The 57438-nt window shown below is 71.4% G+C and carries 52 protein-coding genes, 1 tRNA gene, 1 pseudogene and 1 riboswitch (1 of these 55 only partly in view); of the genes and pseudogenes, 10 read left to right on the top strand and 44 right to left on the bottom strand.

Going from position 1 to position 57438, the window contains the following annotated elements; genetic code table 11:
- Positions 1 to 302 precede the first annotated feature (302 nt).
- The 7 genes from HEP85_RS33340 to HEP85_RS33310 all read right to left on the bottom strand — a co-directional run bounded on the left by HEP85_RS33340 (position 303) and on the right by HEP85_RS33310 (position 7601).
- Entirely contained in the window at positions 303 to 2864 is a 2562-nt protein-coding gene (locus tag HEP85_RS33340) for a tryptophanase (protein WP_248002168.1), read from the bottom strand.
- A 387-nt stretch (positions 2865 to 3251) separates the two neighbouring features.
- Positions 3252 to 4601 (bottom strand): cytochrome P450, encoded by a 1350-nt coding sequence (locus HEP85_RS33335; protein WP_168531247.1) that lies wholly within the window; start codon positions 4599 to 4601, stop codon positions 3252 to 3254.
- A gap of 8 nt (positions 4602 to 4609) precedes the next feature.
- Positions 4610 to 5203, bottom strand: coding sequence for an ATP/GTP-binding protein (locus HEP85_RS33330; protein WP_168531245.1), 594 nt, complete (start codon positions 5201 to 5203; stop codon positions 4610 to 4612).
- Positions 5178 to 5555 carry a DUF742 domain-containing protein gene (locus HEP85_RS33325; protein ID WP_168531243.1) on the bottom strand — a complete coding sequence of 126 codons (378 nt, stop codon included), beginning with the start codon at positions 5553 to 5555 and terminating at the stop codon, positions 5178 to 5180. Before HEP85_RS33325 ends, HEP85_RS33330 begins: the two co-directional genes overlap by 26 nt.
- Positions 5552 to 5953: a roadblock/LC7 domain-containing protein gene (locus HEP85_RS33320; protein WP_168531241.1), complete on the bottom strand. Its 402-nt coding sequence runs from the start codon at positions 5951 to 5953 to the stop codon at positions 5552 to 5554. The genes HEP85_RS33325 and HEP85_RS33320 overlap by 4 nt, the downstream gene beginning before the upstream one ends.
- Entirely contained in the window at positions 5950 to 7119 is a 1170-nt protein-coding gene (locus HEP85_RS33315; RefSeq protein ID WP_168531239.1) for a sensor histidine kinase KdpD, read from the bottom strand. Before HEP85_RS33315 ends, HEP85_RS33320 begins: the two co-directional genes overlap by 4 nt.
- A gap of 408 nt (positions 7120 to 7527) precedes the next feature.
- Positions 7528 to 7601 (bottom strand) — tRNA-Pro (locus tag HEP85_RS33310).
- Positions 7602 to 7755: 154 nt separating this feature from the next.
- Here HEP85_RS33310 and HEP85_RS33305 point away from each other — a divergent pair.
- Both HEP85_RS33305 and HEP85_RS33300 read left to right on the top strand, forming a co-directional pair.
- Positions 7756 to 8457: a transketolase gene (locus HEP85_RS33305; RefSeq protein WP_168531237.1), complete on the top strand. Its 702-nt coding sequence runs from the start codon at positions 7756 to 7758 to the stop codon at positions 8455 to 8457.
- 123 nt (positions 8458 to 8580) lie between these two features.
- Positions 8581 to 9492: a transketolase family protein gene (locus HEP85_RS33300; protein ID WP_168531235.1), complete on the top strand. Its 912-nt coding sequence runs from the start codon at positions 8581 to 8583 to the stop codon at positions 9490 to 9492.
- Between the two features lie 437 nt (positions 9493 to 9929).
- On the opposite strand, the gene HEP85_RS33295 is transcribed toward HEP85_RS33300, so the two are convergent.
- From HEP85_RS33295 to HEP85_RS33230, 14 genes are all read right to left on the bottom strand, one after another.
- The gene (locus HEP85_RS33295; RefSeq protein ID WP_369657947.1) at positions 9930 to 11198 is read right to left on the bottom strand and encodes an MFS transporter; all 1269 of its coding nucleotides are present in this window, start codon (positions 11196 to 11198) and stop codon (positions 9930 to 9932) included.
- A gap of 229 nt (positions 11199 to 11427) precedes the next feature.
- Entirely contained in the window at positions 11428 to 11790 is a 363-nt protein-coding gene (locus HEP85_RS33290) for an MmcQ/YjbR family DNA-binding protein (RefSeq protein ID WP_168531231.1), read from the bottom strand.
- 109 nt (positions 11791 to 11899) lie between these two features.
- The gene (locus HEP85_RS33285) at positions 11900 to 12439 is read right to left on the bottom strand and encodes a GNAT family N-acetyltransferase (protein WP_211118103.1); all 540 of its coding nucleotides are present in this window, start codon (positions 12437 to 12439) and stop codon (positions 11900 to 11902) included.
- Positions 12436 to 13008 (bottom strand): helix-turn-helix domain-containing protein, encoded by a 573-nt coding sequence (locus HEP85_RS33280; RefSeq protein WP_168531229.1) that lies wholly within the window; start codon positions 13006 to 13008, stop codon positions 12436 to 12438. Before HEP85_RS33280 ends, HEP85_RS33285 begins: the two co-directional genes overlap by 4 nt.
- Before the next feature lie 182 nt (positions 13009 to 13190).
- Positions 13191 to 14096, bottom strand: a complete 906-nt coding sequence (locus HEP85_RS33275) for a LysR family transcriptional regulator (protein WP_168531227.1) — start codon at positions 14094 to 14096, stop codon at positions 13191 to 13193.
- A 31-nt stretch (positions 14097 to 14127) separates the two neighbouring features.
- On the bottom strand, positions 14128 to 15321 hold the full coding sequence (locus tag HEP85_RS33270; protein WP_168534269.1) for a glycine C-acetyltransferase: 1194 nt from the start codon (positions 15319 to 15321) through the stop codon (positions 14128 to 14130).
- 10 nt (positions 15322 to 15331) lie between these two features.
- Positions 15332 to 16360 carry an L-threonine 3-dehydrogenase gene (tdh, locus tag HEP85_RS33265; protein ID WP_168531225.1) on the bottom strand — a complete coding sequence of 343 codons (1029 nt, stop codon included), beginning with the start codon at positions 16358 to 16360 and terminating at the stop codon, positions 15332 to 15334.
- Positions 16361 to 16482: 122 nt separating this feature from the next.
- Complete coding sequence (locus tag HEP85_RS33260) at positions 16483 to 17742, bottom strand: Gfo/Idh/MocA family protein (protein ID WP_369657946.1); 1260 nt, start codon at positions 17740 to 17742, stop codon at positions 16483 to 16485.
- Positions 17743 to 17962: 220 nt separating this feature from the next.
- On the bottom strand, positions 17963 to 18553 hold the full coding sequence (locus tag HEP85_RS33255; protein WP_168531222.1) for a GAF domain-containing protein: 591 nt from the start codon (positions 18551 to 18553) through the stop codon (positions 17963 to 17965).
- Between the two features lie 105 nt (positions 18554 to 18658).
- Positions 18659 to 19258, bottom strand: coding sequence for an ATP/GTP-binding protein (locus tag HEP85_RS33250; RefSeq protein ID WP_168531220.1), 600 nt, complete (start codon positions 19256 to 19258; stop codon positions 18659 to 18661).
- Positions 19236 to 19607 carry a DUF742 domain-containing protein gene (locus HEP85_RS33245; protein WP_153287578.1) on the bottom strand — a complete coding sequence of 124 codons (372 nt, stop codon included), beginning with the start codon at positions 19605 to 19607 and terminating at the stop codon, positions 19236 to 19238. Before HEP85_RS33245 ends, HEP85_RS33250 begins: the two co-directional genes overlap by 23 nt.
- 2 nt (positions 19608 to 19609) lie before the next feature.
- Positions 19610 to 20044: a roadblock/LC7 domain-containing protein gene (locus HEP85_RS33240; protein WP_168531218.1), complete on the bottom strand. Its 435-nt coding sequence runs from the start codon at positions 20042 to 20044 to the stop codon at positions 19610 to 19612.
- A gap of 71 nt (positions 20045 to 20115) precedes the next feature.
- Positions 20116 to 22122 carry an ATP-binding protein gene (locus HEP85_RS33235; RefSeq protein WP_369657945.1) on the bottom strand — a complete coding sequence of 669 codons (2007 nt, stop codon included), beginning with the start codon at positions 22120 to 22122 and terminating at the stop codon, positions 20116 to 20118.
- 355 nt (positions 22123 to 22477) lie between these two features.
- On the bottom strand, positions 22478 to 23755 hold the full coding sequence (locus tag HEP85_RS33230) for an MBL fold metallo-hydrolase (RefSeq protein WP_369657944.1): 1278 nt from the start codon (positions 23753 to 23755) through the stop codon (positions 22478 to 22480).
- Positions 23756 to 24506: 751 nt separating this feature from the next.
- Between HEP85_RS33230 and HEP85_RS33225 the strand changes: the two genes are divergently transcribed.
- Positions 24507 to 25697, top strand: a complete 1191-nt coding sequence (locus HEP85_RS33225; RefSeq protein WP_168531215.1) for a glutamate dehydrogenase — start codon at positions 24507 to 24509, stop codon at positions 25695 to 25697.
- A 233-nt stretch (positions 25698 to 25930) separates the two neighbouring features.
- On the top strand, positions 25931 to 26530 hold the full coding sequence (locus tag HEP85_RS33220) for a TetR/AcrR family transcriptional regulator (protein WP_356015377.1): 600 nt from the start codon (positions 25931 to 25933) through the stop codon (positions 26528 to 26530).
- A gap of 80 nt (positions 26531 to 26610) precedes the next feature.
- Here the strand turns inward: HEP85_RS33220 and HEP85_RS33215 are convergent, their stop codons facing one another.
- Both HEP85_RS33215 and HEP85_RS33210 read right to left on the bottom strand, forming a co-directional pair.
- Positions 26611 to 27396, bottom strand: a complete 786-nt coding sequence (locus tag HEP85_RS33215) for an SGNH/GDSL hydrolase family protein (RefSeq protein ID WP_168534267.1) — start codon at positions 27394 to 27396, stop codon at positions 26611 to 26613.
- A gap of 276 nt (positions 27397 to 27672) precedes the next feature.
- The gene (locus tag HEP85_RS33210) at positions 27673 to 28518 is read right to left on the bottom strand and encodes a M23 family metallopeptidase (protein WP_168531212.1); all 846 of its coding nucleotides are present in this window, start codon (positions 28516 to 28518) and stop codon (positions 27673 to 27675) included.
- Positions 28519 to 28521: 3 nt separating this feature from the next.
- Positions 28522 to 28680: riboswitch (cyclic di-AMP (ydaO/yuaA leader) on the bottom strand.
- 566 nt (positions 28681 to 29246) lie between these two features.
- Here HEP85_RS33210 and HEP85_RS33205 point away from each other — a divergent pair.
- Positions 29247 to 30044: a tyrosine-protein phosphatase gene (locus tag HEP85_RS33205; protein WP_168531210.1), complete on the top strand. Its 798-nt coding sequence runs from the start codon at positions 29247 to 29249 to the stop codon at positions 30042 to 30044.
- A gap of 46 nt (positions 30045 to 30090) precedes the next feature.
- Here the strand turns inward: HEP85_RS33205 and HEP85_RS33200 are convergent, their stop codons facing one another.
- From HEP85_RS33200 to HEP85_RS33105, 20 genes are all read right to left on the bottom strand, one after another.
- The gene (locus tag HEP85_RS33200) at positions 30091 to 30207 is read right to left on the bottom strand and encodes a DUF6126 family protein (protein WP_148012225.1); all 117 of its coding nucleotides are present in this window, start codon (positions 30205 to 30207) and stop codon (positions 30091 to 30093) included.
- Between the two features lie 41 nt (positions 30208 to 30248).
- Positions 30249 to 30902 carry a helix-turn-helix domain-containing protein gene (locus HEP85_RS33195; protein WP_168531208.1) on the bottom strand — a complete coding sequence of 218 codons (654 nt, stop codon included), beginning with the start codon at positions 30900 to 30902 and terminating at the stop codon, positions 30249 to 30251.
- A 181-nt stretch (positions 30903 to 31083) separates the two neighbouring features.
- Positions 31084 to 32484, bottom strand: a complete 1401-nt coding sequence (locus HEP85_RS33190) for an aspartate aminotransferase family protein (protein ID WP_168531206.1) — start codon at positions 32482 to 32484, stop codon at positions 31084 to 31086.
- A 2-nt stretch (positions 32485 to 32486) separates the two neighbouring features.
- Positions 32487 to 34379 carry a 1-deoxy-D-xylulose-5-phosphate synthase gene (gene dxs / locus HEP85_RS33185; RefSeq protein WP_168531204.1) on the bottom strand — a complete coding sequence of 631 codons (1893 nt, stop codon included), beginning with the start codon at positions 34377 to 34379 and terminating at the stop codon, positions 32487 to 32489.
- A 28-nt stretch (positions 34380 to 34407) separates the two neighbouring features.
- A complete protein-coding gene (ispG, locus tag HEP85_RS33180) occupies positions 34408 to 35565 on the bottom strand; it encodes a flavodoxin-dependent (E)-4-hydroxy-3-methylbut-2-enyl-diphosphate synthase (RefSeq protein WP_168531202.1) in 1158 nt (385 codons plus the stop codon).
- Between the two features lie 4 nt (positions 35566 to 35569).
- Positions 35570 to 36592 carry an adenosyl-hopene transferase HpnH gene (gene hpnH, locus HEP85_RS33175; protein WP_168531200.1) on the bottom strand — a complete coding sequence of 341 codons (1023 nt, stop codon included), beginning with the start codon at positions 36590 to 36592 and terminating at the stop codon, positions 35570 to 35572.
- Positions 36593 to 36597: 5 nt separating this feature from the next.
- Complete coding sequence (locus tag HEP85_RS33170; RefSeq protein WP_168531198.1) at positions 36598 to 37239, bottom strand: 1-hydroxy-2-methyl-2-butenyl 4-diphosphate reductase; 642 nt, start codon at positions 37237 to 37239, stop codon at positions 36598 to 36600.
- Entirely contained in the window at positions 37239 to 39242 is a 2004-nt protein-coding gene (gene shc, locus HEP85_RS33165; protein WP_168531196.1) for a squalene--hopene cyclase, read from the bottom strand. Before shc ends, HEP85_RS33170 begins: the two co-directional genes overlap by 1 nt.
- A gap of 153 nt (positions 39243 to 39395) precedes the next feature.
- Positions 39396 to 40526, bottom strand: a complete 1131-nt coding sequence (locus HEP85_RS33160) for a polyprenyl synthetase family protein (RefSeq protein ID WP_168531195.1) — start codon at positions 40524 to 40526, stop codon at positions 39396 to 39398.
- Positions 40523 to 42088, bottom strand: a complete 1566-nt coding sequence (hpnE, locus tag HEP85_RS33155; RefSeq protein WP_248002162.1) for a hydroxysqualene dehydroxylase HpnE — start codon at positions 42086 to 42088, stop codon at positions 40523 to 40525. The genes HEP85_RS33160 and hpnE overlap by 4 nt, the downstream gene beginning before the upstream one ends.
- Entirely contained in the window at positions 42085 to 42225 is a 141-nt protein-coding gene (locus tag HEP85_RS33150; RefSeq protein WP_248002161.1) for a DUF6380 family protein, read from the bottom strand. Before HEP85_RS33150 ends, hpnE begins: the two co-directional genes overlap by 4 nt.
- Positions 42225 to 43175, bottom strand: coding sequence for a presqualene diphosphate synthase HpnD (gene hpnD, locus HEP85_RS33145; protein ID WP_168531193.1), 951 nt, complete (start codon positions 43173 to 43175; stop codon positions 42225 to 42227). The genes HEP85_RS33150 and hpnD overlap by 1 nt, the downstream gene beginning before the upstream one ends.
- The gene (gene hpnC / locus HEP85_RS33140) at positions 43172 to 44074 is read right to left on the bottom strand and encodes a squalene synthase HpnC (RefSeq protein ID WP_168531191.1); all 903 of its coding nucleotides are present in this window, start codon (positions 44072 to 44074) and stop codon (positions 43172 to 43174) included. Before hpnC ends, hpnD begins: the two co-directional genes overlap by 4 nt.
- Positions 44075 to 44432: 358 nt before the next feature.
- Complete coding sequence (locus HEP85_RS33135; protein ID WP_168531189.1) at positions 44433 to 45206, bottom strand: ABC transporter ATP-binding protein; 774 nt, start codon at positions 45204 to 45206, stop codon at positions 44433 to 44435.
- Positions 45199 to 46128, bottom strand: a complete 930-nt coding sequence (locus HEP85_RS33130) for an ABC transporter permease (RefSeq protein WP_168531187.1) — start codon at positions 46126 to 46128, stop codon at positions 45199 to 45201. The genes HEP85_RS33135 and HEP85_RS33130 overlap by 8 nt, the downstream gene beginning before the upstream one ends.
- Before the next feature lie 104 nt (positions 46129 to 46232).
- A complete protein-coding gene (locus HEP85_RS33125) occupies positions 46233 to 47117 on the bottom strand; it encodes a glycosyltransferase family 2 protein (protein WP_168531185.1) in 885 nt (294 codons plus the stop codon).
- On the bottom strand, positions 47114 to 47893 hold the full coding sequence (locus tag HEP85_RS33120) for a CDP-alcohol phosphatidyltransferase family protein (protein ID WP_168531183.1): 780 nt from the start codon (positions 47891 to 47893) through the stop codon (positions 47114 to 47116). The genes HEP85_RS33125 and HEP85_RS33120 overlap by 4 nt, the downstream gene beginning before the upstream one ends.
- Positions 47871 to 48932, bottom strand: a complete 1062-nt coding sequence (locus HEP85_RS33115; protein ID WP_168531181.1) for an iron-containing alcohol dehydrogenase family protein — start codon at positions 48930 to 48932, stop codon at positions 47871 to 47873. Before HEP85_RS33115 ends, HEP85_RS33120 begins: the two co-directional genes overlap by 23 nt.
- A complete protein-coding gene (locus HEP85_RS33110; RefSeq protein ID WP_168531179.1) occupies positions 48920 to 49672 on the bottom strand; it encodes a sugar phosphate nucleotidyltransferase in 753 nt (250 codons plus the stop codon). The genes HEP85_RS33115 and HEP85_RS33110 overlap by 13 nt, the downstream gene beginning before the upstream one ends.
- Complete coding sequence (locus HEP85_RS33105; protein ID WP_168534263.1) at positions 49669 to 51462, bottom strand: DUF5941 domain-containing protein; 1794 nt, start codon at positions 51460 to 51462, stop codon at positions 49669 to 49671. The genes HEP85_RS33110 and HEP85_RS33105 overlap by 4 nt, the downstream gene beginning before the upstream one ends.
- A 382-nt stretch (positions 51463 to 51844) precedes the next feature.
- Here HEP85_RS33105 and galE point away from each other — a divergent pair, with 382 nt between their 5' ends.
- The 4 genes and pseudogenes from galE (at position 51845) to idi (ending at position 55923) form a co-directional block, all read left to right on the top strand.
- Positions 51845 to 52822: a UDP-glucose 4-epimerase GalE gene (gene galE / locus HEP85_RS33100; protein WP_168531177.1), complete on the top strand. Its 978-nt coding sequence runs from the start codon at positions 51845 to 51847 to the stop codon at positions 52820 to 52822.
- Between the two features lie 136 nt (positions 52823 to 52958).
- Positions 52959 to 53897, top strand: coding sequence for a cation diffusion facilitator family transporter (locus HEP85_RS33095; RefSeq protein ID WP_369657943.1), 939 nt, complete (start codon positions 52959 to 52961; stop codon positions 53895 to 53897).
- Between the two features lie 240 nt (positions 53898 to 54137).
- Positions 54138 to 54872 (top strand): annotated as a pseudogene (locus tag HEP85_RS33090) (class I SAM-dependent methyltransferase); the annotation flags it as partial.
- A gap of 457 nt (positions 54873 to 55329) precedes the next feature.
- Positions 55330 to 55923 (top strand): isopentenyl-diphosphate Delta-isomerase, encoded by a 594-nt coding sequence (gene idi, locus HEP85_RS33085; protein WP_329291836.1) that lies wholly within the window; start codon positions 55330 to 55332, stop codon positions 55921 to 55923.
- Between the two features lie 58 nt (positions 55924 to 55981).
- Here the strand turns inward: idi and HEP85_RS33080 are convergent, their stop codons facing one another.
- Positions 55982 to 56488: an ATP-binding protein gene (locus HEP85_RS33080; protein WP_168534261.1), complete on the bottom strand. Its 507-nt coding sequence runs from the start codon at positions 56486 to 56488 to the stop codon at positions 55982 to 55984.
- 299 nt (positions 56489 to 56787) lie between these two features.
- Between HEP85_RS33080 and HEP85_RS33075 the strand changes: the two genes are divergently transcribed.
- A protein-coding gene (locus HEP85_RS33075; RefSeq protein WP_168531173.1) for an enoyl-CoA hydratase/isomerase family protein crosses the window boundary here: on the top strand, positions 56788 to 57438 show its 5' portion. 117 nt of this gene lie beyond the right edge of the window; only the first 651 of its 768 coding nucleotides appear in the window; the start codon lies at positions 56788 to 56790; its stop codon lies beyond the right edge, outside the window.

Raw genomic sequence — 57438 nt, 5'->3', positions numbered from 1 at the left:
CGGCGCCCACCCGACAACGGCCCGCCGCCGGGGCCTCCGTACGGAGAACTCGTTGCCGTCCGGATCGGCGAGCACCACATGCCCCCCCATCCGGGAATCGGCCCACGTCGCCGTCCGGACCGACGGTCGGCTCCCAGCCCCGGAACCCGGCCGGAACCGCGCCGGAACCGCCGCAGCCCGGAGATGGCCCCCTGCGGCACCCGCATCCGCGTTTCCGCCGCGGACGAGGAAGCCCGGTTCCACCGGCGGGGGTGGCGCTCGACGGCCCGCGGGACTCGTCGCGCGCCACCCCCGCCGCCGTGCTAGCCGGTCACCGGCTGGAGCTTGGCGCGGAAGTGCCGCAGGATCGGGGACTGCTCCACGATCCGGTAACCGCGCACGGACTCCGCGGTCTTGGCGATCCGTTCCAGGGTCCTGCCGACGTGGTCGTAGTGGCTGCGGGTGTACACACGACGCGGCAGCGCCAGCCTGACCAGTTCGTACGGCGGGCTCTTGACCGGGTTCCCGTCCTCGTCCTCCTCGCCGAGGTAGAGCGAGCCGAGTTCGGCCGAGCGGATGCCGCCCTCCAGATAGAGCCGGCAGGCCAGGGCGTGGCCGGGGTACTGGTGAGGCGGTATGTGGGGCAGCAGCCGCCCCGCGTTGAGGTACAGGGCGTGCAGGCCGGGCGGTTCCAGGATGTCGACGCCCGCGGCACGGACGCGTTGGGCGAGATGGTCGGCGCTCTCCGCCCGCTCCGCGAGATAGGCGGGCTCGGTCACCTCCTGCAGGCCCTGGGCCATCATGTCGAGGTCACGCCCGGCGAGGCCGCCGTAGGTGGGGAACCCCTCGGTGGCGATCAGGAGGAGTTCGCACTTCTGGGCGAGCTCCGGGTCGTTCAGCCCGATGAAGCCACCGATGTGGACGATGCCGTCCTTCTTGGCGCTCATCACACAGCCGTCGGCCAGACGAAACGCTTCCTCCGCGACCTGCCGGGGGGTGTGGTTGCGATACGCCTCCTCGTGCCGGGTGACCAGCCAGGCGTTCTCGGCGAACCGGGCCGCGTCCAGGATCAGCGGGACGGAATGGCGGCGGCACAGTTCCGACGCCCGCCGCAGGTTCTCCATGGAGACGGGCTGACCGCCACCACCGTTGTTGGTGATCGTCATGACCACCGCGGCGACGCGCGAGCCGGTCGATTCGCCCAGCGCCTGCTCCAGCGCCCCCAGGTCGATGTTCCCCTTGAACGGCTCCCGGCTGTCCAGGTTGCGGGCCTCGGGGCACGGCAGGTCGCGGGCCACGCAGCCGTTGAGCTCCACGTTGGCGCGGGTGGTGTCGAAGTGCGTGTTGGACAGGACGGTGTCGCCGGGTTCGAGAAGGTTGGAGAAGAGGATGCGTTCCGCCGCACGCCCCTGGTGGGCCGGCAATATGTGGGTGTAGCCGGTCAGTTCCGACACCGTCTCCCGGAAACGGTAGAAGGAGCGCGAGCCCGCGTAGGACTCGTCACCGGCCATGCCCACGGCGAGCTGCGCCGACGACAGGGCGCCCGTGCCCGAGTCGCTCAGCAGGTCGATGGTCACCTCGTCGGCACGCAGGTCGAAGAGGTTGTAGTGCACCCGTTCGATGGCCGCCTTGCGCTGCTGGGGCGTCGTGAGCGGAATGGGTTCGACGACTTTGATCCGGTACGGCTCCATCCTGATTTCTGCTCCTGCCTTTCCGTGTCCTACTGAGTGGAGGGTTTCGCGCGGCTCGGTACGCGCCGCGCGGGGGGAAGAGAACGGCTGGTGACGCGGCCTGGCGGGCAGCGGCGGCCGCACCGCGTACGCCTCCGAGGAGATGTACGCGGTAACACGTGGCGGCCGGTTCCGTTCGTGGACCAGCGCCAGGTACGCGATGAGACCGACTCCGTCGTGCAGCGGTCGCGAGCTGACGGTGGCCAGCGACCGGTCGAGCACGGTGGGGTCCATTCCGTGGCGGCGCAGCACGGCCGTGGCACGGGCGTGCGCCTCCCCGTCGTGCCGGACGTAGTCCCGTACGGGCACGTGGAGGGTGAAGCCGCTCGGCAGACCGGTCGCCGTCTCCGTGAAGGAGTGGCAGGAGAGCACGGGCCGTCCCGCCAGCCGGACGGCCTCCCCCACGCCGGAGTACCGGTCCGCTCCCTCCAGGCCCGCCGCGACCCGGAAGAACTCCTCGACGGTCTCCCGTCCCGGGCCGGGCTCACTGCGGGACAGCGAGCCGGCGTCGGCGGCCGACGCGTCGCGATGGGTGACGTAGACCTTCACCCGAGGTGTCTCCCAGTCACCGAGGTCGAGGGCGAGGAAGGGATAGCCGTCCGCCGGGGGCAGTGCGTCGAACGCCTGCCGGTGGCCGAGTCTGTCCAGCGCCTCGCGCAGGGTCTCGGCGGCCCGGTCCGGCCCGGACGCCGCGGGGTTCAGATAGATCTTGACCTTGGGCACCCCGCCGGGAAGCAGTTCCAGAGCGATCCACAGCGCCAGGGGGCCCTGGGGGTCCGGAGGGAAGAACAGGTCCTCCACACCGTCGAGCCGCTCCGTGGAGAAGCCCCAACGCCTCGCCAGGGCGCGGACGACACGCAGTCCGGTACGGCCCTGTTGTGCCAGGGTCCCGGACGCGTACCCCGGTTCCAGCAGCACCCGCAGGGTCGGGGGCGCGTCGGGGACGAGGGCGAGGGAGTACTCGACCGGCGTGTGGTCGTCGGACAGGAAGCTCGGGTGGGGCGGCGGCTGGTCCAACGGCCGTTCCGCTCCGGTGCCCAGACAGTCCGTCAGGACACGCGCGTAGACCTCGGCGTCGGACCGGTGCAGCCCCACGGCCTGGCACAGCCGTAGTAACTGGTCCGACACGAAGGTGCCCAGTGGCTGGGTTGCCACGATTCCACCGCTGAGACGGGAGGAGATCACCGGCAACCCTCCTGGCGCGACGCGGGGTTCGCGTGCCACGAGTGGGGCGGGACGGGAGCCCGGCGGGAGCGGGGCTCCGGAGAGCGGGCAAAAAGATACCCGCCTGTGCGGGCGGGTATCTCGCCTTCCGGCCTGTGCGGTGTGATGCGTATGGCCCGGCGGGGGTGGGAACTCCTCCGCGGGGCCGGTCGTCGGGGACGGTGGACTGCTGCGCGGTGCTGAGCTGAAGTGGCGTCGGTGGACGAGGGCTCCACGACACCTCCTTTAACTTGTGTTACAACACGGATGCCGCGCTCTTCCCTACCCCCACGGTTGAAAGTTCATGCTGTGTGCGGATGTTGCCGGATGTTGCGTAGCTCACGCCTTCCACCAGGAGAGGAACGAACTCCACAGGCCGCCGCGGTCCTGCCGGCCCGGTGCGCCGCCCTGCTCGCTCCGCGCCGCGGCCCCCGGCTGTTGCTGCGCGTCCGGCTGCTGCCGTACGGCCCGCACCGGGTGGAAGCGGGCCGGGAGCGCGGCCAGGGCCCGGTTGAAGGGGCCGGGTCGCCAGGTCAGACTGTCCTCGGGGACCGCCAGCTCGACGTCGGGCAGCCGGTTGAAGAGGTTCTCGATGGCCGCCACGGTGATGAGCCGGGCGGGGTCCTTCGCCGGGCAGGCGTGCGGTCCGGCGCTCCACGCCAGGTGGGACCGGTTGCTGGAGGCGTGGCGGGACGCCGCGAGCGCCGGGTCGGTGTTGGCCGCCGCGAAACTGACCAGGACCAGATCGCCGGCCGCCAGCTTCTGTCCGGCGAACTCCATGTCGGCCGCCGGGTAGTGCGGCGCGTAGTTGGCCATGGGCGGGTTCTTCCACAGCGTGGTGTCGATCGCCTCCTCGATCAGCCCGCCCGCCGCGTAACGGTCGTCGGTGAGCAGCAGGTGCAGGGTGTTCGAGATGAGGTTGCGCAGTGGTTCGGCGCCCGCTCCCAGGAGGAGGACGAGCTGATGTGCCATCTCCTCGTTGGTCAGGGCCGCCTGATGCTGCATCAGCCAGGAGGTGACGTCGTCGCCGGGGCGCGATCGCTTGAGGGCCACCAGCTCGCCCACCGCCTGGGACAGCACCTCGTTCGCCTTCTCGGCGTTCACGCCGTCGAAGATGCCGGATATACCGAAGAGAACGCGGTCACCGATCTCGGCGGGGCAGCCGAAGAGTTCGTTGAAGACGAAGAGCGGCAGCAGCTTGGCGTAGTCGTTGAGCAGATCGGCCGAGCCACGCGTACCGAACTGTGCGATGAGGTAGTTCGAGACCCGCTCGGTGCTCTCGCTCAGCCAGTGCGAGTCGACACGCGCGAAACTGTCCGTGACGGCCTGCCGCAGCCGCATGTGTTCGGCGCCGTCACTGAACATGCAGTTGGGCCGGTACACGAGAAGCGGAAGCACCGGGCTGTCCGGACTGATCACGCCGTCGTTGAAGTCCCGCCAGCGGCGCGAGTCCTTTCGGAAGGAACTCGCGTTCTGGAGCAGTTGGAGCGCCGCCGAGTAATCCGTGACCAGGGTCGCCTCGACACCCGGGGCGAGTTCGACCGGTGCGGTCGGCCCGTAGTGACGCATGTACTCGTAATAGGCCTGCGGATCGGCCGCGAACTCCGAGCCGTACAGCGGCACCGGCTCACCCGTGGCGTGAGCCGGGCACCCGGGCGGGGGCACGGGAACGGTGGAATCAGTGTTCATTCTTGCTCCTAGCGGGCACGGTCCTGCAGATAGTGAACGAGGGTGATCAGAGCGCTGGCTGATGATTTCTCGTCACGCGCGTCACAGGTGACGACCGGGGTGTCGGGCAGCAGATCCAGTGCCTCGCGCAGGGCGCGCTCCTCGCGAATCGGCGTACCGTCGAAGCGGTTGACGGCGATGGCGTAGGCCAGTCCGTACTGCTCGATCAGGTCGATGACGGCGAAGGAGTCCGCCAGCCGCTCGGGGTCGACCAGCACCAGCGCGCCCAGCGCGCCGCGCGCCATGTCCTCCCACATCTGCACGAACCGCTGCTGTCCCGGCGTACCGAACAGGTACAGCACGACGTGATCGCTGATCGTCAGGCGCCCGAAGTCCATGGCGACCGTGGTGGTGGTCTTGCCGCGGACGCCCTTGAGGTCGTCGATCTCCTCGCCGGCCTGCGTCATCGTCTCCTCCGTGGACAGCGGAGGAATCTCGGACATCGTCCCGACGAAGGTGGTCTTGCCGACCGCGAAGTGCCCGACGATCAGGATCTTCACGGCGGTCTGCGCCGCTCCGCCGCGGACGTACGCCTTCTCATCCAAAACGGGCCCGGAGACCATCCAGCACCTCCTGAAGTATCTGCTCGTCGACCAGGCGGGCGCGCGCCACCGGCGCACGCGTGATGAGGTATCCGCCCTCGGCCAGGGCGTTGAGGAGGATCTTCACCACGCCCATGGGCAGGTGCATGTGTCCGGCGATCTCGGCGACCGAGAGGTAGCCGCCGGAGCACATCTCCAACAGGCTCTGTTCCTCGGGAGAGAGCCGGGTCCGCCGCTGGGGGTGGTCGGCGGCGGCCGTGACCAGTGTGATCAGCGAGAACTGGTCGCCCTCGGGGAGATCCCGGCCGTTGGTGATGACATACGGCCGGACTAACTCCGCGGCCTCGGGCTCCTGCTGGTCGGAGTCGGTCACGGGCGTGCGCCGATGTTCTCGCGCGGCGGGGTCGTCAGCGCCTTGCCCAGCTGTCCGACCAACTGCTGCATACGGAAGGTGATGTCCGCCATGTCGATGTCGGTGGAGGCCGAGACCGCGAGGTAGGCGCCGTCACCGGCGGAGATCAGGAAGACCCAGCCGCCGTCGAACTCGACCAGCGTCTGGCGCCACTTCAGGTCGGTCCCGTCGCAGAAGAACCCGATCGAGCGGCTCAACGACTGCACGCCGCTCATCGCGGCGGCGACGGTGTCCGCGGTGTCCCTGTCGACCCCCTTGGAGGAGGCCATCAGGAGCCCGTCGGCGGAGACCAGGACCGCGTGCAGAGCGCCAGGAATCTCCAGGACGCCGTCAAGCATCCATGACAGATCGTTGTTCACGAAACCTCATGCCCTTCGCTGCTTGCCTCATGTGCGTTGCTCGTCCGGTCCGCGGGGTCCGGGTGCGCGGCTCGACCGGTCTGGGTGCCGCGCTGGAAGGCGCCCATGATCGAGGCGGTCTCCTCCTCGGAGCGGGCCGGCGCGCTCGCGGTGTCGGAACTCTGCGGCACGATGGCCATGGCCCGCCTGCGGCGGCGCTTGGGCAGTCCGTCGGCGGTCGTGGTCGCGGCCACGACGGGGTCGGGATCGCTCGGGTTCAGCGAGGGAACAGTGCTCACGGTCTGCGCCCGCTCCTTTGGTTCCGGCATGCTGGTGAGCAGCTCGTCCGGCAGCAGGACCACGGCCCGCACACCCCCGTAGGGGGAGGTGGAGTCGACGGACACCGTGAAGCCGTAGCGCTCGCAGAGCACACCGATCACCGCGAAGCCGAACTGCGGAGGATTGCCGAGCCCGGAGACGCCCGAGGCCCGCTCACTCGACAGGAGTTTCGCCGCCCTGGTCTTCTCCTCCTCGTTCATGCCCACACCGGCGTCGTCGACGACGATGCAGATTCCCTTGGGTACGGCGCGGACGTTGATCTCGACCGTGGATTCCGGCGCGGAATAACTGGTGGCGTTGTCGAGCAGTTCGGCGAGAGCCAGTGCCACCGGCTCGACGGCCCGGCTCGTGACCGCGAAATCGACCTGCGACAGAATCTCGACCCGCTGGAAGTGCCGGATTCTGCCCTGCGCGCTGCGGACCACGTCATAGACGGAGGCGATCTCGCGCTGACGGCCAAGCCAGCCTTCGCAGAGAACCGCGATGGACTGAGCACGCCGGCCGAACTGCGAGTTCATGTGGTCGATTTCCAGGAGATCCTGGAGTATGAGCGACTCGCCGTACTTCGTCTGCAGTTTCGAAATAGCGAGCTGCTGTTCGGCGGCGAGCCCCTGAAGGGTTCGCATCGCCGACTTGAGCGCCGTTCTCGTTGCTTCTTCGGCGTGCTCCTGAGCCTTTTTCACCGAGGCGGAATATTGATTCTCGAGCTCAGCGTAATGATCCCTGAGCCCTTGATTCTCCTGCTTTAAACTACGCGCCGCCCGCTGTCCACGAATAATGGCGGCAGCTGCAAGCGGAGTCCCAGCGATAAGAGCCCAGAGAGCCGGGTCCTGTATATATTGCGTCATAAGACTCTCTTCAAGCGACTGGCAGCCAGCTACTGAATTCCCGTCAGCACGGCGGGCCCACAGCCCACTGCGCAAGGATTACCGCCCGGGCCGTACCGCTGGCCTGAAAAGTCGTTCTGTGCACGTAGCCCGCTCGGCAAGTGCGGCGATCGTATCATCGCCCCAAGTCATGACGGACCGTCAATATGGGGAGCAGTTGCGAACATTGACGGCCGGTCAGTTACCTCACGCACCCTCCGGCCGGACGGGATTCCTTCCGCAATCAGTCCCCTATCCCGCATCAAGGGGTGATATCCGAAAAGGAAGCTCTGTCGCTTTCGTCAACCGGTGCCCGGAGTGGACGCCAAAAAGCTCGGAGGCCGCCTTCTCATCGCTGAGAAGACGGCCTCCGAGCTACGACTTCAAAAGTCGGGACGACAGGATTTGAACCTGCGACCCCTTGACCCCCAGTCAAGTGCGCTACCAAGCTGCGCCACGTCCCGTTGCCCGCCTGACCTGGGGTTTCCCCCTGACCGAACGTGCACCGAAACAATACCGCACTCGCACCCGTGGTCGCGCACCCCTTTCTTCGGGGCCGAGGGAACCTCAAGCCCGCCGCTTGACCTCAAGTTTGGTCGAGGTTGCACGATCGTCACCATGACGATCACGACGGAACGCGACCACGGCTACCCGGACCTGCCCCGGCTGATGGGGCTGATGACCGGCGACGAGAAGCACGGACCGGCGGCTACCTCCACACTCGACGCGTTGTGGGTGCTCTACGACCGGGTGCTGCGGGTCACGCCCGAGCGGCCGGACGATCCGGAGCGGGACCGGTTCCTGCTCTCCAAGGGGCACGGGCCGATGGCGTACTACGCGGTGCTGGCGGCCAAGGGATTCCTGCCCGTCGGGTGGCTGCCGGGTTTCGGCTCGTACGACTCGCCGCTCGGGCACCACCCGGACCGGGTGCTGGTCCCGGGCGCCGAGATCGGCAGCGGCTCGCTCGGGCACGGGCTGCCGATCGCCGTCGGCACCGCGCTGGGCCTGCGCGCGCAGGGGCTGGACGAGCCGCGTGTCTGGGTACTGACCGGCGACGCGGAGCTGGACGAGGGCAGCAATCACGAGGCGATCGCGTACGCCGGTCCTGCCGGGCTCGACCGGCTGCACACCGTCGTGATCGACAACTCCTCGGCCAGTCATGCCCGGCCCGGTGGCATCGCCGCCCGGTTCGAGGCGGCGGGCTGGTCCGCCCTGACCGTCGACGGCCGCGACCACGAGGCGCTGTACGCCGCCTTCACCGCGCCCCATCCGGGTCGGCCGCACGTCGTCGTCGCCCGGGTCGAACCGAAGCTCGCCTGAGCGGCCACCTCACGCGCCCCGCCCCGTCACCGGTCCCCCGTCGCCGGTCCCTCCCCACCGGTCCCCTCGCCACCGGGACCGTCCCCACCGGTTCATCCCGCACGTCGTCGAAAGGACACCCCCATGGACACCATGCGTGACCGTTTCGCCCCCGTCGTCTCCCGGCTGCTCGACGAGGACCCCCGCGTCGCGGTCGTCCTGGCCGAGATCGGCACGGACGGCTTCGCCGCGGCCCGGATCAGGCATCCGGAGCGGGTGATCAACGTCGGGATCCGCGAACAGCTCCTCGTCGGAGCGGGCGCGGGCCTGGCGCTCACCGGGCTGCGGCCCGTCCTGCACACCTTCGCCAGTTTCCTCGTCGAGCGTCCCTTCGAGCAGGTGAAGCTCGACCTCGGTCATCAGGACGTGGGTGCGGTGCTGGTGAGCGCCGCCGCGTCCTTCGACTGGCCCGCAGGGGGCTTCACCCACATGGCACCCGGCGACGTGGCGCTGCTCGACACCCTGGACGGCTGGACCGTGCATGTCCCGGGGCACCCCGACGAGGCCGAGACCCTGCTGCGGCACGCGGTCGCCGCCGGCGACGACAAGGTGTACGTACGGCTGTCGACACAGTCCAACGCGCAGGGCCGCCCGGTCGACGGGGTACGGCTGCACACGGTCCGCGAGGGGCGCGGCGGCGTGGTCGTCGCCGTCGGGCCGATGCTCGACGCGGTGCTCGCGGCGACGGAAGGGCTCGATGTCACCGTGCTGTACGCCACCACCGTCCGGCCGTTCGACGGGGCGGCGCTGCGGCGCGCCACGGAGGCGGCGGGCACCGACGTCGTGCTAGTCGAGCCCTGTCTGGCGGGCACGTCCGCGGCCACCGCGGGCGACGCGCTCGCCGGCGTACCCCACCGCGTGCTCGGCCTCGGCGTCGGCCGCCGCGAGCTGCGCAAGTACGGAACCGTCGACGAGCACCTGGCCGCGCACGGGCTGGACGCGGGGTCCCTCCGGGAGCGGATCGGCGGTTTCCTGAGCGCCCCGGGCGACGCGTGACCGGAGGCCTCCGCGCACCGGGTCAGGTGTCGCGGCGGTGCGGGCCGAGTGCGACCGGAGGCCCAGGCGCCCCGGGACACTCGTGAACGTCGGTCCGGCCGACCCGAGTTGTGCGTCATCGGCGTCACCGGCGCCCCGGTGACGCCGGACCGACAGACCGGGTGCCCCGGGGCGTGCGCCGCCGCCGGCCGGCGGCCCCGGTTGAGGGGCGACCGACGACGGCTCCAGCACACCAAGTCGCTCAGACCGGGGCTGGGACACCCGGAACAGGGGTCGACGGCGGTCCGGACGGCACGCGTTGCGTGCGACCGGCGGCTCCAGCGGACCACGGTGCATACGAACGACGGCTCCAGCACTCCGAGCCGCCCGCGACCGGGGCTCGGGCACCCCGGAGCAGGCGTCAACGGCAGCCGTAGGCCGGGGCGACTCCGGCCGGCTCAGCGCGGCTCGCGCCGCGCCGGTCGGCGTACGGCCGGGGACGTACGCGCGAGCGGTGCCCGGGGGTCGACGCGCAGCAGGTTGCGGATGGCCGGCACCAGGAGCAGGGACGTGCAGACGACGAGGGTCATCGCGCCGGCCACGAGGAGGACGTTGTCGGCGCCGAGGACCGTCGCCGCCGGCCCCGCCAGCGCCTGCCCGAAGGGCATCATCGCCAGGGAACCCGCGACGTCGTAGGCGTGGATGCGGTTGAGGACGTCGGGAGCGACCTGGGTCTGCACGCTGGTCGCCCACATGACGCCCCAGAACGACATGCCCGCGCCCGCGGCCACCGCTCCGGCCGACATGGCCGGGACTCCGAGGCCCGCGCCGACGGCGGCGGGGAAGCAGGCGAAGGCGAACAGGGCGATCGAGCCGGCCCGCAGCATGTGGCGGGGGCGCAGCCGCAGGGCCAGCAGGCCACCGACGACGGTGCCGGCGCCGAGCGCCGAGTTGATCAGGCCGTAGGCGCCCGCGCCGTACCGCCGGACCACCTCCGTCGCCACCAGGGGGACGGTGGGACCCGAGATGAAGAGCATGTACACGCACCAGATGACGATGACCCCCCACAGCCAGGTCCTCGCTCTGAACTCCCGCCAGCCCACGACGAGATCGCCCCGGAAGCTGCCGCCGTGCGGCCGGCTTCCGGGCGCGGCCGGGGGCAGGCGGAGCAGGAGCAGGCACAGGGCACTCAGCGCGTACGTCGCCGCGTGCGCCGCGAAGACCCCGCCCGCCGAGGAGAACGCGACCAGCAGTCCCGCGAGGGCGGGGCCCGCGAGCTGCGCGGCGGACTCGGCGATCCGGATCGCGCCGTTCGCCCCCTGCACGTCGGCCGCCAGGCGCGGCACCGTACTGGCGACGCCCGGCTGGAAGACGGCTCCGGCGGCGCCGTTGACCGCGCCGATCACGCAGAGCTGCCAGAGGAGCACGTGGCCGGCGAAGAAGAGCCCTGCGGCGAGGGCCTGGGTGACCAGTCGTACGAGGTCGGCCCCGATCATCAGCTTGCGCGTGCTGAACCGGTCGGCGATGACCCCGCCGAAGATCACCAGTCCCGCGAACGGCGCGGCGGACGCGGCCATCGCGAGACCGATGGCTCCCGCCCCGTAGCCGTGCTGGAGCAGTCCGGCGGCGAGTGCCACCGGGAGCATCGTGTCGCCGAGCCGGGCGAGGGCCCGCGCGACGAAGAACAGCGCGAAGTCCCGCGACCAGACCGGCGCGAGACCGGTCACGCCGGCGGGTCTCCGGCGTGACCCCCACCGCCGCCCCGCGTCGGATCGCCCGCGTCCTCGTCGGTAAGCGATCCGGACCGCGTCGGCTCACCACTCGGTGACGTCCCGTGCATCCCGCCCGTGCCCCTCACCCGCGGTCGCCCCGCGCTCCCCCCGCGAACCGGACGTCCCTGCCTCCGCTCCGGCACCCGGATCATGTCACGGGGCACACCCGGCGGCGGAGTGATTTTCACCGGTCCGCGGGGAGCCCCAACACCGGGTGGGAGTCGAGCAGTCGGGGCGGGGCGGCCTGCCGCCAGGAGTCGGCGAGGATGTCACGGAGTTCGTCGTCGTCCTCCAGGGCCGCGAGCCTGACCCGGACCCAGGCGAAGCCCGCCTCGTGGTCGGCGATCCAGAACTTCCGTGGCTCCGCCAGGACGAGTTCGTCCCGCTCCTCCTTGGGGCAGCGCACGGCGATGGAGGTCTCCTCCTCGGGCAGGGTGGCGAACATCTTCCCGGCGACCCGGAAGGTGGGCATGTTCCAGGCGGTCTTCTCCGTCGTGTCCGGCAGGGACAGGGCGATCCGGCGTACGTCTTCGGCGTTCGGCGACATGGGACGCACGGTAGCCAATGGCACCGACACACCACCGCTGACCTGCGCGATCAGCGGGACGGCCGGGAGCCCGCGGCCCACCCGGATGAGGAGGAGGGGGCGCGTCACCTCACGTCGCCGCCGCGGTGGCGGCCCCCACCCGCTTGTAGAAGACCGTCGTCGGGCGGAGTACGCCCGAGGGAGTCGTCGCGTAGTCGGGTATCGCTCCGAGGCGGGTCCAGCCCGCGGACAGGTAGAGGGTCTCGGCCGGGCTGTCGGTCTCCGTGTCGAGGTGCAGGAGGGTCACCCCGGTCGCGGCGGCCGCCAGCTCGGCGGTGGTCAGCAGCGTGCGGCCGAGCCCCCGCCCCCGGCCGTCCGGGTGCACCATCAGCTTCACCAGTTCGGCGCGGTGGCGGCTGTTGGGCTTGTCGGGAAAGGCCAGGCCGACCGTGCCGAGCATCCGGTCCGCGCTGTGCGCCACCCACACCGCGAGGTGGCCGGCCGCAACCTCGGCCGCGCGCCCCTCCCACCAGGCCACCGCCGACGCGCGGTCGAGCGGCGCGAGGAAGCCGACCGAGGCCCCGCCGTCCACGGTGTCGGCCAGGAGACCGGCCAACTCGTCGGCCTGGGCGAGGACTTCGGCCGCGCTCAGCCGGGAGACGGCGGTCACGGCCTCACCACCACCAGCGCGTACCGCACGTCCTGCGGGCCGGGGCAGCGGAAGCGGGTCGGGCCCCACACCCGCAGTCGGAGGCAGTCACCGGTGCCGAGACGGTGCTCGACGTCCCGCGCCGTCACCTCCAGCGCCCCGTCGAGCACCCAGATGTGCTGCTCCAGACCGGGCACGGGAGGCCGGTCGTACGCGATGTCGGCGCCGGCCGCGAGCCGTCCCTCGACGAGTTCTCCGCGCAGCCCCGTGTGCGGCGGGGACACCGACCGTCGTACGAAGCCGGAGGCGCCGTCCCTCCAGACCGTCTGGTCGGCCGCCCGCACCAGCCCGGCGGGTTCCGCCTCGACCTCGCTGAGCAGCTGCGACATGGTGCACCCGTACACGGCGCACAGGCGGTTGAGGAGCGAGGCCGTGGGGCTGATCTCGGCGCGCTCGGCCCGCGACAGGGTGGACCGGCTGACCCCGCTGTGGTCCGCCAGCTCCGCCAGCGACCAGCCCCGTTCGGCCCGCAGCTCGGCGAGCCGGGCCCCCAGGCGGACGTCGACGGCTTCCTGCGGATCGGTTCCCATATTCGAGATGCTATCCCAGATACGAAACGGAAGGAGAGCGGGATCGGGGGCGACGGCAGCCGAGGTGGCGGGACCGGGATCGGCATCGGCCGCAGGTCATGGACGTCACGGGGTCATGGACGTCACCGGGTCATGGAGGTGACGGGGTCATGGAGGTGACGGGGTCATGGACGTCATGGACGTCACTCCACGGTCGCGGCCCGCGCCAACGCGTCCAGCACCGGACGGATCAGCGGATGCCCCTCCGCGCCACGCCGTACGGCGGCGAAGACCCGGCGGGTGGGCGCGATCCCGTCGACGGGGCGCACGACCACGCCCGTGAGGTCCATGCCGATCAGGGCCGAGCGCGGCACCAGCGCGACGCCCGCGTCGGCGGAGGCGAGGGCGACGACGGCGCGGAAGTCGTCCGAGGAGTGTTCGAGACGCGGCTCGAATCCCGCGTTCTCGCAGGCCAGGACCACCACGTCATGGCAGGGATTGCCGGGGTACTGGCCGATCCAGGGGTCCTTGGCGAGTTCGGCGAGCGGTACCTCGTCGGCGTCGGCCAGACGGTGGGTGACCGGGACCACCGCGTCGAACGGCTCGGCGTACAGGGGTACGTGGGTCAGTCGCGGGTCGTCCGCGGCCGGGGCACCCCGGTACTCGACGGCGACCGCGATGTCGACCTGCCGGTCGAGCACCATCGGCAGGCTGGCGTCGCCCTCTGCGTCCTGCACCCGGACGTGGATACCGGGGGCGGTGACGGCAAGGCGGGCGAGCGCGGGAGCCACCACGAGGCCGATGCCGGTCGCGAAGGCGGCGACGGTGACCGTGCCTGCGGAACCCGAGCTGTAGGCGGCCAGCTCGGCCTCGGCCCGCTCCAGCTGGGCCAGCACGGCGTGCGTGTGGCCGAGCAGGATCTCACCGGCGGGAGTCAGCCGTACGCCCTTGGCACCCCGCTCGACGAGCCGGTGCCCGGTCTCCTGCTCCAGGGCGGTCAGCTGCTGGGAGACCGCCGAAGGCGTGAGATAGAGCGCGGCGGCAGCCGCCGTCACCGTGCGGTGGTCGGCCACCGCACGGAGGATGTGGAGCCGCCGCGCTTCGATCATGCGACCGATTCTCTCAGGTCACACGGGTCTTTCAGCCTTCGAGCTCCGCCCGCGCCGCCACGAACGCGTCCACCGCGCGGTTCACGTCGTCCGTCGAGTGCGCCGCGGACAACTGCACCCGGATACGGGCCGCGCCCTGCGGGACGACCGGGTACGAGAAGCCGATCACGTACACGCCGCGCTCCAGGAGCAGTTCCGCCATGCGCCCGGCGACGGACGCGTCACCGATCATGACCGGGGCGATCGCGTGGTCGCCCGGGAGGATGTCGAAGCCCTCGGCGGTCATCCGGGAGCGGAACAGCGCGGTGTTCGCGGCGAGCCTCTCGCGCAGGTCGCCCGCCGACTCCAGGAGGTCGAGAACCTTCAGGGACGCCGCCGCGATCACGGGAGCGAGCGTGTTGGAGAAGAGGTACGGACGCGAGCGCTGGCGCAGCAGGGCGACGATCTCCGCGCGGGCCGCGACGTAGCCGCCGGACGCGCCGCCGAGCGCCTTGCCGAGGGTGCCGGTGATGATGTCGACGCGGTCCATGACGCCGTGCAGCTCGGGGGTGCCCCGGCCGCCGGGGCCGACGAAGCCGACGGCGTGCGAGTCGTCGACCATGACCATCGCGTCGTAGCGGTCGGCGAGGTCGCAGATCTCCTGGAGGGGAGCGACATAGCCGTCCATCGAGAAGACGCCGTCCGTGACGATCAGACGGCGCCGGGCGTCCGACGCCTCCTTGAGCTGGGCCTCCAGGTCGGCCATGTCACGGTTGGCGTACCGGAAGCGACGCGCCTTGGAGAGGCGGATGCCGTCGATGATCGAGGCGTGGTTGAGGGCGTCGGAGATCACCGCGTCCTCGGCGCCGAGCAGGGTCTCGAAGACGCCTCCGTTGGCGTCGAAGCAGGAGGAGTAGAGGATCGTGTCCTCCTGGCCGAGGAACGCGGACAGCCGCGCCTCCAGCTCCTTGTGCACCTCCTGCGTACCGCAGATGAAGCGCACGGACGCCATGCCGTAGCCCCAGCGGTCGAGGGCCTCGTGGGCGGCGGCGACGACCTCGGGGTGGTCGGCGAGGCCGAGGTAGTTGTTCGCGCAGAAGTTGAGGACCTCGCCGGGAAGGGCGCCCGAGGTGACGCTCACGGTCGCGGACTGCGGGGTGCCGATGACACGCTCGGGCTTGTGGAGCCCGGCGGCGCGGATCTCGTCGAGGGTGGTGCGCAGATCGTCGCGTACGGAATCGAACATCATCAGTTCCTTAGAGGGTCCAGTCCAGAATGACCTTGCCGCCGCGGCCGCCGGCCGCTTCGGCGAACGCGGCCTCGTGGTCGCGGAAGCCGTATCGGCCGGTGATCACCGGAGCGAGGTCGAGGCCGCCTTCGAGGAGCACCGACATCGCGTACCAGGTCTCGAACATCTCCCGGCCGTAGATCCCCTTGATCGTGATCATGGAGGTGACGATCCGGGACCAGTCGACGGGGAACTCCTGGGCGGGCAGGCCCAGCATCGCGATCCGGCCGCCGTGGGTCATGTTGGCGATCATGTCGCGCATCGCCTCGGCGCGGCCGGACATCTCCAGGCCGATGTCGAAGCCCTCGCGCAGCCCCAGCTCGCGCTGGCCGTCGGCGATCGTCGCTGAGGAGACGTTCAGGGCGAGGCTCACGCCGATCTTGCGGGCGAGTTCGAGGCGCTCCTCGCTGACGTCGGTGACGACGACGTTGCGGGCGCCCGCGTGCCGGGCCACCGCGGCGGCCATCAGGCCGATCGGTCCGGCACCGGTGATCAGTACGTCCTCACCGACCAGCGGGAAGGAGAGCGCCGTGTGCACGGCGTTGCCGAACGGGTCGAAGATCGCGGCGACGTCCAGGTCGACGGGGACCCGGTGCACCCACACGTTGGTGGCGGGCAGGGCGACGTACTCGGCGAACGCGCCGTCGCGGCCGACGCCGAGGCCGACCGTGGCGCGGCAGAGGTGGCGGCGTCCGGCCAGACAGTTGCGGCACTTGCCGCAGACCAGGTGGCCTTCGCCGCTGACGCGGTCGCCGGCCTTGATGTCGTCGACGTCACGGCCGGTCGCGACGACCTCGCCGACGAACTCGTGGCCGAGCACCAGCGGTGTGGTGATGGCCTGCTGCGCCCAGCCGTCCCAGTTGCGGATGTGCAGGTCGGTTCCGCAGATCCCGGTCCTCAGGACCTTGATCAGTACGTCACCGGGGCCGATCTCCGGCTCCGGGACGTCCACGAGCCAGAGCCCGGGCTCCGCCTTCTCCTTGACCAGCGCCTTCACGCAACGGCTCCTGTGGGTGAGGCCCCGGGGCAGGGCACGCCGAAGGGGCCCGTACCGGGGAGAGGGGTGTATTCCCTGAGGAATCTGCCGTACGACCGTAGTCCTGGTCCATCGAGGTTTTCTTAAACGCGGCCGCAGCTTTCCTTCACACGTCGGATTCCCGGGGCCCCGCACCGGCCCCTACCCTCCCCGGGCACCTGCCCCCGTTCGAAGTAGGCGACCAATTCGGGGTCGAGCGCGGGCACCTCGCGCGCGCTGCCGCCGTCCCGCAGGGACTCCGTGGCCCGGAATCCGGCGGCCACCGCCATGCGCGCGGCGACCGGGGAGGTGTCGGTGCGCCCTCCTTCCCGCACGAACCGGAGGAACTCGTCGATCAGCAGCGGGTCGGCGCCGCCGTGCCCGGCGTCCTCGGGGCCTTCGGGGGGCTCCGGCACCGGGTACTCGGCGTCGGCCAGGGCCCGGTGCCCCGAGCGGCGGCTGTTCCAGACCTTCACCACGGCACCGGGCCCGTCCCCGAAGTTCTCCAGCCGGCCCGCGTCACCGATCACGGTGTAGTTGCGCCAGTAGTCGGGGGTGAAGTGGCACTGCTGGTAGGCCGCCAGCACCCCGTTGTCCAGGCGCAGGTTGACCAGCGAGACGTCCTCGACGTCGATGACCGGATTGAGTGCCCGCTGGGTGTGCGGGGGCCAGTGACCGTCCTCGGTGTACCAGTCCTCCGACCGGGGCTCCCCCGGCTCCCGTCGATGCGGGTTGCCGCCGTACACCATGAGGTCTCCGAGCGCCTGCACCTGCCGCGTGTAGCCGCCGGCCAACCAGTGCAGTACGTCGATGTCGTGGGCGCCCTTCTGCAGCAACAGGCCGGTGGTGAAGCGGCGTTCGGCGTGCCAGTCCTTGAAGTACCAGTCCCCGCCGAAGCCGACGAAGTGCCGCACCCACACGGTTTTGACGGTCCCCACGGCGCCGCCCCGGACGAGGTCGCGCATCAGACGGATCACCGGCATGTGCCGCATGTTGTGGCCGACGTAGAGACGGGTGCCCGTCTCGAAGGCGGTGCGCAGGACGGCGTCGCAGCGCTCGATGGTGATGTCCAGGGGCTTCTCGACGAAGACGGGCTTGCCCGCGCGCAGCGCCTCGCCGGCGAGGTCCGCGTGCGTGTGGTCCGGGGTGAGGACGAGCACCGCGTCGACGTCGGGGTCGTGGACGACCTCGCGGTGGTCGTCGACGGTCCGGACGCCGGGGATGCGGGCGGCGGCGGCCTCCCGCAGCAGCGGGTCGTGTTCGGCGAGGACGCTCACGCGTGAGCCCCGGCCGGGGCGGTGGGCGGTGAGCGCGAGGGGACCGCGCAGGCCGAAGCCGAGAACGCCGAGACGCAGATCGGTCATGGGGTGCCTTCCGGGCCGTGTCGGGTGGCTCGGGCACAGCGTTCCTCCGCGGGAGCGGCGTCAACCCCCGGCGGCCGCGGCGGGTACGGCGGGCAGGGCATGCACGGCGGCGGGCACGACGTGTACGGCGGCAGGCACGGCGACGGATACGGCAGGCAGGCACGGTTCCTGGGGGAACGTCGTCCACGCGGCGCGCACGCGCCGCCGGCGCCGCGCGGCCTCAGAACCCCGCGCCCGCCTCCCGCTGTCCGAGCTGCTCGACCAGTTCCGCCGCCATCGTCTTGATGGTCTCCAGGCCCGCTCTGCCCCACGGGCGCGGTTCGAGGTCCACGACGCAGACGGTGCCGAGGGCGATGCCCGTACGGTCGATGAGCGGAGCGCCGAGGTAGGAGCGGACCCCGATCTCGTCGACGACCGGGTTGCCGGCGAAGCGCGGGTAGTCGCAGACGTCCTCCAGTACCAGCGCCCTGCGGCGGACCACGACATAGGGGCAGAACCCGTAGTCGCGGGTCATATAGCGGCCGACACCATGGTGGGTGCCGTCCGTGGGGGCCGGGACCGGCCGGGTGGCCGAGACGTTGCCGTCCGGGGTGTGCAGGCCCGCGAAGAACTGCCGGTTCTCGTCGATGAAGTTGACCATCGAGTACGGCACCGCGGCGACGTCGGCGAGCCGGTCCGCGAAGGCGTCGAAGGCGGGCTCGGTGTGCTCCCCCAGGCCGAGCCGGCGCAGCCGCCGGACCCGGGCGGGGGCGTCCTTGTCCTCCGGAGTCAGCAGCAGCCGGCCGACCGGGCGCGGTGGGTCGTAGCTCATGGACGGACTCCGTGGTGGGGGCCGGGTGTCATATGCGGACTCCGTGGTCGGGAACGTGGGTCATGTGCTGTGCGGGCTCCGTCGCCGAGGGCGTACGTCAGTGCGTCACCTGTGGGCTCCATGGGTAGGGGCGTGCGCCGGCGCGTGGGCGAGGAGATGGCGCACCAGGGTGAGCAGGGTCTGCACTCCCGAACTGGAGATCCGGGCGTCGCAGCGCACGATGGGGATCGCGGGGTCGAGGTCGATGGCCGCCCGCACCTCGGCCGGGTCGTAGCGGAAGGCACCGTCGAACTCGTTGACGGCGACGATGAAGCCGAGACCACGCTGCTCGAAGAAGTCGACGGCCGCGAAGCAGTCCTCGAGGCGGCGGGTGTCGGCGAGGATCACCGCGCCGAGCGCGCCCTCGGACAGCTCGTCCCACATGAACCAGAACCGCTCCTGCCCGGGTGTGCCGAAGAGGTACAGCACATGTTCGGGGTCGAGGGTGATGCGGCCGAAGTCCATCGCCACCGTGGTCTCGACCTTGTTCTCGATGCCGTCGAGATTGTCGGTCGCGGCACTGACCGTGGTGAGCAGCTCCTCCGTGCTGAGCGGCGCGATCTCGCTCACCGCGCCCACTAAGGTCGTCTTGCCTACCCCGAATCCTCCCGCCACCAGGATCTTCAGCGCGGTGGGGAAGGGGTCAGAGCTGTCGTCGTAGTCCATCGAGCACTGCCTCCAGAAGAGACCGGTCAGTGGGGTTGTGGTGGAACTCGGGGGGTTTGGTGGTCAGCGCCCCGCAGTCGACGAGGTCGGACAGCAGCACCTTGGTGACCGCCGCCGGCAGCTTGAGCTGCGCGGCGATCTCCGCGACCGAGACGGGCGCCCGGCACAGTTCGAGCGCCTGGGTGTGCTCGGGGCCGAGGTAGCCGAGGGGCGTGGCTCCGGTGACCATGACCTGCGACAACAGGTCGAGCGCGGTGGTCGGACGGGTCCGGCCGTTGCTGACCGTGTAGGGACGCACCAGCCGCCCGGCCGCGTCGTCGAGCCAGGGCCCGTCGCCGGCCGCGGCCACCCTCAAGGCCTCATCGCCGTGGGGCCGACGGCGGCCTGCCTGGGCGCGGTCATCAGATACGGGCGGACGCTCTTGACGAGCATCGCCATCTCGTAGCCGAGCACCGCGGCGTCGGCCTCGCGTCCGGCGAGCACCGCGAGACAGGTGCCGGAGCCCGCGGTCGAGACGAACAGCAGGGTCGAGTCGAGTTCGACGACGACCTGCCGCACGTCGCCGCCGTCCCCGAAGCGGACGCCCGCGCTCCGGCCGAGCGAGTACAGGCCGGAGGCCAGGGCCGCCATGTGGTCGGCGCTGTCCGGGTCGAGGCCGTGGACGGACTTCACGAGCCCGTCGCACGACAGGAGTACCGCGCTGGTGGTGTGCGGCACGCGCTGCACGAGGCCGCTCATCAGCCAGTCGAGATCGGATGCATGGCCGGTCGGCACGTCGCTCGCCATGGTGGATCGACTCCTTGGGGTACGAAGGTCTGCGGGAGCGCAGGTGGGGGTGGGCGTGCTCGGGAGGCTGGTCATCCGGCCGGTGCGCTCCCGTCGTGCCGGGCCGTGAGGTCGTGTCCGGGCGTGGGGGTGGTGTCCCGCGTGCCCGGCGCCTCGGCCGGGGCGGGCGCATGTCCGGTGTGCGGGTCGACCATGTGTGCCGCGCCCAGGGGATCGTCGGCCGTTCGGACGGCGCCCAGGGGCGGAACGTCCAGGTGGCCTTCCAGGTGGGGCGAGCGTGGGGACGGCTGGTCGACGCGGATCACCTGCAGGGGTGGCAGCGCGTCCAGGTGCCCGGGGTCCGGGTGCGGCCGATCTGCGGGGAACTCCGTCTGCCGGGCCTCCGCCAGTCCGATCCCGCGCTGGAACGCCGCCATCAGCCCGGGGTCGTGACCGGCGACGTGCTCCGAGTCCTGGCGGGGCAGGGGTCCGTCGCGCAGTTGGGGCGCGATGTGCTCCTGGGCGCGTCGGCGGGGCAGTTGGGGCCTCGCCATGGTGCCCCGGACCACGCCGTTGCGCGGGGTGGGTGGCATCTCCGCGTTCTCCGCCAGGATGTGCCGGTCGTCGGGGCGGATGCCGGGCACGGCCTCCGCCGGATTGGGCCGCTCGGCGCGGGCCCCGCGCATCGGGAGCGGCGCCGGGCCGCCGCCGCCCGTACCGTCGTGCTGCGGCGCGGCGGGCTCCGCGTGCTCCCGGCGCGACTGCCGCGGCACGGGGGACGCCGCCGTACCCGCGGGCGGAAGCGGGACGGCCTGTCCGGTCGGTGGTCCCGCGGGCGGGAGCGCTCCGGCCGCCGTCTCGCGGGACCGCCCTTGGTTCCCCGGGGCGCCCGGCTCCGTGCCCAACAGCTCCTGCGGCACCACGAGTACGGCCTGGACACCGCCGTAGATGTTGCTCTGGAGCCGGACGTGGATGCCGTGTCGCCGAGCCAGTTGCGACACCACGAAGAGACCGATCCGGCCGTCCTGGAGAAGGCTCGCGACGTTCACCTGATCGGGGTCGGTGAGCAGCGCGTTCATCTTGTCCTGCTCGCCGGGGGGCATGCCCAGGCCCCGGTCCTCGACCTCGACCGCGAGCCCGGAGGTGACGAGGTTGACGCGCAGCAGCACTTGGGTGTGCGGGGCGGAGAACACCGTGGCGTTCTCGACCAGTTCGGCCAGCAGGTGGATGACGTCGGCAACGGCGTGTCCGCGCAGGGTGCCGTCGATCGGAGGCACCAGTTTGACCCGCGAGTACTGCTCGACCTCGGCGATCGCCGACCGCAGCACCTCGGTCATGGAGACGGGGTTGCTCCACTGGCGTCGGGAGACGGCGCCGCCGAGGACGGCGAGGTTCTCGGCGTGCCGCCGGATGCGGGTGGCGAGGTGGTCGACGTGGAAGAGGCCCTTGAGCAGGTCCGGGTCCTCGATCTCGTTCTCCAGCTCGTCGAGGATCGAGATCTCGCGGTGCACGAGGGACTGAAGCCGTCGCGCCAGGTTGACGAAGACCTCGACCTTCTGTTCGCTGCCGGCCCGGCTGGAGAGCTGTGCGGCCTGTACGACGGCGGTGACGGCGCCGTCGTGCGCCCGGGAGAGATCGGCGGCGAGCAGCTCGAAGTCGTCGGCGTCCGGGAGGGGCCGGCGGTTCGGCGCGCGGGGGGACGGGGTCTCGCCGCGGCGCAGGCCCTCGACGACGGCACGCAGGTCCGCCTCCGTACGGGCGCTGGTGCGGCGTATCGCGGCGAGGCGGTCCCGGACGGACCGGGCGGTCCGGTCGGCGGCCACGGCGGCGACGAGGATGCCCGCGAGGGCCACCCCGAGAGCGCCGGCGAGGACCGCCCAGAGAGCCGCGCCGGGGCGGGCGCCGGTGGAGCGCACGGTGAACAGGACGGCCGCGCACGCGCTGAGGGCCACCGCGGTGGGCGGCAGGACCGCCATCCGCAGCAGCTGGGGCCGGAGGGGGGTCTCGGGAGGCGAGGGGACGGCACGGGCGACCGGCCGTCCGTGCCGCCCGCCGTCACGGCGGTCTGCGCGGGCGGCCGGTGCGCGAAGGTGAGACATCAGCGTCCTCGTACTGGGCGTCGGGGGCACTCGGGCTCCCGCGGGTCTGCGCGACTCGGGCGTGCGCCATCGCGGTGCCGGTCGAGAGAGCCGAAAAAAACGGCCCTGCGTCGCCCGACGGCAACTGACAGTAGTCGGCAACGCGACAGGTGCGGTGGGCAGTTGACAAAGTCCCCCGGACAGCGTCCCGCTCTGGTATGAGGCCTCGCACGGCAGACCGATATCACCGTCGGACACCCGTTCCCTAGGGGCATCGTTCCGATCAGTGCTGGTCAGAAGTGGTCATGAAAAGACGACGAGGGCCGGGGAGCGCGACGCGCCCCGGCCCTCGCCGTAGATCGGAATGTCAGGAAATTCAGCCGGCCGGCACCGTCTCCGGCTCTCCGGTGTCCTCCGCGGCACCACCGCCGGCGTCACCCGACGTGTCGGGGCCCGCCCCGCCGGAAGCCGGCGCACCGGAAGCCGCCGTGACGGAGATCGGGGCATTGGCCTCGGCACTCGCGCCCACGGGCCAGCCACCCTCGGGCGGCACGGCCACCCCGCGCCACCAGGGCTCGGACGGAACGGTCTCGGCGGTGGGCTCGAAGGGCTCGCCGGGGTGCGGCAGCGCGACGCGCGCGCCGACCGCGTGCGCGGCCGCTATGGTCCCCTCGCCGGGCTCCACCCACGGGTGCGTCGCGAGGTTGAACGTGGCCCAGTGGATCGGCATCATCACACCGCCGGGCCGGCCGCCCTGGAGGTCCAGGTGGGCGCGCATGCCCTCCTCGGGCGTCATGTGGATCTCGGGCCAGAACTCGCTGTAGGCGCCGATCTGGATCATCGTGGCGTCGAACGGGCCGTGCTCGGCGCCGATGTCCTTGAAGCCCTCGAAATAGCCGGTGTCACCGCTGTGGTAGATCCGGTGCTCGTCGCCCGCCACCGCCCAGGAGGCCCACAGCGTGTGCTGGGTGTTGCGCAGGCCCCGGCCGCAGAAGTGCCGGGCGGGGGTGGCGGTGAGGGAGATGCCGCCGACCTTCGTGGACTCGTTCCAGTCCAGCTCACGCAGGCGGTCCGGGGAGACGCCCCAGTGCTCCAGGTGGGCGCCGACGCCGAGCGGCACCGCGAACACCGTGTCCGTGTCGGCGAGGGCCTTGATGGTGGGCAGGTCCAGGTGGTCGTAGTGGTCGTGCGAGATGACGACGACGTCGACCGGGCCCAGCGCGGCCAGCGGCAGCGGTACCGGGTGCAGCCGCTTGGGTCCGACGAAGTTGAAGGGAGAACAGCGCTCGCCCCAGACCGGGTCGAACAGCACACGGTGCCCGTCGATCTCCGCCAGCACGCTGGAGTGCCCCATCCAGGTGAGCCGCAGCCCGCTCGTCGCGGGCCTGGCGAGGTCGGCGAGCGTCGTGGGGTGCACCGGCACCGTGCCCGCGGGGGCGCGGCGGACGCGCTCCTCCTTGCGGAAGAAGACCTTCGCGAACTCGATCATGGAGCCGTCGGGGCGGGTCCGGGCACTCACCGGGTTCTGGAAGACCCCGTCCGCGAAATTCGGTGATCTGCGGATGCGCTCCAGGCGCTCACCGCCCGGGTCCGCGCCGAAGGCGGCGGGCTGCAGCGCGCGGAGCCCGGAGCTCAACGTACGGAAACCGGTCACGGTACCTCCAATGGAGTCGGTCAGGCCTCCCATTATGGTCGGCCCCTCGGGCGCCGGGACTCCGTCCTCGCGGGGTCACGGTGCGGTGTCCCCGGCACGCACACCGCGAGGACGGAGTCCCGGCGCCCGCACTGCCGGGCGCACGCGCCGGAGGGGCCCAGGGCCCGTATCTCGCAACCCCGCGGCCCCCTCTCTTCTTCCGCACCGGGGTACGGGATTTCGAGACGCGCGCACACGCCCTGCCCGACGCGGGGGAAGAACCGGCGCGCGAACCGGTACGGCCGGGGACGCGAACACCTCGGCCACCACCGGGGAGCCGCCCGCACCGGCACCCCCTCCCCTCGCTTCCGCGCACTCCCCCACCCCCCGCCACTGGTCCGTCCGGCGAATTGACACAGCCGGGCGACGTTCCGATACTGACCGACGATTCAGTAAAAGTTCCGGTGGAGGCGTTCGCGCCGGTCCGTGCGCGCCGGGAGGGACGAGGGACGCCCGACGTACTCACCGAAGCGGACCGTTCCCGAGCGGCGTCCCCTCCCGCCCGGGGGTCTGCCTGCACACTGAGTCGGTGCAGAAGTGGCCGGCGGGTCGCGATGCGATCGTCGCCGTGAGTACCGAGCCGGCCGGGAGTGGTCTCCGGTCGCCGCCGACCGCCCACGGACGGCGCGCCCGTCGACGGGCCGGCCCGCGCCCTCGCCGAGGTGCCGCGCACGCACGGACCCACCCTGATCACCGTCCACGAGGAGTACCCATGACCGCGCCTTCGACCGCGCCCCTGATCACACTCACCTGGACCGACCACGTCACCGGCCGCCCGGGCTTCCTCGTGGTCGACCGCCTGGTCCGGGGTGTCTCCAGCGGCGGGCTGCGGATGCGCGAGGGCTGCACCCTGGACGAGGTCGCCGGGCTGGCCCGGGGCATGACGATGAAGGAGGCCCTGCACTACAACCCCGAGGGCCGCTACATCCCGCTGGGCGGCGCCAAGGGCGGCATCGACTGCGACCCCCAGGACCCGGCGGCGTACGGCCTCCTGGTGCGCTATCTGCGCGCCATGCGCCCGTACATCGAGAGCTTCTGGACCACGGGCGAGGATCTCGGGCTCACCCAGGACCTGGTCGACCGGGCTGTCACGGAGGCGGGGCTCGTCTCGTCCATCCAGGCCGTGTACCCGCTGCTCGACGACGAGAAGAGCGCGCGGAGCCGTCTCGCGGACGCCTTCGCGGTCGAGGTGGACGGGATCGGGCTCGACGAACTGGTGGGCGGCTGCGGTGTCGCCGAGTCGGTGCTCGCGGCCCTGGACCGCGCCGGGGCCCCGTACCCGGGAACGCGCGTCGCCGTACAGGGCCTGGGCACCATGGGCGGAGCCACGGCGCGCTTCCTGGCGCGCGCCGGTCTCACCGTCGTGGCCGTCGCCGACATCAAGGGCACGATCGAGAACCCGGACGGACTCGACGTCGACACGCTGCTCGCGGCGAGAGACGCCTACGGGACGGTGGACCGCTCGGCGCTGCGCCCGGCCGACCGTGAACTTCCGGCCGACGCCTGGCTGTCGGCCGGCGCGGACGTCCTGGTGCCCGCGGCGGTCTCGTACGCGATCGACACCACGAACCAGGCCCGGATCACCGCCCGTTGGATCGTGGAGGCGGCCAACATGCCCGTCCTGCCCGAGGCGGAGGACCTGCTAGCCGCGCGCGGGGTCCTCGTGCTGCCGGACGTCGTCGTCAACTCCGGTACGAACGCCTGGTGGTGGTGGACCCTCTTCGGTGACATCGGCGCGGACGCGGACGAGGCGTTCGCGTACACCCGGCGCTCCATGCGCGCTCTGATCGACCGGATGCTGGCCCGCGCGGAGGCCGACGGGACGACGCCGCGGGCCGCCGCGCACGCCATCGTCGCCGACCGACTGCCGGTGATCGCGGAACGGTTCGGGTGGTACCGCTGACCCGGAACCGGGCCTCCGTGGCCGGGCTCCCGGGCTGAACTCCCGCGCCGGGTTTCCTGGCCGGACTCCCTCCGGGCTCCCGCCGAGACCCCGCGTGCTCCCGTCCAAGCCACTTACGCGCGGCCTGAGTTCCTGGTGTCCGGGGGGACAGGCCGTGTCCGGATCGGCCATCGGTTCGTCGTCCGACCCGGGCGAGGCACTAGGGTTGCCGCGTGGCAAGGGTGCGGTTGAGCGTGGCGGAGCGGCGTCAGGAGTTGCTGCGGGCCGCCATCGGACAGATCGAGGCACGGGGCGTGGCGGCGGTACGGATCGCCGACGTCGCCTCGTCGCTCGGCGTGAGCAACGCGTTGGTGCTGTATCACTTCTCCACCAAGGAGAAGCTGGTCGCGGCCGCGTTCACCCATGCCGCCGAGGACGACCTCGCCCATCTGCGCAAGCTGCTCGGGCGTCGTACGTCCGCGCTGCGACGGCTGCGCGCGGCCGTCCGCTGGTACGCGCCGACCGGCCAGGCCAAGGGCTGGCGGCTGTGGATCGAGGGCTGGGGCGCGGCCCTGCGCGAGCCCGCGCTGCGCGAGGTCACCCGTGATCTCGACACGCAGTGGAAGGCCGCGATCACCGAGGTCATCGCGGAGGGAGTGGCCGGCGGCGAGTTCCGGTGCCCGGATCCCGCGGGGGCCGCACTGCGGCTGACGGCGCTGCTCGACGGGCTGGCGGTGCAGATGACCGCCTATGCGGGCGCGGTGTCGCGGGCGCGGGCCCAGGAGTGGGTGGACGACGCGCTCGCACGGGAGTTGGGTCTCGACCGGGCGGCCCTCACGGCGGCGTTGCGCTGAGGCGCCCGCCCCGGCGCACCGCCGCCCGGGGCAGCCGCCCCCGCGGTCCCGCCCGTCGGCCGCCCGATGTGTCACCCCGCTCAGGCGACGGACCCGATGCGCAACTTGATGTCGTCCGGCGAGAGGCTGCCCTTGGCCGCCACGTGGTCGCCCGAGGACTCCCCACGCAGCCTTCGTCCGATCCACGGCACGAGGTACTCGCGTGCCCAGTGGATGTCGTCGCGCCGCACCTCCAGCGTGCCGCGGGGCGGCAGGGGAGGCCAGGGCTGGTCCGGGTCGGCGGGCACGTCGAGGCCGAGGACCTGGCCGGCTCGCAGCGCGACCCTGGTGTGGCCCTCCGGAGACAGGTGCAGGCGGTCGCCGTCCCAGGCGCGCCGGTCCTGGATCGTCTTGAGGGACCACAGGTCGAGGACGGGACAGCCGTAGCGGTCCGCGATGGCCCGTACATGCCCGTTGTACGTGGCGATCTTGCCGCGCAGGTGCTTCAGCACCGGGACGCCGCGGGTGTCGAAGCCGGTCGTCACCATGACGGAGCCGACGGCGGAGGTGAGGTCGGCGACCGCGCGCTCGAAGCGCTCCGCGACCTCGTCGGGGTCGGTGCCGGGCCGGATGATGTCGTTGCCGCCCGCGCAGAAGGAGACCAGGTCCGGGGCGAGTTCCTTGGCCCGCCGGAGCTGGTCGTCGATGACCTGGTCGAGCAGCTTCCCGCGCACGGCGAGGTTGGTGTAGGTGAAGTCGCCTTCCGGCTGCCGGTCCGCGAGCAGTACCGCGAAACGGTCCGCCCAACCGACGAAGGCTCCTTCGGGGCCGGGGTCGCCGACGCCTTCGGTGAAGCTGTCCCCCACCGCCACGTACGACCCGATCACCGCTCTGTTGTCACTCTTCGAATCGTCTGCCACATCGAGCCATGATTCACCTTGGGATGTGAGCTACGCGACCGTAGGAATGGGTTGACGGGTGGTGAGATAAGCCACTCATAAAGAATGGCCGAAATCCGGAATAGCGCTCTCTCAGGCGTGGTTGAACAGCCACCACGCCTGGAAGCCCGTGATCCGGAAAGGGCGCCGGCCGCGGCAGTGACGGGACGCCGAGGGCCGGACCCCGTGGAGCGTGGGGTCCGGCCCTCGGGACGTGTGGGGGCGTCAGGCGACGACGACACCGTGGGAGCGCAGGTACGCGACCGGGTCCACGTCCGAGCCGTAGACGGGGGTCGTGCGGATCTCGAAGTGCAGGTGCGGACCGGTGACGTTGCCGGTCGCGCCGGAGAGGCCGAGCTTCTGCCCCGCGGTCACGGTCTGCCCCGCCGAGACGGAGAGGGCGGACATGTGGGCGTACTGCGAGTACCGGCCGTCGGCGTGCTGGACGACGACCTGGTTGCCGTACGCGCCGCCCCAGCCGGCCGAGACGACGGTGCCCGCGGCGACGGACCGGATCGTGGTGCCGGTCGGGACCACGAAGTCCACACCGGTGTGGTAGCCGCTGGACCACATGCTGCCGGGCACCTTGTAGCCGGTGCCGATGGTGGCTCCCTCGACGGGCAGGGTGTACCCCGCGTCGGCGGTCTTGGCCGCGGTGGCCGCTTCGACGGCGGGCCGCGCGGCGCCGGCCGTGGCGCTCTGCCCCTCGATCGTGAGCTTCAGACCAGGACTGATGTGCGCCGGATCGCCGCCGACGACCGCGCGGTTGTCGGCGTAGAGCTTCTTCCAGCCGCCGCTGACGTGCTGCCGGTCGGCGATCTTCGCGAGCGTGTCACCGGCCTTCACGACATAGGTCTTCGCCGTGGACTTCTCCGCGGCGGTTCCGGCAGGCGCGGAGACCGTCGTGATCTTCTGCACGGCGGACGGGACGGCGGTCACCGGGGCCGCCGCATGGGCGCAGACGGCGCCCATCAGCGGCAGTGCGAGCGCGGCACCACCGGTGCCGACCACGGCGATCGAGCGGGGCAGACGCAGGAATTTGGGACGACGGTGCTTACCCTTCGCGGGCATGGCGCATTTCCTCTCCGGCGCCTGCGAGGTGAGCTGTCGGGTGCGGACTGGAGATGTCCGGCCGCGCGGCAGCGCGGCTGTACCCCTAGCCGTTCCGAAGACCGGAACAGGCGCGATACCTGTGGGTCCCCCGCTCCTGCCGTGTACGGGTGAGTGTGGATTCCGGGCGGCGGCAGGATTGGGCGTCCGTCCGGATTGAGGGCGAACGTAAGCGAGGGGGGAGGGCGTCGACAACTGTCCGCGATCCCCATACGCACCCCTTTCTTGATCGATGTCCTGATTGACCGTCACCCTCCGTGCGCGGGGACCCCTTCGACCCGGCGATCCGCCGGGCCGCGCGGGCATCCCGGGGGGAGAAGGTCGCAACGCATCGTCACGCATATGACGCTGCTCACGCACGTCACCCCATAAGGCCACATTCCAGGACGAGTTGCACTCAATGCATCATTTCCACCAAAACGGTCATATGCCACTGAATCGGATGACCGGTGCATCGAGATCCCCACACGGTCCCGCGGCCCGCCGCGCCGACCCCTCCGTCGTTCCGCGGCCGCGCGAGGACGAGGGTCGTGAGGTGCTCCGGCACGGACGTCATCAAGGCCGCCCACCTCGGAGGCAGCGCCCGTGGACGACTCATCGCCCAAGGTACCCATGTCGTATCGTCGGGAGGCGATTCCCGTCGGCGAGCAACGAGGAGCGGTGCCGACGGCCCTATGGGAGGAGCCCCCGTGACGCAGCAGGTCCCGTCGACCGAGCCGGAGCTGGCCGGAGTGCGCAACTTCCGAGACGTGGGCGGCCTGCCCACCGTGGACGGCCGGCGGGTACGGTCCGGGCGGCTGTTCCGCAGTGGCCACCTCGCGCACGCCACGAAGGAGGACGCCGCGTTCCTCTCCTCCCTCGGACTGCACACGATCTTCGACTTCCGCAACGCCTCGGACCAGAAACTGGAGGGACCGGACGTCGAGCTGCCCGGCGTACGGAACGTGAATCTTCCGCTGACCGACCCGGCCGACGGCAGCGAGTTCTGGAAGATGGTCCGTGACGGCGAGCTCGACCAGCTCCGTGCCCACCTCGGCGACGGCAGGGCGGCGGACCGGATGATCGGTTCGTACCGCACGATCATCACCGAACGCACGGCGGAGCACTCCCGGGTGCTGCACGCCCTGGCCGAGGACAGCGTGCCCGCGCTCATGCACTGCGCGGCGGGCAAGGACCGCGCGGGGCTGTCCATAGCGGTGACGCTGCTCGCCGTGGGCGTCGAGCACGACGCCATCGTCGCCGACTACCTGGAGTCGAACACGCGCCACCGCCGCTACAAGGTGCACCGCAACGGCACCTCGGACACGGCCCGCTCCCCCGAGGTCATGGAGCTGCTCAGCCCGCTGTTCGACGCGCGGGCCGAATATCTGACGGCGGCCTTCGAGACCATCGAGGAGACCTGGGGCGGCGTCGACGGCTATCTGGAGCAGGCCCTGCGTCTCACGCCCGAGCTGCGGGACCGGCTGCGCGACAGGCTCCTCGACTGACGTCCACGGGCCGCGCGGCTGTGCGCCGCGCGGCCGTCCGCCGGGCCTACTGGTTCTGCGCCCCCAGCGTGAACAGCAGGTAGATGAAGGCCGCGAAGAGGTGGCCGACGGCGACGTAGATGATCAGCCGCACCCACAGCGCACGGGGGAACTTGTCCTCCATGGACCGCCGGGGGCCGGGCTCCGTGGGTTCCGCGGGTTCCGTCATGACGTCTCTCCCAGGGTCGGGTGCGCCGTCGCCGGGCCGAGGCACAGCGCGGCGGCGGGGCTCTGCAGCAGGGTGTGTACGAAGAGGAGATCGGCCCCCGCCTGGTCGGCGGCGGCTATGCGGTGCGGGGTCAGCGAGTCGAAGTGCGCGCTGTCCCCGGGCGCGAGCACCTGCGTGGTGTCCCCGAGGCGCAGCCGCAGCCGCCCCTGGAGGACGTGGAGCCACTCCTCGCCGGGATGGACGCGCACGATGTCGCCCTGGGAGCCGTAGGGGACGTGCACCCGCAGTGCCTGCATCCCGCGGCCCGGGGAGCCGGCCTGCCAGTAGGTCCAGCCGCCCGCCGCGGTCGGCTCCATGTCGGCGGCCCGGACGATGGCGTCCCGTTCGGCGGCCCTCTCGCCCAGCAGCTCCGAGACCGTCGTACCGTAGATGCGGGCGAGAGCGAGCAGCATCGGCAGCGAGGGCTGGCGCTGCCCCGTCTCCAGCCGGGAGAGGTGGGCGGCCGAGAGCCCGGCGGTGCGGGCCGCGGCCTCCAGGGTCAGTGAGGCACGTCGGCGCAGCTCACGCAGGTGCGGCGCGACGACGGGCAGCAGGTCGGCTGTCCCGGTCTCGGGCGGCGTGTCCGCCGCCCCCGGCTCGATGGGGCTCATGCACTCCATTGAGCCGCACTATTGCCTCTCGGGCAAATTTCTTGCCTCAGAGGCAAAGAGATCATCGACGGGTCCGATCAAGGGGGCCTCCCGCCCCGCCCGCCCTCGCGCACCGCCTCTTACGGCGCCTCCGTCCGGTCCCGTCGGGCAGGCGGCGCCCACGGGACCGGACGGACCTGACCTAGCGGTTCGCCACCGCCTGCTTGACCAGCGTCTTCCCGAAGTCCCACATCAGCCCGCCGCCGCTGTGCGCGTCGTCCATCACGGCGACGAAGGCCTCCATGAACCGGTCCACGTCCCGCTCGCCGATGATCAGCGGCGGGATCAGTTTGATCACCTCCAGGTGGTCCCCGGAGACCTGGGTGAGGATGCGGTGCCGCTGCAGCAGCGGGACGACGACCATCTGCGCGAAGAGGCCCTTGCGCGCGGCCTGCAGCATGGTCCAGCGGCCGCGCAGCTTGAGCGACTTGGGCCGCCCGAACTCGATGCCGATCATCAGCCCCCGGCCGCGGACGTCACTGAGCAGCTCGTACGTGTCGACGAGCGCCGCGAGCCGGGTCTTCAGCCGCTCCCCGGTGGCCCGCGCGTTCGCGACGACCTGCTCGTTCTCCATCACCGAGAGCACGGCGAGCCCGGCCGCCATGGCCTGCGCGTTGGACCCGAAGCTCGCCGAGTGGACGAGGACCCGGTCCATCGACGAGTAGACCTTCTTGAAGATCCAGTCCTTGCCGAGGGTGGCGCCGACCGGCACATAGCCGCCGGAGAGCGCCTTCGCCACGCACACCAGGTCTGGTTCCACGCCGTCCTCGTGCTGGTAGGCGTAGAAGTCCCCGGTCCGCCCCAGGCCCGTCTGCACCTCGTCCGCGATGAGCAGCGCCTTGTGCCGGTGCAGCAGTTCCTGGGCGGCGCGCAGGTAGCCGGGCGGGGCCTCGTGCACGCCCTTGCCCTGGATGGGCTCGACGATGAGCCCGGCGACGTCGCCCCGCGCCAGCTCGCGGGCCAGCGCGTCGAGGTCGCCGAGCGGGACGGCCGTGTCGGGCAGCAGCGGGGCGAAGCCGTCGCGGAACCCGTCCTCGCCGTTCACGGACAGCGACCCGGTGGTCAGCCCGTGGAAGGCGTGGGAGCAGTAGAGGATCCTCGGCCTGCCGGTGGCGTACCGGGCGAACTTCAGGGCGGTCTCCACCGCCTCCGTACCGCTGTTGGCGAAGAACACCCGGTCCAGGTGCGGGCTGTGGGTGAGCAGCTTCTCCGCCAGCAGTCCGGGCAGGGGCTGGCAGTCGAAGCGGGTGAGGTCGGCGAGCGAGGCGTCCAGGACGTCGTGCAGCGCCTGGCGGACGACGGGGTGATGGCGGCCCAGGCCCATCACCCCGAACCCGGCGAGCATGTCCAGGTAGTCGTTGCCGTCCGCGTCCCAGAAGTGCGCGCCCTCGGCCCGCTCGTACACCTTGTCGAAGCCGATGGTGTGGAGCATGCGCGGGAGCTGGTGGTTCAGGTACTTGGTGTGCAGCTCGTAGCGCTCGGCCCCGCGCTCGGCCAGCAGCGCGCCGAGGTCGAACTCCCGTTTCCCGGAAGGGGTGGTCATTCCTATTTCTCCTTGGACGACTCGTCCTTGACTGCCAGGGCGGCCCCGATCCGCCCGGCGATCTCGACGGGCGTGAGCCCGATGTCGGCCAGCACCTCCGCGCGTTTCGCGTGCGCGAGGAACTGCTCCGGGATTCCGAACCTCCTTACGGGTACGTCCACTTCGGCGTCCCCCAGGGCCAGCGCGACCGCCGAGCCGACGCCGGCCGCCCGGCTGTTGTCCTCGACGACCGCCACGAGCCGGTGTTCGGCCGCGAGGCCGGGCAGGGCCGGGTCGACGGGTTTGACCCAGCGCGGGTCGACGACGGTGCAGCCGATGCCCCGGGCCTCCAGCAGTTCGGCGGCCTGGAGGCAGACCGGCGCCATGACGCCGACGGCCACCAGGAGCACCCGCGGGGTCGCCGCGGACCGGTGCAGGACGTCGAGGCCGCCCACCCGGTCGGTCGCCGGGACCGCCGGGCCCACCGACTCCTTCGGGAACCGGATGAGCGTCGGCGCGTCGTCGACGGCGACCGCCTCCCGCAACTGGGCGCGGAGTTGGTCGGCGTCGCGCGGCGCGGCGATCCTGAGGCCCGGCACGACCTGGAGGACGGACATGTCCCACATGCCGTTGTGCGAGGCGCCGTCGACGCCGGTGACACCGGCCCGGTCCAGGACGAAGGTGACGCCGCAGCGGTGCAGCGCGACGTCCATCAGGAGCTGGTCGAAGGCCCGGTTGAGGAAGGTGGCGTAGACGGCGACGACCGGGTGCAGGCCGCCCGTGGCGAGCCCCGCCGCGGAGACCGTGGCGTGCTGCTCGGCGATCCCGACGTCCCACACCCGGTCGGGGAACCGCTCGGCGAACCTGCCGAGTCCCACCGGGTGCAGCATCGCCGCCGTTATCGCCACGACGTCCTCGCGCTCCTCCCCGATCCGGGCGATCTCGTCGCCGAACACCGAGGTCCAGGAGGGCCCGCCCGAGGGCGCGAGCGGCTCGCAGGTCAGCGGGTCCATCACGCCCACCGTGTGGAAGCGGTCCTCCTCGTGGGCGAGCGCCGGTTCGTAGCCGCGGCCCTTCTCCGTCAGACAGTGGACCAGCACCGGCCCGTGGAAACGCTTCGCGCGCCGCAGCGCGGACTCCACGGCCCCGGTGTCGTGTCCGTCGATCGGACCGACGTACTTGAGTCCGAGGTCCTCGAACATGCCCTGCGGTGCGAAGGCGTCCTTGAAGCCCTTCTTGGCGCCGTGCAGGGACTCGTAGAGCGTGGGTCCGACGACGGGGGTGCGCAGCAGTACGTCCTTGCCCCAGGCCAGCACCCGCTCGTAGCTGTCCGTCGTCCGCAGGGTGGCGAGGTGGTTGGCGAGGCCGCCGATGGTCGGCGCGTACGAGCGTTCGTTGTCGTTGACGACGATGATCAGCGGTCGGTCCTTCGCGGCGGCGATGTTGTTCAGCGCCTCCCACGCCATCCCGCCGGTCAGCGCGCCGTCGCCGATGACCGCGACGACATGGCCCTTCTCCCCCTGCACCTGGCGGGCCTTGGCGAGGCCGTCCGCCCAGCCGAGCGCCGTGGAGGCGTGGCTGTTCTCGATGATGTCGTGCTCGGACTCCTCGCGCGAGGGGTAGCCGGACAGGCCCCCCTTGCCGCGCAGCTTGGAGAAGTCCTGACGTCCTGTCAGCAGCTTGTGCACATAGCTCTGGTGACCGGTGTCCCACAGGATGCGGTCGACGGGTGACTCGAAGACCCTGTGGAGTGCGATGGAGAGTTCCACCACCCCCAGATTGGGCCCGAGATGTCCACCGGTCCTGGCGACCGCGTGCACCAGGAACTCCCGGATCTCATCGGCCAGTTCACCGACCTCCGCCTCGGACAGCGCCTTCAGGTCGCGTGGTCCCCGGATGCTCTCCAGAATCGTCACGCTCGGGCCCCCTCTCGGTCCGTGCTGATCAACTCACGGTGACGGCCGGTTCCCCGGACCCGACGCCGTCGTTCTCCATCTGCTCGGCGATCTTCATCGCTTCCTCGATGAGGGTCTCCACGATCTTCGACTCGGGCACGGTCTTGATGACCTCGCCCTTGACGAAGATCTGCCCCTTGCCGTTGCCGGAGGCGACCCCCAGGTCCGCCTCCCGCGCCTCTCCGGGGCCGTTGACGACGCAGCCCATGACCGCGACGCGCAACGGGACCTCCATCCCCTCCAGACCGGCCGTGACCTCGTCGGCCAGCTTGTAGACGTCCACCTGGGCGCGCCCGCAGGACGGGCACGACACGATCTCCAGGCGCCGCTGACGCAGGCCCAGCGACTCCAGGATCTGGATACCGACCTTGCACTCCTCGGCGGGCGGCGCGCTCAGGGAGACCCGGATGGTGTCCCCGATGCCCTCGGCGAGCAACGCCCCGAAGGCGACGGCCGACTTGATGGTCCCCTGGAACGCCGGCCCGGCCTCCGTGACGCCCAGATGGAGCGGGTAGTCGCAGGCCGCCGCCAGTTGGCGGTAGGCGTTGACCATGACGACCGGGTCGTTGTGCTTCACCGAGATCTTGATGTCCCGGAACCCGTGCTCCTCGAAGAGGGACGCCTCCCACAGCGCCGACTCGACGAGTGCCTCCGGCGTCGCCCTGCCGTACTTCTGCAGCAGACGCCGGTCGAGCGAGCCCGCGTTGACGCCGATCCGGATGGGTGTGCCCGCCTGGGAGGCGGCGCGCGCGATCTCCTTCACCTTGTCGTCGAACTGCTTGATGTTGCCCGGGTTCACCCGCACCGCCGCGCAGCCCGCGTCGATGGCGGCGAAGACGTACTTCGGCTGGAAGTGGATGTCCGCGATCACCGGGATCTGCGACTTGCGGGCGATCGTCGCGAGGGCGTCCGCGTCGTCCTGCGTGGGACAGGCGACGCGGACGATCTGGCAGCCGGACGCGGTGAGTTCCGCGATCTGCTGCAGGGTGGCGCCGACGTCCGACGTACGCGTCGTCGTCATCGACTGCACGGAGACGGGTGCTCCTCCCCCGACCGCCACCGGTCCGACCTGGATCCGCCGTGACACACGGCGTTCCGCGATCGGTCGGACCGGCACCTCGGGGAGGCCCAAGGAAACGGCGGTCATGACGTCACCCGCGGCTTTCCGTAAAGGTCTCACGGGCGGCGCGCAGCGACTCCTTGAGGGAGCCCATGGTGGCGAGGACGGCGGTCGGCTCGTAGCCGCAGTGCGCCATGCAGTTGGCGCACCGGTCGTCCTTGCCGCGACCGTAGGAGTCCCAGTCGGTCTCCTCCAGGAGCTGCTTGTACGTCTGCACGTACCCGTCGCTCATCAGGTAGCAGGGCTTCTGCCAGCCGAAGAGCGAGTAGCTCGGGATCGCCCACGCGGTGCACGGGAAGTCGACCTTGCCCTCCAGGAAGTCCAGGAAGAGCGGGCTGTGGTTGAGCCGCCAGCGGCGCCGGTTGCCGCCCGCGAAGGCCTTCTTGAACAGTTCCCGGGTCTGCTGGACGCCGAGGAAGTGCTCCTGGTCGGGGGCCTTCTCGTAGGCGTAGGCGGGCGAGAGCATCATCTCGTCGACCTTCAGGTCGTCGTTGAGGTAGTTGAGGACCTCGATGATGGTCTGCGGGGTGTCGGTGTTGAAGAAGGTCGAGTTCGTGGTGACCCGGAAGCCACGGCGCTTGGCCTCCTTGATGGCTGCGACCGCCTCGTCGAAGACGCCTTCCTTGGCCACGGACTCGTCGTGCCGCTCACGCAGCCCGTCGATGTGCACGGCCCACGCGAAGTACGGTGAGGGCTTGAACTTGTCCATCTTCTTGCGCAGCAACATCGCGTTGGTGCACAGGAAGACGAACTTCTTCTTGGCCACCAACTGCCGCACGATCTCGTCGATCTGCGGGTGCATCAGCGGCTCGCCGCCCGCGATGGACACCATCGGGGCACCGGACTCCAGCACCGCGCCCACGGCCTGCGCCACGGGCATCCGCTGCTTGAGCACGCCCGCGGGGTGCTGGATCTTCCCGCATCCCTCGCACGCGAGATTGCACGCGAAGAGGGGTTCCAACTCGACAATCAGCGCGAACTTGTCCCGCTTCCTGAGCTTCTGTTCAAACAGGTACGCAGCGACCTTCATGGACTGCCGAAGTGGCATGGCCATCTGGCTCACCTCCGAGGGAGCAGCAAAGAACGGTGCCATTCAAAGAAAGCGGGAAGGATGGCACGAAGAACACGGAAAGCTGATATTCCACCGCGCACCGTGCCGATACGGACGAGTTCATGTTCTGGAGCGTCCACGACCACCCGGACGGCCGCAACCGGACGTGGACCCGCGCGGACGGCGCTGTGCAGCGTGGCCGCGGACTCCATGTCGACCGCGATGGCGCCGGTCGCGAACAGGTCCGACCGTTCGTGACCGCGGACGACGTGATCGGAGCCGGTGAGCGGCCCCGTATGGACGGTGCGCCCGGGCACGACGCGCACCAGCTCCTTGACCAGCAGCTCGGTGCCCACGCACGGAGTGCTGCCACGCGGATCCCGGGTCTCCTCGGCGACCACCAGGTCGCCGGGGTGCATGCCCGGGGCGAGCCCCGCGCAGAAGCCCGTGGCCAGGACCGCGGCCTCGCGCAGCGCCGGGTCTGCGAGGACCCGGCCGAGCGAGAGCTCCGCGGCCCTTGGCCCCATGCCCGTGCGCAGGACGGTGACGGGCCCGTCGGAACCGCTCCGGTCGGCGCTGCGCAGGGCGAGGTGCTCGATGGCGAGCGCACAGGCGATCAGCAGCGGGGCCGGTTCGGGCTTCGTACTCATCAACCCCCCTTGACCTCGGCGAACGGCTCGCCGTTGACATAGCGGCCGAGCGCGGTGAGCGGGAATACCTGCCGGTAGAGGTGGTAGTTGATCGAGAAGTCCCACGGGAACCCGGTGCCGGTGAAGTACGGCTCGTCCCAGGAGCCGTCGGGCAGCTGGGTCGCCGCGAGCCAGTCGACACCGCGCTCCACGGCCTTGGAGTCGCGCTCCCCGGCCGCGAGCAGCGCGAGCAGCGCCCACCCGGTCTGCGAGGCGGTCGAGGCGCCCCGGCCGCTCCATTCGGCGGCGTCGTCGTAGGAGCGCAGGTCCTCGCCCCAGCCGCCGTCCTCGTTCTGGACGGTCTCCAGCCAGCCGACCGCCCGGCGGATCGCCGGGTGCGAGGCGGGCAGGCCGGCGGCCACCAGCGCGGGCACCACCGACCCCGTGCCGTAGACGTAGTTGACGCCCCAGCGCCCGAACCAGGAGCCGTTCGGCTCCTGTTCGGCGAGCAGCCACTCGATGCCCCGGCGGGTACGCGGGTCGTGCGAGAGGCCCTCCACCGCGAGCATCTCCACCACGTGCGCGGTGACGTCCGCGGACGGCGGGTCGATCACCTCGCCGAAGTCGCAGAACGGCAGCCGGTTGGGGAAGGAGCTGGTGTTGTCGACGTCGAACGCGCCCCAGCCGCCGTCCTTGGACTGCATGCCGAGGTTCCAGCGCACCCCGCGCCCGATCGCCTTCTCGACGCGTTCCGGGTCGTGGTGACGCACCCGGCGCAGCGCGAGGACCACCTCGGCGGTGTCGTCGATGTCGGGGTAGTTGTCGTTGTGGAACTCGAACGCCCAGCCGCCCGGCGGGAGATGAGGCCTCTTCACCGACCAGTCGCCGGGTCTGACGATCTCCTCGCCGAGCATCCAGTCCACGGCCTTGACCAGCTGCGGATGGTCGGCGGGCAGGCCCGCGTCGGCCAGTGCGATGGTCGCCAGGCAGGTGTCCCAGACGGGCGACTGACAGGCCTCGATCATCCGGGCCCCGTCCTCGCGCCACACCGTGAAGCGGTCCAGGGACTCCAGCCCGGCACGCATCACCGGATGGTCGAGGTCGTAGCCCAGCAGGTGGAGCGCGATGACGGAGTACACCGCGGGCGGCTGGATGCCGCCCCAGCAGCCGTCGTTCTCCTGCCGTTCGATGATCCAGCGCGCCGCCGCGTTCATGGCGGCCCTGCGCAGCGGCCCCGGTGCGACCTTGCGGTACTGGTGCAGCGCCTTGTCCAGCCGCTGGAAAACGCCGTTCCAACTCGCCACGGGGGCCGTGGGCCTGACCGGATTGGGGTTGCCCGGGTCGGTGTGCAGCTCGTCCAGCGGGAACGGCGCGGGCCGCACCGGCCGCTTCGCCGAGACGATGGTGAGCGGCACGATCGTCTGCCGCGCCCAGCATCCGAAGTCGTAGATGTTGAGTGGCATCCACTTCGGGAAGTAGATGAGCTCCGGCGGGAGTTCGGGCAGGTCGTCCCACTTCCACCAGCCGAACAGGGCGAGCCAGATCCGGGTGAAGACGCGGGCCGAGACGATGCCGCCCCGCTCACGGACCCACGCGGCGGCCTTCGCCATGTGCGGCGCGTCGGGGGCGTCCCCGGCCAGCCGCAGGGCGACGTACGCCTCGACGGTGGCGGAGAGGTCGCCGGGGCCGTTGTAGAAAGTGGCCCAGGCGCCGTCCTCGCGCTGCTCGCCCCGGATGAACAGACCGGCGGCCTGGGCGGTCGTCTCGTCGAGGATTCCCAGGAACTGGCGCAGGAGCAGATCCTCGGCGTCCATCGTGACGTTCGTCTCGAGGTCGCCCTTCCACCAGCCCTCGGCGTCCTGCCGCGAGAGCAGGTAGCCGGTGGCACGCTGTATGGCGTGCTCGGCGACGTCTCGGGTCTCGACTGTCCCGGCCGCCACGGGAGTCGTCTCTGGCTGGATTTCGCTGGCCGCGGCAGCGCGGGGCGGCAGTGCCCCGGTGCTTCCGTCGGTCGTCGCTGTCATGGCTTCCCCTTCGTGCAGTGGTACGTCTCTGCTGTGGGTCCGCCGTCGGCCGGTGCGTCGCTCTCATGGGTTCCCCCGTTCTCGTACGAAACGGAGAACCTGGAGGGGAGACACCGGCCGGCGACTACGCGAGGTTTATTCGACCGATAGTGATCATCTCTTTCGTACGACGACGAAGTCGGCGAGCGCGACGAGCTGGGCCCGCACCTGGTCGGACATCTCGACGGCGTTCAGGGCCTCGATGGCGATGGTGTGCTGACGGCGTGCCTCCTGGGCGGTCCACTCGCGGCCGCCCGCCTCCTCGATGAGCGCGGCGCGGGCCGCGAACTCCTCCTCGGAGAAGTTCTCGAAGTCACTGGCCTTGGCGTCCTCGGCGAGCAGTTGGCCGAGCCGCTCCGAGGCGGGGCCGCCCGCGGCGAGCGCCGCCACGACCGGCAGGGACTTCTTGCGCTGGCGCAGATCGCTCCAGGTCTGCTTGCCGGTGGCCTCCGGGTCGCCCCAGATGCCGAGGAGGTCGTCGACGGCCTGGAAGGCCAGGCCGAGGTGGTAGCCGTACCTCTCCAGCGTGTCGGCGGTGCGGTCGTCCGCGCCGCCGAGGACCGCGCCGATCGAGCAGGCGCAGGCGAGCAGGGCGCCCGTCTTGTTGCCCTCCATCTCCAGGCACTCCTCGACGCTGACCCGGTCGCGGTGCTCGTAGGAGATGTCCTGTGCCTGGCCGTCGATGAGGGCGCGGGTGGCGGTGGTCAGACGGCGGGTGGCGCGGCCGGCCTCGGCGGTGCCGAGTTCGAGGAGGATCTCGTTGGCCAGCGCGAACAGGGCGTCGCCGACCAGGATCGCCTGGGCGGGGCCGTGCACCTTCCAGACGGTGTCGCGGTGGCGGCGCTGCTCGTCGCCGTCCATCAGGTCGTCGTGCAGCAGCGAGAAGTTGTGCACCAGCTCCACCGCGACCGCGCCGGGCACGCCGACCTCCGGGGCGGCGCCCGCGGCCTGCGCGGACAGGACGGCCAGCGCCGGGCGCACGGCCTTGCCCCCGTCGCCGTCCGCGGGGTTGCCCGCCGCGTCGATCCAGCCGAAGTGGTAGGCGGCGACGGTGTCCATGGGCGACGCCAGGCGGTCGACGGCCGCTTTCAGCACCGGTGTGGCCAGGGTCCGGCCGCGCTCGAGGAGCGCGGTCACGTCCACCGCGTCGGCAGCCGATTCGGCCGGGGGCACAGTGGGCACAGTCTCTCCTCTTGTTGCGGTACCGGGGGTGCGGGGGTCCACCGCGTGCTGCTCGACCCTCACCTGAGTCCACCTCGCGGTGAAGCGCCGGATCCCGCCGGTGTTCGGCCGGAGGCCCGGGGGGTGTCCCCCGGGAGGGTGCGGCCCGTGTCCTCGAACGCGAGGAGGTGATCGCGGGGCCGGCCCAGGGCGGCCAGTGCTGCTCCCGCCGCACCGACACCGCTGCGGACCGCGCTCTCCATGGTCGCGGGCCACCCGGTGGCGGTCCACGCGCCGGCCAGATACAGGCCGGGAGCGTTGGTACGGGCGCCGGGACGCAGCCGCCCGACGCCAGGGGCGGGGGCGAACGTCGCGGTGCGCTCCCGGGTCACGAAGAAGTCCTTCACCTCGGCGTCGCGGGCGGCGGGCAGCAGCCGCTCCAGCTCCGGCAGATAGCGCTCGCGCAGGACGGCGACGGGCTCGTCGATCTCGTGCTGCGCGGCCGACTGGGACAGGGCCAGATACTGCCCCTCCCGCAGTCCGGACGCCTCGGTGCGGTCGAAGACCCACTGCACCGGGGAACCGAGCGCCGCGAAGAACGGACGCGTGAGCACCTTGCGGTCGTAGACCACGTGGACGTTGAGGATCGGCGCGGTGCCGATCTCCAGGAGTCGCTCGGGGGCGTCCAGCGCGCCGGCGGGCAGCAGATCGTGCGCCTCGCGCTGAGGTACGGCGAGCACCACGGTGTCCGCGTCGAGTGTCTCGCCGGGAACCTGAACGCTCCAACGCCCGTTCTCGTTGAGGGAGATGGAGGTGACTCGTGTACGGACTTCGGTACGGACGCCCGCGGTGTCGAGCGCCTTGCGGGCCAGTGTGTCGTGCAGTTCGCCCAGCGGGACGCGCGCCCAGCCGATGTCGGCCGCGCCCGGGTCGGACAGCAGACCGGTCTTGAACACCATCGCGGCGAGCCCGAGCGACGAGTCGCCGGCCACCGCGTTGAGGGTGGCGACCCCCACCAGGTCCCACAGTGCCTCGACGGCGCGCTCCGACTGACCGTGCCCGGCGAGCCAGCTGCCGAAGTTCTGGTCGTCGAGCGCCGGATCGTCGAGGTCGAGCGCCTTGAGCGCCAGAGCGGCACGGCCGACCTTGGCGCGCTCGGTGAGCGACAGATGCTGATACGTCGCCAGGCTGCGCGCGAGATGCAGCGGCACCGGCAGCGCGGTGCGGCCGATTCTGCCGAGCCGTCGTCCCTCGGTGCCCTCCGCGTCGAGAACGGGCACGTCGAGACGATCCTGCACCGGCGCCAGCGAGGTCGCGTCGATGCGGTCGAGGAACCACCGGTAGGCGGTGCAGCAGCGCAGGAACACATGCTGGCCGTTGTCCACGGTGAGCTCGCCGCGCTGGAAGGAGAAGGCCAGCCCGCCCAGCCGCGGCCTGCCTTCGAGCAGCGTCACACGTACCCCGGCGTCGGCGAGCGAGAGCGCGGCGGTGATCCCGGCGAGCCCGCCACCGACCACCACGGCGGACGTCCCGGGGCCGGCCGCACCGGCGGGCGTCCCGGCGCGGTCCGAGCCCGGCGTCCCGACGCGGTCCGACCCGGCCGGACCGGCCGGGTCGGGCTCCCCCGGCTGCGTGGCCTCGCTCATCGTGCGTCCTCCCCCTTCGGCCCGCCGCGGTCTTCGAACGGTGTACGACCGGCCGTCGCAGTCAGGGACGCCGCGGACCACCGGAGGGTTGCGTGCCACTTTCCTCCGGTGGAGTCACCTTGGCCCAGATTGTCCATCAGGTGCGCCTCCTGACCGTGCGGCGGGACACATGCCGCGCGTCCAGGCCGGAGAGGCCGCGCACGGCGACGTACGCCTTCTCCCGGCCCGGCAGCGAGACACGGCCGCGCAGCACGGCCTCCGGCTCCCGCTCGATGCGGTCCAGCAGCCGCCGGTAGATGCCCGCCATGGCCGCGACACAGGCGCCGCTGCGCCGGTCCAGCATGGGCAGCAGCCGGTAGCCCTCCGCGAAGAGGGTGCGGGCCCGTCTCACCTCGAAGTGCACCAGGCCCGCGAAGTCGGAGCCCTCCGGCGGCGTCGGCCCGTTGAACCCGGCCGAGCAGCCGAACTTCGCGAGGTCGTCGGCGGGCAGATAGGTGCGCCCGTCCCCGGCGTCCTCACGTACGTCCCGCAGGATGTTGGTGAGCTGGAGCGCGAGCCCGAGCGTGTCGGCATACTCCGGCGCGCGTTCGGCGCCGCGCGCCCCCGGTTCCGTACCGAACACGCCGAGCGAGAGCCGCCCGATCGCCCCGGCCACGCACCGGCAGTACACCTTCAGGTCGTCCCAGGTCTCGTACGTCTCACCGCGTACGTCCATCAGGACGCCGTCGATGAGCTCGTCGAGGCCGCCGAGCGGCACCGGGAAGTACGCCGCGGTGTGACTGAGGGCGACCGCGACCGGGTCGGTGTCGTCCTCGTCGACCCGGCCCTCGCGGACCCGGGTGAGCAGCGCCCTGGTGTCCTGGAGGCGGGCCGCCTTCACATCCGGTGCCAGCGTGCCGTCGCCGATGTCGTCGACACGCCGTGAGAACGCGTAGAGCGCCGACATCGCACGACGCTTGGGCGTCGGGAGAAGTCGGATGCCGTACGCGAAATTACGCGCCTGCTGACCGGTCACTGCCTCGCAGTAGCTGTAAGCGGCGAGTACCGGTGCGGACACGTGTTGTTCCGACTCCACGGTCCGGATCACCCCTTTCCTCGCAGAGTCACTCCCACCTCGCGCAGCAACTGGAGCTTGCCGGGCTTGGGCGGGCCGGGAAGTACGTCGTATTCAGCGACGGCAATCGCACGGATTGCCGCCCTTCCCCCTGCCACGAACCCCGCGAGCAGCAGCTTCAGCCTGCCGTGGACGCTACCCACGAGGGGGGTGCCTTCATTCAGGAGGTGGAGCGCGCGTTCTGCTTCGTATGCAACCAGCGCGCGCACCGATGCGCCTGCCGTGGCCGTGGCGAGATCCGCCTCCTGGACATGGAAGCGCTTCATGTCCTCGGCGGGAAGGTAGATGCGGTCGCGGCCGAGGTCCTCGGCCACGTCCTGGAGGTGCTCGACGATCTGCAGCGCCGTGCACACCGCGTCGGAGCGGCGGACCCGCTCGGGCGTCGAGGTGCCGGTGACCGAGAGGACCAGGCGTCCCACCGGGTTGGCGGACAGCTCGCAGTAGGCCAGCAGATCGTCGTACGTCTCGTACCGCGTGACGAGCTGGTCCTGGCGGTTGGCCCCGATCAGGCCCAGAAAGGGCTCGGGGGTGAGGCCCGCGCGGCGGACCGTGGGCTGCAGGCGGCGCAGCAAGGGGTGGAGCGGAGTCGAATCGAACACTCGGTGGAGGTCCGTTTCGAGGGCGTCGAGGAGAACGACGCGGTCCTCGGCCTCCTCGGGCGACACGCCGAGCAGACGGGCGTCCGCGCCGCCGGGGGCGAGATCGCCGTCGCCGATGTCGTCGACGAGGCGGGCGAAGCCGTAGACCGCCATCAGGTCGTCGCGCCAGGCCCGGGGCAGGAAGAAGGGCGCGACGGGGAAGTTCTCGTCCGCGGCCTTGTCGAGGGTGCCGCGCTCCGGATCTCCGGTGCGGGCCGTCCCGGCTTCGGTCACCGCTCGCCGCCCGGCGCGGGGACGGCACACGCATCGCGGAGCTGGAGAGTTTCCGTAGCCATTGCCGTCACATCTCCCGTTCTACACTGCCGACCCAATACTGCCCATTTCGGACACGCCGCCCGGAGGTCCGCGCAGCGCGCGGGTACCGGGCGTCGCGCAATATCGCCCCACTTGCCGCGATTCAGCACCGGTACAGCTTACGTTGTACAACGCTGCACGGTCCGTCGGGGTGTCCTGCACATCACAACAACACACCGATTGGCGTCAAGATTCCTACGGACAGCAGGAGTTGGCTTTCCCTTTGCAGACGCGGGGCCCCGCCGAACCGTTCCGGCGGGGCCCTGGGCGAGACGGGCTATTTGCCCGTGAACTTCTCGTACTCCTTGAGGACCTCTTCGGTCGGCCCGTCCATCCGCAGCTCACCGCGTTCCAGCCAGAGCACGCGGTCGCAGGTGTCGCGGATCGAATTGTTGTTGTGACTGACCAGGAAGACCGTGCCCGCGCTCTTGCGCAGCTCGCGGATCCGCTGCTCGGAGCGCTTCTGGAAGGAGCGGTCGCCGGTGGCCAGGGCCTCGTCGATCATCAGCACGTCGTGGTCCTTGGCGGCCGCGATGGAGAAGCGCAGCCGCGCCGCCATGCCCGAGGAGTACGTCCGCATCGGCAGCGTGATGAAGTCGCCCTTCTCGTTGATGCCCGAGAAGTCGACGATCTCCTGGTAGCGCTCCCTGATCTGCTCGCGGGACATGCCCATCGCGAGCCCGCCCAGAATGACGTTCCGCTCGCCCGTCAGGTCGTTCATCAGGGCCGCGTTCACGCCGAGCAGGGAGGGCTGGCCGTCGGTGTAGACCCTGCCCTTCTCGGCGGGCAGCAGTCCGGCGATGGCCCGGAGAAGGGTGGACTTGCCGGAGCCGTTGGAGCCGATCAGACCGATGGCCTCACCGCGGTAGGCGGTGAAGGAGACGCCCCGGACGGCGTGCACCTTGCGCACGCCCCGTTCCTCGCCGCGCTTGAGGATGCGGCTGAGCGCGGAGGTGGCGCTGCCCTTGCCGGTCTTGGCGCCGTTCACGCGGTAGACGATGTGCAGCTCGTCCGCGATGACGGTGGGGATGTGGGACGCCTGGTCAGCCACGGCCGTACCTCTCTTCCGCCTTCCAGAAGTACACGAATCCGCCCGCGCCCACGAGCACGGCCCAGAAGATCGCGATCGCCCACACGTGCGGCGGCAGGTGGGAGGCGCCGTAGCCGTCGATGAGCGCGTAGCGCATCAGGTCCATGTAGATCGCGGCCGGGTTCACCTGGAGCGCACGGATGACCCACTCCGGGCGGCCGGCGAGCAGGTTGCTGATGGAGAACATCACACCCGAGCTGTACATCCAGGTGCGCAGTATGAACGGCATCAGCTGGGCGAGGTCCGGGGTCTTCGCGCCCAGCCTGGCCACGATGAGCGACAGGCCGGTGTTGAAGAGGAACTGCAGCGCCAGCACCGGCACGATCAGCAGCCAGGACAGACCCGGGTAGCTGCCGAACGCGACCACGACGACGAACAGCACGAGCATCGAGAACAGCAGCTGCTGAAGCTGCTGGAGCGCGAAGGAGATGGGCAGCGAGGCGCGCGGGAAGTGCAGCGCGCGCACCAGCCCTAGGTTGCCCGAGATCGCCCGGACCCCGGCCATGATCGAGTTCTGTGTGAAGGTGAAGACGAAGACGCCGGTCACGAGGAACGGGATGTACGTGTCGTGCGACATGCCCCGGCTGGCCTTCAGGATCAGACCGAAGATGAAGTAGTACACGGCGGCGTTCAGCAGTGGCGTCGCCACCTGCCACAGCTGGCCGAGTTTGGCCTGGCTGTACTGGGCGGTGAGTTTCGCCTGCGAGAAGGCGAGGATGAAGTGCCGCCGCCCCCACAGCTGACGCACGTACTCGACGAGGCCGGGCCGGGCACCGCTGACCGCGAGTCCGTACTTTCCGGCCAGCTCGGCGGCGGAGAGCCCGTCATCGGGCGACGGTCGGTCGCTCACCGCGACCGCTCCGTCCTGCGTTGTGTCACTCACAAGGGGAAACTTTCGTCTTCGGATGCGCACGGCCGGGTGGGGCAGGGCCATGGGCACGGGACCGGGGCCGGGGCCGGGGCCACGCGCTCACAGGAACGAGCTTGTCAGATGACGGGAGGCCGGCCCAGTCTGGTCAGGCGCCACACCGTACGCCACTTCATCGGACGCCTCCGTCCGCACGGGCTGGTCCAGCCCTCCTTGAAACCGCCGAACCAGGCCTTCAGCGCGGGTCCGGAGGGGCGGCGGGCCAGCGTCAGGAGCATCCAGACGCCCAGATAGACGGGCACGAGCGGTGCGGGAAGGTTCCGGCGGGCGAGCCAGACGCGGTTGCGGGCCACCATGCGGTGGTAGACCGCGTGCCGCGAAGGCGCCGTCGTCGGGTGGCACAGCACCATGTCGGACCGGTAGTCGATCATCCAGCCCGCGTCGAGGGCCCGCCATGCCAGGTCGGTCTCCTCGTGGGCGTAGAAGAACTCGTCCGGAAGTCCTCCGACCTGGCCGAAGACCTTCGTACGGACCGCGTTGGCGCCGCCGAGGAAGGTGGTGACGCGGGAGGAGCGCATCGGGTCCGAGGCGCGCAGCCGCGGCACGTGGCGGCGCTGGGTCTCGCCGGTCTCCGGGTCGGCGATACGGAAGCTGATGATGCCGAGCGCCGGGTCGGCGGCGAAGGCGCGGCGGCACAGCTCGGCGGTGTCGTGGGTGGCGAGGAGCCCGTCGTCGTCGAGGAAGAGCAGGATGTCGACGTCGGCGCCGCCGGGCCCGAAGGCCTCGATGCCGACGTTGCGGCCGCCGGGTATGCCGAGGTTCTCGGGCAGCTCGACGGTGCGTATGCCCTCCGGGACGTCCGGGACGGGCGAGCCGTTGCCGACCACGACCACCTCGACCCGCTCCCCGTCCTGCTTGGCCACGGAGTCCAGCAGGGCCCGGAGCTCGTCGGGGCGGTTGCCCATGGTGATGATGACCGCGCCGACCCTCATCGCGGCACTCACTTCAGCCTGCTGGAGGCGAGGATGGACACGAGGTGCAGCAGGGTCTGCACGAGCGCGATGCCCGCGAGTACGGCGGTGCCGAGCCGGGTGAAGAACAGGTCCCCCCTGACCTGGTCGGCGATCGCCAGGACCAGGATCAGCAGGGTCGCCTCGATGCCGAGGATCAGCCGGTGGAACTTGAGCGCGCCGGCGGCCCGGCGTGCGAAGGCCATGCCGGACGAGCGGGGCTCGGACGCGGCCTCCTTGACCGGCGGCAGTCCGCCCTGGTGGCGGGCCACGCCGACGAGGTCGGTCTCGGCCTTGATCAGGATCGCGCCGAGGGCCGCCAGCGTGCCGAGGAAGGCCCACAGCCAGTCGACGCGGCCGCCGCCCCACAGGTCGGCGGCGCGCAGCCCGAGGCCGACGAGGACGGCCGCGTCGGTCAGATAGGCGCCGACGCGGTCCAGGTAGACCCCGCCGAGCGAGTACTGCTTCTTCCAGCGCGCGATCTCGCCGTCGACGCAGTCCAGCAGCAGGTACAGCTGGACCGCGACCACGCCGAGCACCGCGCCCGCGATCCCCGGCACCAGCAGGGCCGGGGCCGCGAGCACGCCGCAGACGGTCATCAGGTACGTGAGCTGGTTGGGCGTGATCCTGGTGTTCACCAGGTAACGGTCGCAGCGCAGCGAGATCTCTCGCATGTACAGGCGTCCCGCCCAGTGCTCACCGCTGCGCCGGTCCTTCACCCCTGCGGGATGAACGACGGGGCGGAGTTCAGCTACTGATGGCCTTGGCATAGTCGGAGTAGATGTCCTTGATCTGGTGGGTTTTCAGGTCGAGGTGTTCGAGGATCGTGTAGCGGCCTGGCCGGGTCTGCGGGGCGAACTCCACGACCTGGACGAACTCGTCCACCGTGAAGCCGATCTCCTCGGGCAGCACCGGCAGCCCGTGGCGGTGCAGCACCTCGGCCATGTACACCGACTCCTCGTGCGCCCCCCGCAGGTACATCGCGAAGGCCGCCCCCATGCCGCACTGCTCGCCGTGGCTCGCGGCGCGCTTGGGGAAGAGGAGGTCGAAGGCGTGGTTGATCTCGTGGCAGGCGCCCGACGAGGGGCGTGAGTCGCCCGAGACCGACATGGCGATCCCGCTGAGGACCAGGGCCTCGGCGAGCACCTGGAGGAAGTCGTTGTCCCCGATGCCGCCGGGGTGGCGCAGCACGGCCTCGCCGGCCTGCCGTGCCATCGCGGCGGCCAGGCCGTCGATCTTCTCGCCGTTGACACGGTGGGCCAGCTCCCAGTCCGCGATCGCGGAGATGTTGGAGACGGCGTCGCCGATGCCGGCCCGGACGAAGCGCACGGGGGCCTCGCGGATCACGTCGAGGTCGATGACCACCGCGATCGGGTTCGGCACCCCGTAGGACCCGCGGCCCGCGTCGTTGTCGAGCGTCGCGACCGGGGAGCACAGGCCGTCGTGGGCGAGGTTCGTCGGCACGGCGACCAGGGGCAGGCCGACCCGCGCGGCGGCGAACTTCGCACAGTCGATGATCTTGCCGCCGCCCAGACCCACGACCGCGTCGTAGTGGCCCGCTCTCATGTCGCCGGCCAGCCGGATCGCGTCGTCGAGGGTGCCGCCGCCGACCTCGTACCAGGTGGCGCCGGGCAGGGCCGGGGCGAGCCGCTCGCGCAGCCCGGCTCCCGAGCCGCCGCTGACCGCGACGGCCAGCTTGCCCGAGTGGGAGATCCGCTCGTCGGAGAGGACGCTCGCCAGGTCGTCCAGGGCACCCGGGCGGATGTCGACGACGACCGGCGAGGGGATGAGCCTCGTCAGTACTGGCACGCGATCTCACGTCCCTTGGCGAGGTCTTCGTGGTTGTCGATCTCGACCCACTTGACGTCGCCGATCGGTGCCACGTCGATCCGGAAGCCGCGGTTGACGAGCTCCTGGTAGCCGTGCTCGTAGAACTGCTGCGGGTCCGTCTCCCACACCGTCTTCAGTGCGTCCGCGAGGTCGGCCGCGGCCTCGCCCTCGATGAGGGTGACGCCGATGTACTCGCCGGAGGCCTCGGAGGGCTCCATGAGCTTGGTGATCTTCCGGACGCCCTTGTCGGGGTCCACGACGACCTTCATCTCCTCGTCGGCGAGCTTCTTGACCGTGTCGAGGGCGAGGATGATCCGCTTGCCGTCGCCGCGGGCGGCGAGCAGCGTCCGCTCGACGGAGACCGGGTGCACGGTGTCGCCGTTGGCGAGGATCACACCGTCCGTGAGGGCGTCACGGCCGCACCACAGGGAGTAGGCGTTGTTCCACTCCTCGGCCTTGTCGTTGTCGATGAGGGTGATCCTGAGGCCGTACTTCTCCTCCAGGGCCGCCTTGCGGTCGTAGACGGCTTCCTTGCGGTAGCCGACGATGATGCCGACCTCGGTCAGACCGATCTCGGCGAAGTTGCCGAGGGTCAGGTCCAGGACCGTGATGCTGTCCTCTATGCCCGCGGGACCAACCGGCACGAGAGCCTTGGGGAGGCTGTCGGTGTAGGGGCGCAGACGCCGTCCGGCGCCGGCCGCCAGCACGAGGCCGATCATGCGGGTTCTCCTTCATCGTGTACGGCGGGCGCCCCGGAGGACGCCCAGAAGCGGATGCTCTCGAAGAGCACCAGCACGGCCACGGCCACGGCGAGCGCCGTGAGCGCGACCTCGAACTGTGCGGCGGTGAGCACCGCGGCCAGGACGGTGACCAGCAGCGTCCTGCCTTCGTGCCCCCCGGTCGCCCGCACCAGCCAGCGCGGCGGCGCGCCCGCGTTGCCGCGGATGCGGTACACCGTGTCGTAGTGATGGTAGGCGACCGCGGCCACCAGGCCGAAAGCCGCGGGAAGCACTCCGTTCACGTCGGCTTTGGCCGCGAGTACCAGAACGGTGAGGTACTCGGCAGCACGGAAGACCGGCGGGACCAGCCAGTCGAGGGCGCCCTTGAGGGGGCGGACGACGGCTATGGCGGACATGAGCGTGTAGACGACGGCGAACACGACGGTCTGCCAGCCGGAGCCCCACAGCACGGCCGAGGCGACCACGAGGAAGCCGCCGATGAGGGCGCTGACGGGCGCCGTGTGCCGGACGGTGCCGCGTGCGAGGCGGACCAGCAGTTCGACGAGCGGTCCGCTGTCCGCGAGGTCGGCCAGCGCCTGCGCCGCCCGGTCCGTGCGCCGGGCCTTGCGGGTCAGCGAGCGCAGTACCCGGCCCGCCGTGGTGTACGTCGCCGCGAAGGCGCAGCCGGCGAGCAGCGCGTAGAAGGTGATCCGGGGTGTGGTCAGCGCCGTGAGAACGGCGATCATCGCCCATCGTTCGCCGATGGGCAGGACTATCATCCGGCGCACCCAGACCGTCCAGCCGACGCTGTCGAGCTTGCCGGAGAGGGCCGCGGTGGGGCTGGTGTTGGCGGTGGCGTCGTGGTTCGCCTCGTTGAAGGAGAAGTCGACGACGTGCCGGCAGGTCTGCAGGATCATCGCGCCCAGGGCGAGGGCCCACACGTCGTCGCCGCCGCGGGCCGCGCCGAGGGCGAGGCCGGCGTAGTAGGCGTACTCCTTCGCACGGTCGAAGGTCGCGTCCAGCCAGGCGCCGAGCGTCGAGTACTGCAGGGAGTAGCGGGCCAGCTGCCCGTCGGTGCAGTCCAGGACGAAGGAGAACAGCAGCAGCAGGCCGGCCGCGACGAACCCGGCGCGGGTGCCGGTGGCGGCGCAGCCCGCGGCGATCAGCGCGGTCAGCAGTGAGGCGGTGGTGACCTGGTTCGGGGTGAGGCCGCGGCGGGCGCACCAGCGGGCGAGGTAGCGGGAGTACGGGCTGATGCAGTACGTGGTGAAGAAGCCGTCGCGGGCCTTCACGGCGCTGCGCAGCCGGATGGCCTCGTCGTCCACGGCGGAGACGGCCTGCCGGATCTCGTTGCGCTCCTGCGGGTCGGTGGGGACGGCGGCCACCAGCGAGCCCAGTTCGGGGCGGTACACGGCGACGCCGTCCGCGTCGAGGGCCGCGGTGAGGCGCCCCGCGAGGTTGTCGGTCGCGACGGCCACGCCGCCGGACGCGGAGCTCTCGCGGGCCATGGCGCGGGTCAGCGCCCGGCGGGCCTCGGGCTGCACGGAGACGGCGCCGGGCACCGCTGAGGCCGGGAACCGGGGGTCCGTGAGGCCGAGGCGCAGGGCGTGCGGGTGTCCGACGAAGCGGGCGTCGACGACGGCGACCCGTTCACCTGCCGGTACGGCGGCCAGCAGGGTCTCGGCGTCAGCGGCTTCGGCGGCGGACCGCACGTCGAACCCGAGCGACCGCAGATCGCCCTCGAGCGACGATCCGGGGACCGGCTGGCCGGTGAGGATGGCGGTCGACAGCGAACTCACTCCCTGGGTGCCGGGCGGCCTCGCGCCGGCATGTGCGTGGTGGGACGGCCCGGGTCCGGGCCCTTTCCTGGTCCTCCCGTCGTCCGCCCCGGGGGGCGGGCGGAGGGCGCGGACAGCGCCTGCGGCCGCTGGGCGGCATGTCGGCAGAGGCTATCGGATGATGGGAAGCGGGTGTTCACCACCCGTTCACGGTCCGATCAACCTGGTCTGCGTGACCGTCTCCGCCGCGATCATCATCGGTGATCCGGGGTCCGCGCGACAAACCGCGGCCCCAGACCCGACCATTGGCGGCATTGCGTACGAGAACCGGCGCACCGGTGCGGAACACGGGCAGGACGGGCGCGGTACCGGGCCCGGCATAGGGTGGTCGTCCATGACATGGCTGATCACCGGCGGGGCCGGATACATCGGGGCACACGTGGCGCGGGCGATGGCGGAGGCCGGGGAGCGCGTCGTCGCTCTCGACGACCTCTCGTCCGGGGTGGCCCAGCGTCTCCCGGAGGGCATCCCGCTGGTACAGGGATCGTCCCTGGACGGGGACCTGCTCAAGCGGGTCCTGTCGGAGCACGCGGTGACGGGTGTGGTGCATCTCGCGGCGCGCAAGCAGGTCGGTGAGTCCGTGGAGCAGCCCACGCGCTACTACCAGGAGAACGTGGGCGGTCTCGCGACGCTGCTGGAGGCGGTGGCCGGGGCGGGCGTGCGGAGGTTCCTCTTCTCCTCGTCCGCGGCCGTCTACGGCAATCCGGACGTGGACCTCATCACGGAGGACACCCCGTGCGCGCCGATGAGTCCGTACGGCGAGACGAAACTGGCCGGGGAGTGGCTGGTGCGGGCGGCGGGCCGGGCGCACGGTATCGCGACGGTGTGCCTGCGCTACTTCAACGTGGCGGGCGCGGTCTCGCCGGAGCTCGCCGACACCGGGGTGTTCAACGTGATCCCGATGGTCTTCGACCGCCTCACCCGCGGCGAGGCCCCGCGGATCTTCGGTGGCGACTATCCGACACCGGACGGCACCGGCGTCCGGGACTACATCCACGTCGCCGACCTCGCCGAGGCGCATCTCGCGGCGGCCCGCCGGCTGGCGGGTGACGCGACGGGCGATCTCACCGTGAACATCGGGCGGGGCGAGGGCGTCTCGGTACGTGAGCTGCTCACGCTCGTCGCGGAGGTCAGCGGTGACGCCCGGGAGCCGGTCGTCGAGCCGCGCCGTCCCGGTGACGCCCCGCGCGCGGTCGCCTCGGCCGCGCTGGCCGCCCGGGAGCTGGACTGGCGCGCGCGGCGCGGGGTGCGCGAGATGGTCGCCTCGGCGTGGGACGGATGGCGCCTTCATCACCCCCCGACACAGGATTAACGATCTTCACCTGCTCTGACCTGCGTCCCGTTTACGCAGGTCAGAGCAGATGACAACGGTGTTCAGTGCAGCCTTGGCCCGATACCCCCACCCGTAGTTCACTGTTGCTTCCGGGCAGCGGAGGGGGGCGGCTTCCATGGGGGCTGGACACGACCACGGGCACGCGCACGACGGGCCCACGACCGGCACGGCGGCAGCCGCGTACCGCGGGCGACTGCGGGTGGCGGTGTCGATCACGCTGGCCGTGACGGCGGTCGAGATCACCGGCGGTGTCCTGGCCGACTCGCTCGCGCTCGTCGCGGACGCGGCCCACATGGCGACGGACGCGCTGGGCCTGGGCATGGCGCTGCTCGCGATCCACTTCGCCAACCGCCCGGCCGGCGCGAACCGCACCTTCGGCTACGCGCGGGCCGAGATCCTCGCCGCGCTCGCCAACTGTCTGCTGCTGCTCGGTGTCGGGGGCTACGTCCTGTACGAGGCGGTCCAGCGCTTCGTGACGCCCGCCGCGACCGCGGGCGGCCCGGCCGTCGTCCTCGGCCTGGTCGGCCTGACCGCGAACTCGGTCTCGCTCGCGCTGCTGATGCGCGGCCGCCGGGACAGTCTGAACGTGCGCGGCGCCTTCCTGGAGGTGGCGGCGGACGCGCTGGGTTCCGTGGCCGTCGCCGTCTCCGCGGCGGTGATCATGGCCACCGGCTGGCAGGCCGCCGACCCGATCGCCTCGATCCTCATCGGCGTCATGATCGTCCCGCGCACCTGCAAGCTGCTGCGGGAGACGCTGAACGTGCTCCTGGAGGCGGCGCCCCAGCATGTCGACATGGCGGAGGTGCGCGCCCACATCGCCGCGCTGCCCGGCGTCGAGGACGTCCACGACCTGCACGCCTGGACCATCACTTCCGGTATGCCGGTCCTCTCCGCCCATGTGGTCGTCGCCACGGAGGTGCTGGACGCCGGCCGGCACGAGAAGGTGCTCCTCGAGCTCCGGGGCTGCCTGGGCCACCACTTCGACCTGGAGCACTGCACCTTCCAGCTGGAGCCGAGCGGACACGCACGGCACGAGGCGAGGCTCTGTCACTGAGCGGGTGCGCGGGCCGGGGGACGGTCCGTCTCCGGCCGGTCGGGCGGGCCGGGAAACAGAGCTGCGGGGCCGTGCGGGCCGGTGCTAGCGTGGCCGGGGTTCGAGGAGGAGGTGGGTCGATGACCGTCACGTTCGACGCCGCCGTGCGCGGCGACAGATGTGTCCCCGTCCTCCGGGTCCACGGCTGACCGACGCCGTACGGCGATGCGGCGCCCCGGGCCCCGCATCCGAAGGCTGCTCATGCCGTCCGACCACGACGCCTCCCGCGAGGCCTTCTTCGCCCTGCACCACGGACTGCCCCGGCAGGGCCCCGGCTCCGACGCCACCACCCGGCACCTGCTCTCGCTCGCCGGTCCGCTGCCCGAGCGCCCGCGCGTGCTCGACCTGGGCTGCGGGCCCGGCCGGTCCGCGCTGCTGCTCGCCGCCGAGGCCGGGGCGCGGGTGACCGCCGTCGACCTGCACGAACCGTTCCTCGACGAACTGCGGAGGGCCGCCGAGGCCCGCTCCCTCTCCGCGTCCGTCAACGCCGTGCGCGCGGACATGGGTGAACTCCCCTGCCCGGACGGCTCGTTCGATCTCCTCTGGGCCGAGGGCTCGGCCTACCTGATCGGCTTCGACACCGCCCTGCGCGGCTGGCGGCGGCTGCTCGCCCCCGGTGGCACGCTGGTGCTCACGCACTGCTCCTGGACGGTCGGGACGCCGTCCGGCCGGGCCCGCGCCTTCTGGGCGGACCTGCTGCGCACGACCGCGGAGGACACCCGGGCCGCACGCGACGCCGGGTACCGGGTGCTGGGCACGGTGCTCCTGCCGGACTCCGACTGGGACGAGTACTACGGGCCGCTCGCCGCCCACGCGGACGCGGCCGACCTCGACCGGCCCGGCATGGCCGAGGCCGTCGCGGACACCCGGGCGGAGATCGCCCTGCGCCGCGCGCACGGAGGGGAGTACGGCTACGTCGGCCATGTCCTGCGTCCGGTGGCCGACGGCGCCTGACCCCGAACCGGCGTCGACGGCACCCGACCGCCTCGACGCCCGAAGCGGTCCGGCCGGCGTCGAAGCGGCCTCCGTCGGCGCACGGCCCGTCCGGTCCGGCCGCGGACCGCGTCGGCGTCCGCTCCCGTCACCGTACGGCCCAACCGCGCGAGGCGCCGCGCCCGCTCCTGGCCACGGCGTCCGGCCCGGCTCCGAAGTACCTCGACGGGGACCGGGCGGGGGGTGCGAGGCGAACATCTGTCGGCCCCTGTCCTGGACGATTCCTCGTCCGCGGCACCGGGCACGATCAGGTGTCCGACCACTTCCGGCACCTGACGCCGACCGGCCGCGTGTCCCGCCCCAGGAGTCCGGGGCGGGACATGCGGGGAGCCGCGAAGTGCCGGGAGTGCCGGTTTCGTACGGCAGACTTGGGACTCGAAGACCGATGCGAAGGATGGGTATGCCGATCACACCTGCCACCGCGACGCACAGTTCGTCGAACGGCACCGTTGAAGCGATCTTGCTCGAGCTGGTCGACGAGGACGGCAATACGATCGGCACGGCGGAGAAGCTCGCCGCCCATCAGCCACCCGGGCAGCTGCACCGGGCCTTCTCCGTCTTCCTCTTCGACGAGCGCGGACGGCTGCTGCTCCAGCAGCGCGCCCTGGGCAAGTACCACTCCCCCGGTGTGTGGTCCAACACCTGCTGCGGCCACCCCTACCCCGGCGAGGCCCCCTTCGCGGCGGCCGCCCGCCGGACGTACGAGGAGCTCGGGGTCTCCCCCTCGCTGCTCGCGGAGGCGGGCACGGTCCGCTACAACCACCCGGACCCGGAGTCGGGGCTGGTGGAGCAGGAGTACAACCACCTCTTCGTCGGGATGGTGCAGGCGTCGCTGCGGCCCGACGCGGAGGAGGTCGGCGACACGGTCTTCGTGACCGCCGCCGAGCTCGCCGAGCGGCACGAGAAGGATCCCTTCTCGTCCTGGTTCATGACCGTCCTGGACGCGGCCCGCCCGGCGGTCAGGGAGCTGACGGGCCCGTCCGCCGGCTGGTGACGGACCCGTGGGGGGCGCCTCCGTGCCTCCCGGCGGGATCCAGGCTTCCCGGCAGGATCTAGACGACGCTCGGCGTGAGCGGCAGGGCGGCCCAGATCACCTTGCCGCCGCTCGCCGTGTGCTCGACGTCGCACACCCCGCCCGACTCCCTGGTGACCTCCCGCACCAGCAGCAGCCCGCGCCCGCCGGTCTGGCCGTGGTCCGCCTCCAGGGCCGTCGGGCGGTAGGGGTGGTTGTCCTCCACGGAGACACGCACCCACTCGGCACCGACGGCCACCTCGACGGCGAGCGTCGGGGAGAGCAGCGCCGCGTGCCGGACGGCGTTCGTGACCAGTTCGGAGACGATCAGCAGGAGCCCCTGGACGAGGTCGTCCGAGGCGGGCACCCGTTGCCGCGCGAGCAGGTCACGAACGGCGTGTCGCGCCTGCGGCACCGAGGCATCGGCAGCGGGAGCGGTGAACCGCCACACCCCCTCGTACGGCAGCGGACCCGGCGGTCTTTGATCGGGAGGCACGTCCCCGCCGCCTTCGGGACGGGAGTCGAACCCCCGCCCGTGGTTCTCCATCGTCCGGTCGCCACCCTTGCGCTCGATTGTCACCACACGTCGAGTGTGGGAACGCGCTGGTCCGGACCCGATGACTGAACAGAAGTCAGCGACTATCGACGTTTTCCGACCGTCGCCGCATGACACGGTCGACCGGACGACCACTTCCGCCTTCTTTGTGTCCACTTCGAGAACTATTCGGGTTGTACGGGTTTGCCGCCGAGGTCTCGCGGCGCATCCGGTGTCCGCCGGGGCGGGCCGCCTCGGACGCACCCGGCCTCGCTGATCGCGCGTTCGAGGGTGCGGATAGCATCCGGCGTATGGAGCCGCAGCTGCTGCACAGCGTGGGCGACGGCATCGCCACCGTCGTCATCCACCACCCGGCCAAGCGCAACGCCATGACGGCCGGGATGTGGCGGGCGCTGCCGCCCCTGCTCGACGGGCTGGCCGCCGATCCGGCCGTCCGCGCGGTGGTGCTCACCGGGGAGGGCGACACCTTCTGCGCGGGGGCCGACATCTCGACCCTGCGCGGCTCCTCGGACGAGGCGCAGGGCCTGGCCGTACGGGCCGAGGACGCGCTCGCCGCCTTCCCCAAGCCGACGCTCGCGGCCGTCCGCGGATACTGCGTCGGCGGCGGTTCACAGCTCGCGGCGGCCTGCGATCTGCGGTTCGCGCAGGCCGGCGCTCTGTTCGGGGTGACCCCGGCGAAGCTGGGAATCGTCTACCCCGCCTCCGCCACCCGGCGTCTGGTGTCGCTCGTGGGACCGGCGACCGCCAAGTACCTGCTGTTCTCGGGCGAGTTGATCGACGCGGAGCGCGCGCTGCGCACGGGCCTGGTGGACGAGGTGCTGGCGGGGGACGAACTCGACAAGCGGGTGACGGAGTTCACTCGGGTCCTGGCGGCGCGGTCGCTGCTGACACAGGCGTCCGCCAAGGAGTTCGCGAACGGGCGGACCGACCGGGACGCCCAC

The organism is Streptomyces sp. RPA4-2, from assembly GCF_012273515.2.
GTDB classification, from domain to species: Bacteria; Actinomycetota; Actinomycetes; order Streptomycetales; family Streptomycetaceae; genus Streptomyces; species Streptomyces kaempferi.
The sequence above is the reverse complement of the archived record's forward strand: the minus strand, read 5'-3'. Positions and strand labels throughout refer to the sequence as shown.

Coding starts and splice junctions, on each gene's coding strand:
- HEP85_RS33255 (WP_168531222.1), bottom strand. CDS start 18,553: ATGAGCTACGACCCACCGCGCCCGGTCGGCCGGCTGCTGCTGACTCCG.
- HEP85_RS33110 (WP_168531179.1), bottom strand. CDS start 49,672: ATGATCGGCCTCGTGCTGGCGGCCGGCGCCGGACGGCGTCTGCGCCCC.
- HEP85_RS33170 (WP_168531198.1), bottom strand. CDS start 37,239: ATGAGTACGAAGCCCGAACCGGCCCCGCTGCTGATCGCCTGTGCGCTC.
- HEP85_RS33095 (WP_369657943.1), top strand. CDS start 52,959: ATGGGGGCTGGACACGACCACGGGCACGCGCACGACGGGCCCACGACC.
- HEP85_RS33290 (WP_168531231.1), bottom strand. CDS start 11,790: ATGTCGCCGAACGCCGAAGACGTACGCCGGATCGCCCTGTCCCTGCCG.
- ispG (WP_168531202.1), bottom strand. CDS start 35,565: ATGACCGCCGTTTCCTTGGGCCTCCCCGAGGTGCCGGTCCGACCGATC.
- HEP85_RS33305 (WP_168531237.1), top strand. CDS start 7,756: ATGACGATCACGACGGAACGCGACCACGGCTACCCGGACCTGCCCCGG.
- HEP85_RS33200 (WP_148012225.1), bottom strand. CDS start 30,207: ATGGAGGACAAGTTCCCCCGTGCGCTGTGGGTGCGGCTGATCATCTAC.
- HEP85_RS33120 (WP_168531183.1), bottom strand. CDS start 47,893: ATGCCAAGGCCATCAGTAGCTGAACTCCGCCCCGTCGTTCATCCCGCA.
- HEP85_RS33270 (WP_168534269.1), bottom strand. CDS start 15,321: ATGTTCGATTCCGTACGCGACGATCTGCGCACCACCCTCGACGAGATC.
- HEP85_RS33195 (WP_168531208.1), bottom strand. CDS start 30,902: ATGAGCCCCATCGAGCCGGGGGCGGCGGACACGCCGCCCGAGACCGGG.
- hpnH (WP_168531200.1), bottom strand. CDS start 36,592: ATGGCCATGCCACTTCGGCAGTCCATGAAGGTCGCTGCGTACCTGTTT.
- HEP85_RS33275 (WP_168531227.1), bottom strand. CDS start 14,096: ATGATCGAAGCGCGGCGGCTCCACATCCTCCGTGCGGTGGCCGACCAC.
- HEP85_RS33330 (WP_168531245.1), bottom strand. CDS start 5,203: ATGGTCTCCGGGCCCGTTTTGGATGAGAAGGCGTACGTCCGCGGCGGA.
- HEP85_RS33300 (WP_168531235.1), top strand. CDS start 8,581: ATGGACACCATGCGTGACCGTTTCGCCCCCGTCGTCTCCCGGCTGCTC.
- HEP85_RS33150 (WP_248002161.1), bottom strand. CDS start 42,225: ATGGACAATCTGGGCCAAGGTGACTCCACCGGAGGAAAGTGGCACGCA.
- HEP85_RS33225 (WP_168531215.1), top strand. CDS start 24,507: ATGACCGCGCCTTCGACCGCGCCCCTGATCACACTCACCTGGACCGAC.
- galE (WP_168531177.1), top strand. CDS start 51,845: ATGACATGGCTGATCACCGGCGGGGCCGGATACATCGGGGCACACGTG.
- hpnE (WP_248002162.1), bottom strand. CDS start 42,088: ATGAGCGAGGCCACGCAGCCGGGGGAGCCCGACCCGGCCGGTCCGGCC.
- HEP85_RS33280 (WP_168531229.1), bottom strand. CDS start 13,008: ATGGGAACCGATCCGCAGGAAGCCGTCGACGTCCGCCTGGGGGCCCGG.
- HEP85_RS33235 (WP_369657945.1), bottom strand. CDS start 22,122: ATGTCTCACCTTCGCGCACCGGCCGCCCGCGCAGACCGCCGTGACGGC.
- HEP85_RS33250 (WP_168531220.1), bottom strand. CDS start 19,258: ATGGACTACGACGACAGCTCTGACCCCTTCCCCACCGCGCTGAAGATC.
- HEP85_RS33210 (WP_168531212.1), bottom strand. CDS start 28,518: ATGCCCGCGAAGGGTAAGCACCGTCGTCCCAAATTCCTGCGTCTGCCC.
- HEP85_RS33240 (WP_168531218.1), bottom strand. CDS start 20,044: ATGGCGAGCGACGTGCCGACCGGCCATGCATCCGATCTCGACTGGCTG.
- HEP85_RS33315 (WP_168531239.1), bottom strand. CDS start 7,119: ATGACGCAATATATACAGGACCCGGCTCTCTGGGCTCTTATCGCTGGG.
- HEP85_RS33080 (WP_168534261.1), bottom strand. CDS start 56,488: ATGGAGAACCACGGGCGGGGGTTCGACTCCCGTCCCGAAGGCGGCGGG.
- HEP85_RS33260 (WP_369657946.1), bottom strand. CDS start 17,742: ATGACCGATCTGCGTCTCGGCGTTCTCGGCTTCGGCCTGCGCGGTCCC.
- idi (WP_329291836.1), top strand. CDS start 55,330: ATGCCGATCACACCTGCCACCGCGACGCACAGTTCGTCGAACGGCACC.
- HEP85_RS33190 (WP_168531206.1), bottom strand. CDS start 32,484: ATGACCACCCCTTCCGGGAAACGGGAGTTCGACCTCGGCGCGCTGCTG.
- HEP85_RS33335 (WP_168531247.1), bottom strand. CDS start 4,601: ATGAACACTGATTCCACCGTTCCCGTGCCCCCGCCCGGGTGCCCGGCT.
- shc (WP_168531196.1), bottom strand. CDS start 39,242: ATGACAGCGACGACCGACGGAAGCACCGGGGCACTGCCGCCCCGCGCT.